Raw genomic sequence first — 57,671 nt, forward strand, 5'->3', positions numbered from 1 at the left:
TGATTTCAAAGATTTCGACAAGATAAAAATTGGTAATAATTACCAGCTAACACTGATACAGGGACCTGACTATAAAGTTGAAGTAAAAGGCGATGATAAAGTGCTTGACGAAATGAAAGTACGCCAGCAGGGCTCTACCCTTTCGTTCTTTACCGATGACAGTGATGGCTGGTGGAAAAGCCTGAAAGGAAAACGCCGGGCACATATTTTTGTGTCGGTACCGAACCTGGCAGGCCTCTATCTTTCAGGCGCAAGCAGTGCCAACATTAAGCTAGAGCAGGGAAAGCCACTAGCCCTGGAGCTTTCCGGGGCCTCAGAAGTAGAAGGTGATGTGGTTGTGGAAAACCTGGAGTTAGAAATGAGCGGCAGCAGCGAAGCTACCCTAAGCGGCAACTGCACAACCCTTACAGCAGAGCTTTCAGGAGCCTCCGAGCTCAATGCAGCTACCTTCAGAAGCACTCATGCCAATGTTGACCTCAGTGGAGCCTCTGATGCAAACATTTGGGTAACAGACCAGCTGAAAGCAGATTTATCAGGAGGAAGTAACCTGGATTATAAAGGCAAGCCTGCCAACACCAACATAGATAAAAGCACCGGAGCCGATGTTAGCCGACGTGATGACTAAGTAATGCCCATCAGCATCTCTTCTTTAAAAAAGGAGCAAAGATCTATACAGTTGATACTTTTGATTTGTGGTTTAGAAAAAAGCAGTTCACCGGAGCTGCTTTTTTTGTTTCTGAATGCAGCAATAACTGGCACGGCGTGTGCTTCATGTTTAAAAAGAAAACTATCTTCAACTTTTAAACAAAACACCAGCACAGATGATACGATTAGCACTACTTATGATTTTAGGAATAACCCTTATGGCAAACGGATGCCAGGACAACGTTACCCAGGGTGTAGCTGGCAGGGTGCTGTGGATAGAGGGGAACCAAATGCCTACCATTGTAGACGAAAATAATCCGGGCCAGACACGGCAGCGCTCCGAACCTACTGGTGTTGAACGTGAGGTATATTTTTACGAATTAACCCCCATGGACCAGGCAACAGGCAATGGCGTTTTCTTTTCTGATGTACAAACCAAACTGGTAGAGAAGGTAAAGACCGATGAAGAAGGCAACTTTGCCGTTTCACTACCAGTGGGTAAATATTCCGTATTTGTTAAGGAAGAGCAGGGACTTTTTGCCAACAGCATGGACGGCCAGGGCAACATAAACCCGGTTGAGGTAAACAAAGACGAAATCACGCCCATAAAACTGGAAGTTAACTACAAAGCTGCCTATTAACATCAGCAGCCTGAAACAGGCTTTCTGTAAACAGCCTGGAGGCTACATACAGGAGCTATTGCTAATAAGATATAACAGGGACAGATGATTGCTGACAAGCACAGCACTATCTGTCCCTTATTTTTTCCGCTCCCCAGAAAATATTTTTTTGCCCCGTGCAACCTTTCTAAATTGAGCTGTATCTATTAAGCAAAGAACCTCCTTAACCATGCGACTACGCATCTGGAAAAAAAATGAAGAGCAAGATCTTGTAAGCGGCTGCCGCCGGGGTGAGCATAAGGCCCAGCGCAGCGTTTACGAGAAACATGCCCCGCAGATGCTGGCACTCTGCCTGCGGTACGTGCACGACCGCAGCGAAGCTGAAGGCGTAATGGTAACAGGTTTTTTAAAGGTATTTGACAAGATCGGGCAGTACAGTGGCGAGGGGAGCTTTGAGGGCTGGATCCGCCGCATCATGGTAAACGAATCGTTGCTGTACCTGCGTCAAAACAAGCATGCCCACATGATGGTAGAGGTAGAAGCTGCCAGCCGCGAAATGCATACCGATGATGCATACCAGCAACTGGCAGTAGAAGATCTCTTAGCACTTGTGCGCAAGCTACCAGAAGGCTACCGCACCGTATTTAACCTGTATGCAATTGAAGGTTACTCCCATAAAGAAATAGCCGAACAGTTGAACATTACAGAAAATACATCAAAATCGCAGCTAAGCCGGGCACGCGGCTTGCTGCAACAGTACGTAGCCAATTTAATGGAGCTAAAAAAAACTGAAGCCGTATAGATATGAAAGAGCATAAAATAGATCAGCTGTTCCGCCAAAAGCTACAACAGCACAGTGTGGCCCCAACGCCCGCTGCCTGGGATAAAGTAGCTACAGGCCTGAACCACCGACGCCGCAAACGCGGAGGCTATTATGCAGCCGCTGCCGTTATGGTACTGCTTCTTTCTGCAGGCTGGTTTTGGCTTGAACAAAACAACGCTCCTGATTACCAGCAGCAATTAGCAGTAACTGAGCAGCCCAAAGCAGTACCAGGTGCCGCGGCTCCATCAGCAGAAACCCCTGCGCAGGAGGAGCCTGCTTATGCAGCAGGCACTGAAGCAACTGCCAGCCCCGGGGCTCAAAACCCCGCTACTGATGCTGCTAAAATACCTGATACTGCTTCAGAAACCGCTGCATCACAAAAAGTTACTACTCCTGCAGCCAGCATAAATACCTCCTATATTGCTGCTACCCAGCAGGAGCCTGCACTGCCGGCAGAACAGGCTACCGAAAGTGCTGCAGCGCTACCGGAAGCAACAGCAGAAACTACCCTTGCACAAGCCTTACCAGAGGCGCCAGGCAGCCAGAAAGCTGATCTTGAGCTGCACCCTGAGGCAATTAGCGCACCTTCCGCAGAGCTGGCATTTGCCAAAGCCGAGCAGGTGGTAATCAGGTACGATGCTGCTGATGCCTCAAGCCCTGAAGAAAAACCAGACAGTGCTCCTGAAAAAGTACTCTCACTCCTACAAAAAGTAAAGCATGGAGATGTAGGCCTGGCCGACATACGCAATGCCAAAGACAACCTCTTCTCCGGACGATTCAATAAGCCTTAAAAACTAAAAAATATGAAAACGATAATAGCCACGCTGCTGGGTACACTTATGTACCTGGGCACCTCCACCCTTGCCTTTGCTCAAACAGAACCGCTGCTCCAGGACACCCTTACTATTGAGATTGGTGCAGACAAAAAAGTGATTATTCTGGTAAAGGATAAGCAAGCCCTGAAAAGCCTGCAACAGTACGACCTTAATAAGATGGTTCGTGACCTGAACGAAAAAGCAGATACCGTAAACCATAACCAGACTATCGTAATCACCGACCAGGATGGCACCCGCTACCGCATAGCTTACTCTATTGAAATAAATGAAGATGCAGATGTAGCTGAAACCGAAGAAGATGATGATGATGACGATAATTTTAACATTAACTTCAGTAATAAGGGTAAAAACAAAGAGCATAAACACAAAAGCTATTCCCGCACCCGCAGTAGCTTTCTGATAGACCTTGGCGTAAACAATTTCCTGGAAGATGGTAAATTTCCACAGGAAGATGATGCCCAGTATGCAGTAAAACCCTGGGGATCTTGGTACGTAGGTTTGGGCCAGTCGTTCACCACACAAATTGCAGGTCCGCTGGCTTTACAATGGGGCGCAGGCGTAAACTGGTACAACTTCAAATTTGAAGATCAGCGTACACGCCTCAATAAAACAGAGCAGGGCGTAGCATTTACACAAGATCTCAACAGCGAGGTATATTCTCAGAAAAGCAAACTTACTGCCTCCTACATTACCCTGCAGGCTGTGCCTATGCTGGACTTTGGCTACCGCAGAAAAACAGAGGTAAAAGAAGACGGCAGCACTGCGGTAAACCGCTGGCATACCAGCAAAGCCTTTAGAATAGGCCTGGGAGGCTATGCCAGCTACCGCTTAGGCAGCTATACCAAGTATAAATTTGAAATTGAGGGCGATGAAAAGAAAGACCGTAACCGCGATAATTATTACCTGAACAACTGGCGCTATGGCGTGAGAGCACAGGTAGGATACAAAGGCATTGACCTTTTCGCCCAGTACGATCTGAATGAACTGTTCATTGAAAATCGCGGACCGCAGCTAAACGCCTTCAGCTTCGGCATCATGCTCTAGTACACAAAGTCCTCTTCATACCTGGCGGGTGCTAATGCTTAGCATCCGCTTTTTTTATGACCGTTGCGCCAGCGCCTCCTGCTCATTTTTACTTAACTGCATACGCCTGATGCACTGCTCAACCATTGGCCGCAGTGATGCAACCAAAATAACCATCAAAGAGAAAAGCGCACCGTAAAAAATAACTCCTGTAGCCCACATGGCTGCAACCGGCAAAAGCATTAAGGGAGCCAGCATAAAATACAATCTGCGCGATTCATGTACATATGCATTGAACTTACTTTCCAGCGAAGCAGACCTGCTGTAGCTTTTAAGCCGTTTATTGTAACTGCAAACGGCCCATGCCGATCCTGCCAGCACCAATAACCAAACCAGCAAATGCAGCCACAGCAAACCCTCTCCTGCTAAATACGGATCATAAGCCTGCTGGGTAGTCTGAAGGTACAATACAAGAAAGAAGACCAGCGGTAGGGAGATGACTCCATAGTAAAGTGTTTGTAGTTGCTGTAGTTGGTGCCCCATGGGCGAATCAGGGTCCAGTCGTATGATAGGCATGTAGTAAAAATATGCTTGGTTTACTTTATGCATAGCGCACAAAGCGGGCAAAAGTTACCAATTAAAGCTAACTCACCAAACTATATGCTCTCTTTCCATTACTCTTCCTCCAGTTCTACCACCATCTCAATTTCAACAGAGATATTGCCGGGCAGGGAGGCCATGCCAACAGCAGAACGTGCATGTTTACCCTTTTCGCCAAAAACCTGGGTGAGCAGATCGGAGCAGCCGTTAATCACTCTTGGCTGGTCGTAGAATTCCGGGGCAGAGTTAACCATTCCCAGCACTTTTACCACCCGCTTTACCTTGCCAAGATCGCCACCGGTAGCATCGTTTAGGGTAGCTAACAGACAAATGGCTACCCGTTTGGCTGCTTCATAACCTTGTTCAGTAGTAAGATCTTTTCCAAGCTTGCCACGGTCTACTGCTGTAGGCGCGCCACAGGAGCCATGACCGGAGAGGTAGAGCATGTTGCCACTGCGCACCCACTTCACAAAATTTGCAACTGGCTTTTCTGCTTCCGGTAGCGTAATGCCCAGCTCCTTCAGGCGGGCGTGCGGATTGGGTGACTGTGCGTAAACCTGCAGGGAAATACCCAGCATCAGGAGAAAAAAAAGATGTTTAAGCATTTGGCGGTACGATTGAGTATAAGCTAGAGGAAATATAAGCTTATAATCTTTTTCACTACCAGTCCCTTTAGCTTTTCATCTAAAGCCCGCAAAAAAAAGCGCCTCTTAAAGAGGCGCTCACACTCATACATAACATCTACTTCTGGTAACATCTATTTGCTTTATCTTATAAACCTGCAGTATTCTGTAAAATTGTAAACTCAACTCTTCTGTTTATCTGCCGGTTATCGTCTGTATCATTAGCTACTTCGGGCTTACTCTCACCATAGCCCCTGGCTGTTACGCGGGCTGATTCTATAAACTGCCCCGTGATATAATCCCTAACTGCCTCGGCCCTGCCCTGTGATAGCTTTTCGTTGTACTCGTCGCTGCCCTTATCATCAGTATGGCCTCCAATTTCAATGAAGAGACCGGGGTTTTGTTCCATCAGCTCTACCACCTTATCAAGCTCAGGGTACGATTCAGGTCTAAGTGTTGTTTTATCAAAATCGAAGAAAATATTGTTGAGGCGAACCGAAAGCCCTACCTCCAGCTTTTTCATATAAATGGTGCGGTACACACTCATATCTACCTTGGAAGGCTCTACCATAAAGCTATCGCTGCCGGCCAGATAACCTTCAGCACTTACAGCCAGGTTAAACTCTCCCGGACCGGGCAGCTGCGAAGTAAACTCATGATCGGCACCTTCTGTAGTGCTCACGCCAACTGTTTCCGGCCCCTGCAGAATACGAACATTAGCACCTTCAATGGCCTCTCCTGTTTTCAGGTCAACCACTCTGCCTGCCAGTGTAATCTTCACCTTTTTCTCACGCACCCTGCGCAGGGTGTGGATATCGAGGTGCCCGCCATCGGCCGACATATAGGCCCTTGTAGTAAACACCAGTGTATCGGAATTTCCTACTGAATAGTAGGCATCGAAACCACCTGTATTGATCGGGGCACCAATGTTTTCCGGCTTCGACCATTTTTGCCAGCTGTTGTCCAGCCTGGTGGTTTTATAAATATCGGCATTGCCAAAGCCGCCATGGCGGTTACTGGCAAAGTACATGGTTTTATTATCGGGGGCAATAAATGGACCAAACTCATCCTGCCTGGTATTAAGGCCTGCGATGGCTACTGGCTTGGTCCAGTTTTTTCCATTCGGAAAGCTTATGTAAAGATCGCTGTATTTACCCCCTTCTGTTTCGCTGAAGTAAAGCATAAGCGCAGAAGCATCTAGCGCCAGAAAGGCTCCGTTAAAACGGCCTTTGCACATTTTCTCAAAGCCATCAATTTTTAATGGCTCCGGCTTTTGCCACTTTCCGTCTACACGACGGCACAGGGAAAAGCCTAATGCATCTTTACCGGCTCCACCTCTCACCAGCAAGGTGTTGCCATCCGGAGAAACACTAAGCACCTGGTTAAACTTATTTGTGTTGAGCGGAGCTGGCATATGTTTGGCCTGTGACCAGAAGCCTTCCGCATCCACTTCTGAATACCAGATGTCCTGTGTGCCTTTACCCCTGGTATTTTCCGGATGATCATCAACCGTAAAGTAGAGGGTTTTTCCATCAGGAGAAACCACAGGAGCCGAATCGTGGTATTGGGTATTCACCTGCCGGCTTAAACTAATCAGTTCAAACTTTTCTTTTTCCGGGGCCTGGGCGCTGGCAGCAGTAACTGCCGCACAGGCAAAAAGCATCGCTAGACCTGTTCTCATACTTACTTCTGGTTTGAAGAAAAAGTAAAAGTATTGAGCTGCAGGGAGTATTACCCGGGCTTCTCTAACAAAAGCTTACGCAGAAAATTATTCTACAAATATGGCAAAAGTTAGAATCAAGCGCTTAAATATGTAGATATGACAGGGACAATTATAACTTTTACGCGCCTAACTGCAGCTGGTGGGTCCAGGAGAATTTATCAGCTTCTATAAACCTTACACTAAACACATATGCCAACCGTAAGAAAACTGACGCTAAAGTACCTGCAATACCAGTCCTTTCAGGTATTCTCCTTCGGGATGATAGAGGCTATAGGGGTGGTCGGCGGGCTGGCTTAGCTGGTGCAGCACCTTAACCGGCCGGTTAGCTTCTATGGCTGCAGCCATAACAGTATTCTGAAAAAGCAGTTTATCTACCACGCCCGAACAGCTAAAAGTAAACAGTAGTCCGCCCGGACGAATGTGCCTGATTGCCTCATAATTAAGACGTTTGTAGCCCATAAGTGCATTGTGCCGCACATTCATGCGTTTTGCAAAAGCTGGCGGATCCAGGATGATGATATCATAGTCAGCCCCTTTTTCCTTCAGGAACACAAAAGTATCCATGGCAAAGGACTGATGCCTTTCGGCGCCTGAGTTCAGGGCAACGTTTTCATCTGTTAGTGCCACTGCCTTGGCAGATACATCAACGGAATGTACCTCTGTAGCGCCTGCCTCCAGGGCATACACTGAAAAGCCTCCAGTGTAGCAGAAGGTGTTGAGCACCCGCTTGCCTTTAGCATATTGTCCCAGCAGGGCCCTGTTCTCCCGCTGATCCAGGAAGAAGCCTGTTTTTTGCCCGCCTACCCAATCAATCTTAAAACGGACCCTGTTCTCCATCACCACATCGTAGCCTCCGCCCTCTCCGATCAGGTAACCATTACCAGCATTGGCCTGGCCGGCAGGCAGTGTTTCGCCACTTTTATCATAAACAGCATTGATCTGCCCTTCACTTACCGCCACCACAGCTTCTGCAATGGGCTGACGCTCCCGCCACATACCCAGGCTGTGCGCCTGCAACACGGCTGTGCTCCCATACACATCTACGATAAGGCCGGGTAAGCCATCGCCTTCTGCAAAAACAAGCCGGTAAGCGCTTGTATCTTTGCTGCCAATCAGCCCTAGCTGTTTACGTAGTGCATAGGCCTGGTTAATCTTCTGCAGCCAGAATTCACTGTTAAATATGGCAGGACCAAACTCCAGCAAACGCACAGATATATTTCCGGGCTGATAATGCCCTACGCCCAATAGTTGATTCTGTGATGAGTAAACCTCAACAGGATCACCCTCCTGCAAGCCTTCTTCAGCTTTTTTTACCGCACCGGAAAAAACCCAGGGGTGCCTGCGCAGCACCGATTGCTCTTTGCCTTTGTTCAGCCATAACTTTTTCATGCTGCAAAGGTAGGAAACTTTTCAGTGGCACGTATGTGCTTTCGGCGAGAAGGAATACCAAGCAATTAATTGTAATTTGTTTCTGAACAGCAGCATGAGAGCATGAGCTGTAGCCGAACGCCAGTTACAGTAAATAAAGCCGTTGCCCTATAAAACTGTAGACAGGCAGTAAAAAAAATCTTTTCAATACCAGGGCTAACAAAGCAGCGGAATCGATTAGCCTTGGGTGGTGGGGCACCCTTACAAGAGGATAACTAAAAGCGGCTAAGCACAAAAAGTACGGTTAGGAGCACAAAAATAAGTTCGCCTGCTACCACAACAGATTTAACAACAGAAGCTCTCACACTACCAGGATATCTCATAATCAGGAGTAATTTGCAATTGCTGTTAATACGCTCCGGAGGCAAAAGGTAAACAGCTTATCCTGTTTTTTTTAACTCAAGGTATGGAAGCCATTCCGCCATCATCATGCCGCTGTGGTCTCTAAGAAAATGGAGGTAAGAGGGCTTTTCCGGTTGCTTTCTCAGCTTCATGCCTGCTGCTTCGGGGGTATAGTCTCCCTTGCGGGTGTTGCAGCGCTTGCAGGCGGTTACAAGGTTAGTCCAGGTAGATTTGCCGTTTTTTGAGCGCGGCACCACATGATCGAGGGTAAGATCTTTGGCAGAACCACAGTACTGGCACTGAAACCCATCGCGCCTGAAAACATTTTGCCTGGAGAGCATTACACCTTTGTAGGGCACATTTATGTAGCGGCCCAGCCGTATAACCGCAGGCATGGGAAAGCTCTGGCTTACACTTCGGAGTACGTTGCCATTAAGACCCGCCAGCATTTCGGCTTTTTGCAGGTAAACCAGTAGAAATGCGCGTTGCACCGTACACACGGTGATAGGACTAAAATCAAAATTGAGTACCAGAACCCGCCCTTTACGCATAAGCTACTCTTTTAGGTTACTATTCTTCTTAAATGACTCAACGAATGTGTATATTTTTTTTCCTGTTCGTTAAAAATTCCTTTTTCATCCAGGCGGTCTATGCGCACCCGGCCCGAGGCATGAATAATTTTACTTCCTGAAAGCATCATTCCCACATGGGTGATGCGCCCCTGCGGATTATGAAAGAAAGCAAGATCGCCTTCCAGCACATCTCCAAGTGAAGCAACCTCCTCTCCTGCAAGCGCCTGCTGACTGGCATCGCGCTGCAACTGGTAGCCCCCCAGCTTGTATACCATCTGCATTAAGCCGGAACAATCAATACCAAAGGGCGACTTGCCACCCCACAAGTATGGACTTTCAATATACTGAAAAGCAAAATCTTTTAAAACTTCAGCATTCTTTATCTTCCTGATGATGTGCGTTTTGCCCTCAAATTTTAACCGATCATTACTACCAAAAAGGCTTTGTTCCTCTATTGGCAGGCTACTGCCCAAAACTACATGCAGCTGCTGACCCGGCAAATGGAGCTTTCCACAAATCTCCAAACTAGCAATGGGTTGTCGTTGTTGCGCTTCCTGAAAAAAAGCTTCTGTTACGTTATGATGAAGTTTATTACCAATCCACCCACGGTAACCATCTGCCTGGCCTTCTACATAAAGCCAATCCTTATTTGTATTATATTCCAACACATGGTATAAATCGCCAAACAGGAGCTGGGTTACCATTTCGCTACTCTCCCGGGCTTCGGCCCGTACCGGCACCAGGCTTAAGCGGCAATATCCATATTCTTTCATCTTCAAAGGTTCAGATTATTTATCAGTGTATAAATCTTTACAATGTATACTGTATGTGGACCACACTTATCTTGATGTTCTTTTTTGATTAGCGTTAGCCGGCATAAGGTTATATAACGCTAAGTAAGCCTTTCTACCATGCCCCTGCTATCAATATATGTACCCCTCGTACCACATACACACCAACATTGCTCTTTAAAATTTCATGCGGCTTAGCTCCCTAGCCACATCACGCTCTTTGATGGATTCGCGTTTATCGTGCAGCTTTTTACCACGCGCCAGGGCTATTTCCAGCTTTGCCAGTCCTTTATCATTGATAAACAGCCGGGTTGGAATAATGGTGAGCCCCTTTTCTTCTACCTTCACTTTTAAGCGATTGATCTCCTTTTTCTTCAGGAGCATTTTGCGGGGCCGCATGGGCTCATGGTTAAAGATGTTGCCCTCTTCATAGGGAGAAATGTGCAGGTTGTACACATACATTTCATCTCCCTGAAAACCGCAGTGAGCATCTGCCATGTTTACCTTGCTCTGTCGGATTGATTTAATTTCTGTTCCCTGCAGCGAAATACCCGCTACAAACTTTTCCAGGAACTCATACTCAAAGCCAGCCCGTTTATTTTTTATGTTTACCGTTTTTGCAAAACGTGAATCCTTTTCTTTTGCCATAGTTATCAGGCCTTTTCTTCTAAACGTTTAAAAATCTTTTCCAGCGCAGCGCGCTTCAGCACTTTTTGACCGGTTCTGCCAACAGCCACCACACGGTTACCCACTTTTACTTCTATACTGCACAAAAGCTCATTTTGCTCCTGTTGTTCAACAGTTGCTGTTATCTCTAACAACTCCCCTTCCAGGGCAGGAGCCTTATGCTGAATTTCCAGCAGGGTACCAATACCTTCTTCATCTTCCTCCCGCATGTCCAGTACAAAAAGCCTGGATGCCCACTCTATTTCGCGCCCCAGCGCAAAGGTAGAACAAACAGGGTGTACCTGCTCTCCTTCAAAAGCGGCTTTATCCTGCGGCTCCACCCGCTTCTGCCAGGTCTTTTTATCGCCGGGTTTGAAAATTGATTTCATATGGGTATCGGGTATGGGGTATGAGGTATGGGGTATGAGGTATGGGGTATGAGGTATGAGGTATGAGGTATGAGGTACTGGAACTTTCAAACTTCTACAATAAATCTACAATTCGGCGGCTTTCATATTTCAACATCACTGCTTATAATCGATGTTCGAAACCTCTTACCTCATACCCGTTACCTGAAACCCATCAAAATTTCATTCTTGGCATTGGGCTTACATCCTGCGGGCAAAATTCACCAGCTTTGTACTTATAATGGGCAGCCATGGCAATCATGGCTGCATTATCGGTACAATAAGCCAGGGCCGGAATATAAACCTGCCATTTTCTTTTAGCTGCCTCCTGCTGCAGTGCTTCCCGAAGGCCGCTGTTAGCCGAAACCCCTCCTGCAATAGCAATATGCGAAATATTGGTTTCCTTTGCAGCTTTTCTAAGCTTCCGCAGCAGCATTTCAATTAACGTATGCTGTATGCTTGCACTAATATCGGCCAGGTTGTTCTGAATAAATTCGGGATCCTGCTTTAACCTGTCCTGCAAAAAATACAAAACAGCCGTTTTAATGCCGCTGAAGGAGAAATTTAAACCTGGTACTTCAGAAATGGGAAAAGGAAAAGCTTTGGGGTCGCCCTGCTTCGCCCATTTATCCAGTAGCGGCCCACCAGGATAGGGCAAGCCCATGATCTTTGCAGTTTTATCGAAGGCCTCTCCTACAGCATCATCAATGGTTTCGCCTATAATTTCCATTTTCAGATAATCCTGCACCAGCACCAGCTGTGTATGACCACCGCTTACTGTTAAACACAGGAACGGAAAAGGTGGCTTTGGATCATCAATAAAATGGGCCAGAATATGCGCCTGCATATGGTTTACATCAATCAGTGGTATGTTTAGGGCCAGCGCCAGCGACTTTGCAAAGGAAGCACCAACCAGCAAGGCACCTAATAAACCGGGCCCCCTTGTAAAGGCCACTGCTTGCAGCTCTTTTTTTGTTATATTTGCCTCTTGCAACGCCTTGTGCACCACAGGCACAATGTGCTGTTGGTGCGCCCTTGAGGCCAGCTCCGGTACTACACCACCCCACTGGTGGTGAACCTGCTGGGTAGCCACAATATTGGCAAGTATTTTGCTGTTTTGTATAAGGGCGGCCGAGGTTTCGTCGCAGGAAGATTCAATAGCTAAGATTGTACACATTTGGCGATAGATAACGAAAAAGTATCGCAAGATAAGAAAAACCGCTTTGGCAGGGTAGTCCTTGTGGTGGTAAGCCTATGGGTAGTGCTGATAGGAGGCCTTGTGCTTGCCCTGCAGTTCCCATGGGTGCAGACCCGTGCCGTACAATACTTAACTGAATGGCTTAGTGAAAAAACCGGCTACCCCGTACAGATAGGCCACGTAGCTATTTCCTGGCTCGACGAAATTCAGCTGGATGATGTGCAGGTGCGTGACGACCAGGACAGCCTTATGATTAGTGTAGACCAGCTGCTGGTAGATTTTGACCTCGTAAGTCTGCTACGATCCCCCACCCCAAGTGTGGATGGTGTAAAACTTAGCCGCCCCTATGTGCAGCTTATTAAAAACGGGCCGGATTCCGGCATGAACATCAACCGCTTTATCCGCAACATTCAGGAACTACTGCCTGCAAAAAAAACAAAATCAAGCAAAAATATTCCCTTTGTTATCGATGAAGTGCAGATCAAGGGTGGCAGGTTTGCCTATATCGATCCCCATAAAGATTCGCTAAGGGAAACCTTCGACTATAACCATTTTTACCTGAAGGATATTAACGCCAGCACGGCAGACTTTACTATTCTGGGAGATACTATCCGCACCGATATTGGTTTTCTCACAGCATTTTCGCCCTTCTATGATTTTACCATAGATACCCTTGCTACAGACTTTATATACTCCAATACCGGCATGCTGTTCGATAAACTGCATTTAAGGGCCGGTAACTCTACCCTTAACGACAGTGTGGTATTTAAGTACCGCGACCAGGCTACCCTTGAGTACTTTCAGGATAGTGTGCAAATTTACGCCCGTCTCAGAAACAGCATACTTGATAAACAAGAGCTGGGGGTATTTATCCCGGCACTGGAGACCTATGGCGATACCTACCGGATCAACGGTAACCTGTCGGGCCACATCAGCCAGTTTAATGTAAGTGATCTTGATTTGCGGTTCGGTGATAACAGCAGGCTTAAGGGCTTTATTAGCCTGGATGGTTTGCCAAACATCATGGAAACCTTTATAGAGCTTGATCTGGCCAACTCTTACCTGCACCCCAATGACCTGCAGCCCTACATCGATGATGTTTTCTATGAGAACATACTAAGGCTGGGCAATATGCAGTTCAACGGGCAGTTCCTGGGCTTCCCCAATGACTTTGTTGCCAACGGCACATTTAACACCTGGCTGGGCCTCATCCGATCAGATATAAACCTGAAACTAAGCGAAGAAACAGTTCAGTCTACCTACAGTGGTAACCTGTCGCTCTCGGGCTTTCAGCTGGGCCGCTTCTTTGAAAGGCCCGATCTCTTTGGCACCGTAACAGGACAGGGCAGCATACAGGGCCAGGGGCTTACGCTGGAGACTGCAGATTTAAGGCTTAATGCCAACATCCGCAACATGGTAATCAAAGGCTATCCTTATAAAAATATTACCACAGATGGACACCTGGCTCAAAGCTTTTTTGAAGGTAAGCTATCGGTAACTGATCCCAACCTGCGCCTGGCCGGCGAAGGATCTGTAGACTTGCGCGAAGGGCAAAACAGGATACAGGTGAATGCCCAGCTCGATACCGCTCAATTCCACAAACTGGGCCTCCTGAAAGATTCCTTAACCCTAAGCACCAATGTTGTGCTGGATATCCATGGCCTTGAACTGGATGAAATTACCGGCGATGCCCTGCTGCAGAATCTGTATGTTAACTATAACGGCAGAGAGCTTGTACTGGATAGCCTGCAGGTAAAAAGCCGGCAGGAAGAACACCTGCGTACGCTTAGCCTGCAAACCGACCTGGTAAACCTGGATGTAAATGGCGATTTTGCCTACAGCCAGGTAGCCGATAACCTCCAAAGGCTGTACACAGAGTATATGCTTAACTTCCGCAACAGGGAAGAAGATATACGCGCGTATTATGCAACCAAGGAAGATCCCGCCACTTACGAAAAATACAATCTTAACTTCGGCCTGCTCCTGAAGGATGCCAACCCGCTGCTACGCTTACTGGAACCTGGCATTTATGTTTCTGAAAACACTGTGGTGGAGGGGCGTTTAACAGGCGGGTACACCTCCATTCTCTCTGCAAACACCACTATCGATACCCTGCTCTGGAACGAGAACAGGCTCTATGATCTTGAGGCGGAAATAACATCCTCCAAGGTGGCAGATAGTACCGAAGTACTGGCCATGGCCTTTCTTAGCTCTCCCAGCCAGCAGTTTTCCGGAATAAGCGCCACCCGCGATCTTGTAACGGAAGCCATCTGGAACGAAGACCGTATAGAATTTACCGGCAGCCTTGCGCAGGCAGAAGGCGATAATTATGCTGCCATCAATGCCGACCTGTTCTTCCTACAGAATGAAACGCATATTCGCCTCCGTAACACCGAGACTAAGCTGCTTGACAATATCTGGCAGGTTGCCGGCGATAACCTGGTGATTTTTCGGGATGATGTGGTGGAAGTACAGGGGCTTGAGGTGTTTCATAATGATCAGTACATCAGGGCAGAAGGCACCCTCTCCCCTGCCCCGGAAGATACCCTGCTGGTAAGCGTACACGATGTACAGCTGGCTAACCTTAACCCCATTCTGGACCAGAAACTGCACGGATTGGTGAATGGAGATCTGCAGCTGCGCGAAGTATTGGGAAAACCTGTTTTCAAGGGAGAGCTTAAAATTGACTCCCTTACGGTAAATGAGTTTCTGGCCGGAGATTTTTTACTCCAGGCCGACTGGGGCAGTGTGGAAGAGCGCCTGTCTGTAAATATTCTGGGCAACCGGCAGGGGCAGCAGATCCTTACAGCCAAAGGATACTACAATCCTTTTGCCACAGATAATATGCTTAACCTTGAGGCGGAGTTTGATAGTGCCCCCCTAAACCTGCTGGAGCCCTTCTTTGGCGATATGTTCTCGCAGTTTAAAGGTACAACCAGTGGCAAGGTGGTGGTACTGGGCACTCCTTCTTACCCGATCTTAAAGGGTAGCGGACTTGTGAAAGATGGTAGTTTACGGATCAACTACCTGAATACCTCCTATAATTTTGAGGGTAACATCTTATTCTCTGAAAATGAAATTGGTTTTCGTAACCTGCAATTATTTGATACAGACGGAAATCCTGCCTGGCTAAGTGGCGGCGTATTCCATGATGGCTTTACCAACTTTGTAATTGATCTTAAAGCAAGGCTGCAGGCCACCAAAGTGTTAAACACTACCTTTGCCGATAACGAGCTGTTTTATGGCACTGCCTATGCCACCGGCAATGTAGAAGTGCTTGGGCCTGCTAATAACTTATTTATTTCTGCCAGCGCCCGTTCCGATAAAGGCACCAAAATATTCATCCCTATTGATTTTAAGAATGAAGTTGGCTCGCAGAACTACATAAACTTTGTGAGCAACAAAACAGACAGCAGCTTAGTGGCTGCAAGCAGCCGCCAGAAGATCAACACCACGGGCATCAACCTGGATTTTGACCTCGATATAACCCCAGACGCTTACATTGAAATAATATTTGACCTGCGCGCAGGTGATATTATCCGGGGCAGAGGCAATGGTAAACTGGAGCTTGATATCGATACCGAAGGTGATTTTACCATGTTTGGCTCCTACGAGATCGAGCAGGGAGCCTATAACTTCACCCTCTTCAATGTTATTACCAAAGAATTTATCATAGAGCCTGGCAGCAGCATTCGCTGGGATGGTGACCCCTACGGTGGTTTGCTTGATATCCAGGCGAGCTATCAGCAAATGGCATCTGTAAGAAGCGTGCTTCCTGCAGATGAAAGAGACAAAGCTTCGGCCCAGAGACCTTATCCTGTAGAGCTGCAAATGGACCTGAAAGGAGACCTGATGGCCCCTGATATTCATTTCGACATTGCCATTCAGGATTATTCAGCAGAAATAAGCAATGGCATCAATGGTTTTTTGAGCCGGCTGGAAACAGATGAACAACTCTTAAACAGGCAGGTTTTTAACCTGCTCGTGCTTCGTCAGTTTGCCCCAATTGACTATGGCAACAGCTTTAATGCAGCTAGTTTTGGATCACAGACAGCAATCAGCAGCATCAGTGAGCTGCTGGCAAATCAGTTTACCGCGCTGGCCAACCAGCTCGATGAAAACCTGCAGATCGATGTAAACTTCAACCTGAACTTCGATAACCAGTTTCAGCAGGATGCCCTGAATACCTTCCAGCTGCGCTTGAGTTATACCTTCCTGAACGGACGCCTGCGGGTAACACGCGATGGTAGTATCAGCAGCAGCAATAACATCAACAACAATAATGCAAATAATGTAATAGGCGACTGGACGGTAGATTACCTCCTAACACCCAACGGGCAGTTCAGGGTTAAGGTATTCAACAGGGCCAACTACAACAGCATTACAGCCAACTACCAGTTTTCTAACTATACACAGGGCGTTAGCATTTTCCAGACCAAGAGTTTTGATACATTTAAAGAACTCTTCCAGAAAGAAAAGCAAGAAACACCACCTGCACTTCCCCTACCTGACAGTATGCCACAGGAGTTGATTCTGATGGAAGAAGAAAGACGGCAGGAACCAGCCCAGGAGAATTGATAATTTAAAAGTTCATTTATTATTCCTTATTGCGGATGAGGTCATATTTACTGCCACTCCTCTTAACAGCATTGCCCATACTGGCTTCGGCACAACGTTATTATCCTACCGGCATTCAAGCCAGGGAGCTTATCGGCATCAGCGTGGGCACCACCGCCTACTACGGCGATATTGAAGGTGCCGGAGGATTCAGGGGAGCTAACCCTCATCTTGGCTTAAGCTATGAGTACCGCTTTATGCCTCATTGGGGAGTACGGGCAAGCAGCAGCTGGTATAAAATAAGCGCTGCGGATGCTAAGTCCGAAAGCCCTGTGCTACAGGCGAGAAATCTGTCCTTTTCCTCCTCCAACCTTGAGTTTAGTGTTCTTGCTGCAGGATACCTTCTTCCCTACAATTCCTCCGACTACCTGAGCAGCAAGAAGTTTAATGCTTATGGATTACTGGGTATAGGTGCTACCCTCTTTAACCCAAAGGCATATTATGGAGAGGAAAAACGCGCACTGCGTAGCATACAAACCGAAGGAGTCCGGTATAGCCGGGTAGCACTGGTTGTACCCTTCGGCGGGGGTATTCAATATCGTATTGCCAGCCTTTTTGATGTATCGCTGCAGGCCACCTATCATTACACATTTACTGATTTCCTGGATGATTGCAGCACAGTTTACAGGGATCCTGCTTCTTTTTCTGACCCGGTAGCAGCAGCCCTGGCAGACCGCAGGCCAGAGGTTGGCCTGGAAAAAGCATCAGCAGGCTCTGTTAGAGGAAATCCCGAGGTGAAAGACAGCTATGCCATGCTTAGCCTGAGGGTACAGTATTACCTGCTACGCTACCATTTCAGAGGACGCGAGATAAAAAAGCTATACCAGTAAATAAGTGTAGTTGTATCTTTGAAAGGAGCAGAAGCACTCTGCAGGTACCCAGCTTTAAACTACCAGCTATACTTCTTTCCAGCACCATGCTATAGCAGTAATACAGTTGTAGCAGATATCATTGCCGGGGCCGGTACCTTGGACTTAACGGACTACCAATTCTTCGGAAGAGAGGTAAGGAGAAGCTGATTCGGCATTGGTGGTACTGTGCACTGGCTTTTTACCGAAATTAGTGCGCTGCCCTTCCAGCACAGAAAAGGCTGTTTTAGTCAGAATGGTGATATCAAGCTTAAAGCTGATGTTCTTTACATACTGCTGGTCGTAAAACATTTTCTGGTACCAGCCAATTTCATTTCGGCCCTTTACCTGCGCCAGGCCTGTTAAACCGGGCTTTACCTGGTGTCTGCGTGCCTCCTGTGGCGTATAGAGCGGTAAGTATTCCATCAGCAGTGGCCGTGGGCCTATCCAACTCATATCCCCTATCAGGATGTTATAAATCTGCGGAAGTTCATCCAGGGAGTAATCGCGCAGAAATTTCCCCCAGCGCGTTTGCCGTTCACCATCGGTGAGGGCAACACCATTCCGTTCCTCTTGGGGCATCAGGGTAGAGAATTTGTAAAAAACGAATGGCTTACCTGCAAAGCCAGGCCTTAGATGGCTATAAAATACCTGCTGCCTGTACACGACTGCCGAAATAAAAGCAATCACAAACCCTACCGGCACTACCAGGGGCAATACCAGCAGACAGACTAGCAAATCAAATAAGCGTTTCCCGTGCGGATTATACCTCATACCAAACACTAACAGCCATAAAAAGCGCAAGGTTCATTATGTATATGGGTAGCAATATACAAAAAAGCTGCTCATTTAGGAGCAGCTCTTAATTACAGTAATTTTTCAGGAAAAGATAATTAGAGGCTCTGGTATGCCAGTCCATTAGCTTTTCCACGCATGATTCCCTTAACATCATAAAGTAAACCACCATCTATCAGCAGGTCTTTTATCAAGTCCATGCCTTTGTTTTCATACTCCCGATGGTTTACTGCCAGAACAACAGCATCGTATTTTCCTGATGGTTTATCCACCAGCCCAAAACCATACTCATGCTGGAGTTCCTCACTATCTGCATAGGGATCTGCCACATCTACATTCACCAGGTAGCTTGCCAGCTCCTGTACAACATCTGCCACCTTGCTGTTGCGAATATCGCTTACATTTTCTTTAAAGGTAGCACCCAAGACCAGCACCCGGCTTTGTTTCAGTGACTTATCCATGCGAATGATATGCTGCACTACACTTTTAGCAATCAGGCTGCCCATGCTATCATTAATGGTACGACCCGACAGAATCACCTTGCTGTGGTACCCCAGCTCGCTGGACTTGTGTGTAAGGTAGTAGGGATCCACTCCTATGCAGTGCCCGCCCACCAGGCCCGGCCTGAAAGGCAGGAAATTCCATTTAGTTCCGGCTGCTTCCAACACCTCAAAGGTATTGATGCTCATTTTATTGAAAATGATGGACAGCTCGTTCATGAGCGCAATATTTACATCGCGCTGAGTATTTTCTATGATTTTAGCAGCCTCGGCCACTTTTATGCTGGAAGCACGATGAACGCCTGCCGTTATGATAGAACCATATACCTGTTCTACTACCTGTGCAGACTCTTCGTCACATCCGGAAACTACCTTTACAATCCTGGTAAGGGTATGTTCTTTATCGCCCGGGTTGATGCGTTCAGGAGAGTAGCCAACCTTAAAATCGTCGCAGAACTTTAAACCGGAAAGCTCTTCAAGTACCGGCACACAATCCTCTTCTGTACAACCCGGATATACCGTTGATTCGAAAACTACATAATCGCCTTTTTTAAGTACTTTGCCTACTGTGTTGCAGGCGCTAAGCAGGGGGCGCAGGTCAGGGGTTTTATGTTCATCAATTGGGGTTGGCACCGCCACCACATAAAACCTGGCTTCCCTGATTTCTTCCAGATCAGCTGTAAAGTAGATATCGGTATTCTCAAATTCTTCAGCTGCAAGCTCTTTACTGGGATCAACTCCCCTGCGCATGAGGTCAACCCGCTTTTGGTTGATATCGAAGCCAATAACAGAAAATTTTCTGGCGAATTCCAGGGCAATGGGCAGGCCCACATAGCCAAGACCTACTACACATATTTTAGCTTTTTTATTTTGCAGGTCTTCGAAGAAAGTATTCATAAGTATGTTACGAGTTCGGGCGGTTAAATTAGAAATTTTTAAAGTCTTTTGATGATTGCCATATATTTAACAACATCTGGAGAAAATGTTCCATCTGATGTAGCGGAATCATGTTAGGTCCATCACTCAAAGCCTTTTCTGGCATAGGGTGTGTTTCTATAAAAAAGCCATCTACACCAACAGCTGCAGCTGCACGGGCCAGGTAAGAAGCAAACTGCCGCTGCCCTCCACTGATGCCGCCCATGCCTCCAGGTTGCTGTACACTATGCGTAACATCAAAAATAACAGGTGCATACTGGCGCATAACAGGCAGGGCTCGCATATCTACCACCAGGTTATGGTAACCAAAGGTAGTGCCCCGCTCACACAGCAGCACATTCTGGTTGCCGGTTTCTTTTACCTTTGCCACCGCATACTGCATATCTTCAGGAGCCATAAACTGCCCTTTTTTGATATTAATGGCTTTTCCACTCTCTCCTGCAGCCAGGAGTAAGTCAGTCTGGCGGCAGAGGAAGGCAGGTATCTGCAGCACATCCACCACCTCAGCAACCTCCGAAATCTGCACCGATTCGTGCACATCTGTAATTACCGGCACCCCCACATCTTTGCGGATACGTGCCAGCGTTTGCAGGGCATTGTCCATGCCTACGCCGCGAAACGAAGAAGCAGAGGTACGGTTGGCTTTATCGAAAGAAGCTTTGAAGACATAGGCAATGTTTAGCCTGCGGCAGATATCGGCCATGGTGGTAGCCACCTCCATACACAGGTCGTAGCTTTCCACAGCACAGGGGCCTGAAAGAAGTACAAGCTGGTCCTTACCGGTTTCTACGCCTTCGGCCAGTTTTACGGGGGTATCAAATATTTTCAAATCTTTGCTGATTATGCTTTCTTATTAGTCTTGCCCGCATCGAACTGCAGGTAGTTTTCCATGGCTTCCTCAAAGATGCCCCTGGCAGCCATCACCAGGTCTCCAACCTCGCGAAACACACCCCCACCCCCAATGCTGTTGGTAACCAAATGCGCATGCATCCGCACATAAGGCTTGGCGTCGGCAGGGCATACAGCAAGCCCGCAATGCTTCAGAATGGGAATATCAATGATGTCATCGCCCAGAAAGGCCACTTCTTCATCCTTGAAATTATACTCCTCCAGGATAGACCTGTACTGGCTTACCTTGTCTTTAATGCCGTGGTAATGCACATCCAGCCCCAGCTCTGTCATGCGGTTTTTCACCACCTGCGAGGAGCGGCCGGTAATAGCGCCTGTAAAGATACCTGCCCACTGGAGCATTTTCATGATCTGGCCATCCTTTACATTAAAGATCTTATACTCATTACCGCTGTTGTCGTAAATAATGCTGCCCGCCGTAAGTACCCCATCCACATCGGTAATGATGGCTTTTATACGGGCGGCACGCTCCACTACATCTTTGGGATAAGCCTGAAGAAGTATCTGCATCTAATCAAATATTTTTTCAAAACTACAGCTATTTGCGCAGAAGTTTCCATTTGATGGAATACAAATCGAGCCGGCGCTGCTGCAGGTTGCGCACACTACCCTGGGTACGCAGCTTTTTGAGCAGGTCGAGATCGAGGTCTACAATGAGTGTAGTTTCGGTATTAGGGGTTGCTTCTGCCACAACGGCATCGTGCGGAAACGAAAAGTCTGAAGGTGAGAACACCGCCGACTGCGAATACTGAATATCCATATTTTCTACCCGGGGCAGGTTACCCACACTACCGGTAATGGCTACATAGCACTCATTTTCGATGGCACGTGCCTGTGCACAACGGCGCACCCGCAAGTAAGCATTTTTGGTGTCTGTCCAGAAAGGTACGAACAGGATGTCCATGTTCTGCTCTGCCAGAATACGGCTCAGTTCCGGGAATTCCACATCATAGCAGATCAGTATGCCTATGCGACCTGCATCGGTTTCAAAAACACTTAGCTGATCGCCGCCCTGCATACCCCAGAAGCTAAACTCATCTGGTGTAATGTGCAGTTTGTACTGCATATCCATGGTACCATCCCGGCGGGCCAGGAAAGACACATTGTAAAGTTCTCCATCATTGTACATTGGCATGGATCCACAAATGATGTTGATGTTATAGCTTACAGCCATATTGAGCATTTCATCGCGGATACGCTCTGTAAAGTCCGAGAGCAAACGAACCGCATCAGGCGCATTTACTTCGTTGAACAGGGCCATCAGTGGTGCGTTGAAGAACTCGGGGAACATCACAAAGTCGGCATTGTAGCTACTTACCGTATCTACAAAAAACTCTACCTGCTGCAGCAGGTCCTCTACAGAACGCACGCGGCGCATCTGCCACTGCACCAGCCCAGCGCGTACCAGTGATTTACGTCGGCCAAAGGCTTTGTCTTCTTCCTCGTAATACACATTGATCCACTCCAGCAGGGTTGCGTAGGCCTTACTGGCTTTATCATCCGGCATGTAGCGGGTCATTACCTTGCGCACGTGGAATTCGTTGGCCAGCTGAAAGCTTAGCACGGGATCATAAATCTCCTTTTTGCGTACTTTCTCAATGTACTGCTTTGGCGTTAGCTTTTTGTGGTAATTGGCATAACCCGGAATACGGCCACCGGCAATGATAGCACGCAGGTTCAGGTTTTCGCAAAGCTCCTTACGGGCGTCATAAAGGCGCCGGCCCAGGCGCATACCCCGGTAATCCGGATGCACAAATACATCGGTACCGTAGAGGGTATCACCCTCGGGGTCGTGGGTATCGAACTTGCCGTAGTTGGTAATCTGATCGTAGGTATGCTGATCTCCAAAGTCTGAATAATCAACAATAATGGATAGTGCAGCGGCTACCAGCTTGCCCCTGTCTTCTATACAGATCTGCCCTTCCCTAAAAACCTTTAACAGGTTGGTAAGTTCTTTTTTGGTCCAGGCGCCACCTACTTTGGCGTAGACCATGTTCATGATTTCTTTTATATCGTCGTAATCCGACAGCTTGATTGTTCGTAACTTTAATCTATGTTCTAATTCCTGATGATTCTCTACCATTCTTATGGATGTTAAAAATTATGGCTGATGGTGGTGTAAAAGTACACAGCCTTTACCGTAAGTAAAACGGCAACAGCCTTTTCTAATAAACAATGCCGAAACAACTGCTTTTTGTTTTTATTCCAGCTATCTTAACTTTAATCACAGCAAAAAAATTTTAGCTGGTATAGTCCAAAAACTCTGCCTATGAAGCTCCTGCTCACTTTCATTAGTACGGTACTTTTAGTAATTGCGTTGGACAACCGTCTTGGGCAACTTCCCCCATTAGGCCGTTTCCTGGATCCTATAAACGGTTTTTATCAAAATGCAGTTCCGCCCGCTACTGCTTCAGATTCTGATTCTTACAGTTTACCCCAGCTACAGCAACAAGCTTCTGTTCATTTCGATGAATTTATGATCCCCCATATAGAAGCTGCCACAGCACACGATCTGTATTTTTTACAGGGCTATGTAACTGCCAGCCACCGGCTATGGCAAATGGAGGTACAAACACATTTTGCTGCAGGCCGGCTAACCGAAATTCTGGGAGAAAACATGCTGGCCACCGATCGCCTTACGCGCCGTAAAGGTTTGCCTGAAGGCGCAAAGGCTGCGCTGCAGGCCATGCTGCAGGATCCTGCCTCTGCCGAAGCAGTACAGGCCTATGCCGATGGCGTGAATGCCTACATAGGCAGCCTCAAATACCACAGCCTGCCCTTCGAGTACAAGTTGCTGGATTACACTCCGGAAGACTGGACTCCCTATAAATCTGCCCTGCTGCTGATGTACATGGCCGAAGACCTCTCGGGCTACGAAGTAGACCTGGAAAACACCAACCTGTTGCGACTGTTAGGGCAGGAAAACTTCAACCTGCTTTATCCTGACCGGCTTCCGGGTAGTGACCCCGTTATCCCTGCCGGCACGCCCTGGAATTTTGAGGCACAGCCGATTACCGTGCCGCCTGCAAATTATCCCGATCTTGCCATAACCGATACAATAGGGAAACCAGACCCTGCTAACGGAAGTAACAACTGGGCGGTAAGCGGCAGCAAAACAAGGAGCGGCAATCCTATTTTATGTAACGACCCGCACCTTTCACTCAACCTGCCCTCTATCTGGTACTCGCTGCAGCTGAAAGGTCCCGGTCAAAATGTGTATGGGGTTAGCCTGCCCGGTGCTCCAGGTATCGTCATAGGCTTTAACGACAGCATTTCCTGGGGAGTAACCAATGCCGCCAGGGATGTTAGGGACTGGTACCGGGTTCAGTTTAAAAACAACCAGCGCAACGAATATGCCTACAATGGCAATTGGAGAAAAGCCGATAAAAGGGTGGAAAAATTTAAGCTGCGCGATGGCTGGTTCTGGGAATCAAATGATCCCTTTTATGATACCATCGTGTACACACATCATGGACCGGTGGTCTACGATAAAAATTTTCCACAAAAAGAGGAACAACAAAGCTTTGCCATGCGATGGGTGGCGCACGAACCTGGCAACAGCCTGAAGGCCTTTCTATTGCTGAACAGAGCAAACAATGTGGAGGATTATATTGCAGCCTTGAGCCATTATAAATCGCCGGGGCAAAACTTTGTGTTTGCTTCTGTAACTGGCACCATTGCCATGAAAGTGCAGGGAAGATACCCTGCAAAATGGAAAAACCAGGGCCGTTTTCTGATGGAGGGCAGCAAGCCGGAATATGAATGGCAGGGCTTTATACCAGATGAACAAAATGCGTTTGTTATAAACCCCGAGAGAGGCTTTGTAAGCTCTGCCAACCAGGTACCTGCAGACAGCACCTACCCCTATTATGTGTATGACCAAACCTATGAGCACTACCGTAACAGGCGCATCAATACAATACTACGGCAGCTGGATAGTGCAAGTGTACAAGACATGATGCAGCTGCAAAATGACAATTACCACCTCAGGGCTGCTGAAACGCTTCCCTGGATGCTCGGCAAGCTAAACACAAATTTACTGAAGCCTGATGAGCGCGAGGTGCTGCAACTGCTACAGCAGTGGGATTACGAGGCTACCGCAGAACAAACTGCTCCAACAGCCTACCACATCTGGTGGAACGAGCTGCGCGACCTTACCTTCGATGAGCTTGATTCCCTGGAGGTAGCCGTTATCAAACCCTCTGATGCTGCAACAGCTTACTTCCTCCGGAACCACCCTGAACATCAGCTGATAGACATTGCCGGCACGCCGGAAAGAGAAAGCCTGCAGAATCTGCTGCTGCGTTCTTACAGGCAAATGGTCGAAAAGCTGGAAGAATGGGAACAAACAGAACAAACTGCTGCTACCTGGGGCAACTATAAAAAAAGCAGCATACGGCACCTTACTGGTCAGGAAGCCTTAAGCCATGTAAACATGCAGATTAACGGCGGCCGTGGCATTGTTAATGCAAACAGTGGCCGCCATGGTGCCTCCTGGCGTATGGTGGTGGAGATGGGCACACCAGTACAGGCCTGGGGCATTTATCCCGGAGGCCAGTCTGGTAATCCGGGCAGCCCCCACTATGATGATTTACTGGAATCATGGCGAAAAGGGGAATACAACAGGCTTTATTTTATGACACCTGCTACGCCTTTCAAAGACAAGATTATGTATACAAACACCTATTTACCCACCGCAGAAGAAAGATGAAACTGGCAATCAAAATAGCCCTCATAGCATTTTTTAGCTTTTGGGCAGAACAAATATTCCCCTGGTGGTCGGCATTGGTGTGTGCTGCAGTAATCTCTGCGCTCATTCCTACCACCAGCTTAAGAGCCTTTATGAGCGGATTTACCGCGGTGGGTCTTCTATGGCTGGTGTGCGCCCTGATTTTTAGTGCGCAGACAGATTTTGTGCTAAGCAGCCGGGTGGCCAGCCTCTTTGGTGTGAACAGTTCAGCTTTTATTATCTTTCTAACCACCCTGATTGGTGGCATAGCCGGAGGTATGGGGGCCCTCTGCGGTAACCAGCTAAGAAAAACAGTGCAGTACAAAGCTGCCTACAGGAGCCGGCATGCAGAATATTAGCTGCTTAGGCATTTAACAGATCCCTACCGGCATGATCTGGGCAGAGCAACGAGCAGCTGTTATTTGTTTGTTGCAAGCTAATGCCCGCTTACGGGCTGTGGGAGTTACCGCAGGGGCCAAATCCTGACACCAACAGCCTCGAAGGTGTAGGCAGTGTCTGGCTGCTGAATGGCTGCAATTTCTGCGGCCGATTTTCCAGCATCTTCAGCATAATGACGCTGCTCCTCCACACTGCTCACTTCTCTTTTCAACACACCTTCCATTACCACCTGTTCTCCTTTCAGATCTTTGGGCACAAAAAAGCCATAGTCCTTGAAGGTAACACGCATGCTTTCTCCTGTTTCAAGGTCCACCGTCATCCAGCAGCCTTTTTTAGTACAGCTGGAAAGCGCTGTACCACTAAGGGTAAGGTACAGGGAATCCTGCTGCTGCAGAAGTACCGGCACCTGGCTGGCTGGTTTCGCCTCTTCAGCAGAAATTTCTCTGCCATAACTGTTGGCAACAGGTGTATTCTGTAAAGCATTTGCTTCAGCAGCTGTTTCTTCTGTTGAGGCCTCGGTAGTTGCAGGGGTCTGGCAAGCCGCCACCAGGAGTAACAGCCCAAGGCTTAATACTGTGTTTTTCATGCAGCTAGTATAACAGCCATATAGCTAATACCCAAGTGCTGAGGCATTTTTAATCATGTGCCGACAAAACATTTCTATGCAGCCTCCAGGGTAAGGCCATCCATGATGGCAATTACCTGTTGCGCTACCGCCTGTTTTCTTAGCGAAAGAACATTCGGATCTGCAGAAACAGCGCTTAGTATATCCTGAAGATTATCAAGGGCTGCTTCCAGGGAATATAACTCCAGCAGGCGAAGGCTGCTTCTGTGCTTATGCCTCACCTGCTCTAAATAAACAGCATTATCGAGCCGGCCCAGCTGCAGATCGTGGAGCAATTCCTGGCAGCTCTTTGCATAAAGGGCTGTTAACTGCTGCCGAAAAACAGGATCTTTTCCGCTGATAACATCCAGCCGCGCCTGCAGCTTATGGGGAGTATCCTCCCCCACCGCTCCGGAAAGGTACTGCTGCAGCAGGTTCTTGAGCTGCTCGGGCATGTAGGGCACCTGCAGGCTATCAGTAAAAGGTCCGTTCTTCTCCCTTAAAGCCTGCAGGTTTGCAGAAAATGCTATGATGGGCGTGTGGTTATAATCCGGGATAAGCCGCCTGATCATCAGGGCAGCCTCTCTTCCACTCATATCCGGCAGGCCCAGGTTCATCAGGATAAGGTTATAAGCTTTGGCAGATGCCATAGAAACTGCCTCCTGCCCGTTAACTGCACATGCCAGCCCGTAGCCCCAGCGTTTAATCAAACGCTCCGCCACCAGCCGGCTAACCCGGTTGTCTTCCACCAGCAGTATGCTTGCCTGCTGCTGGTTTAATGCGTTTGAAAATATAGGGACTGTTGCTGTCAAAATTATCCTTCTGTCACTTACTGCTACTTAAATGTAGCCTTCCCGGAGACTATTTCTTAAACGCAATTAGTACAAAAGACATGCCAGCATGTAAGAAATTAGCTGTTTCTTATGAATGGCGGCCAGTTTTAACATATATGCCTACCGTTCAATCAGACTGCCTCTTTTACAAAAGGCTTATATGCCACAGCCAGACCTATAGTGGAAGAAGAAGCCGGTATCAATAAACTATTGTAATCCAATCTTTACACCTTAGATCCTGCATAAAAGCTGGTTTATAAAAGTACAGGCAGACATGCCTGCGTAAGAGTATAGGGGAAAGAAGAGCATAAAGGGAGAATGAGAAGCCGGTTTAAACCCTTTTTTAACCTCTCTTTCAAGATTAAAACTCATGTTACAACATCAACCTACGGTATGTATATACTACTGATCCCGCTTAGAAAATCGCCAAAGTTCCGGCAAAGAAAAAGCCGGCAAAAAGCCGGCTCTGTAACATATACTGGTCATCATAAATTCTCAAACAGGAGTACTGCATTTAACATCTCTGCTATGCTGTAAAAAAGCCTGCACCAGGTATTTTCAGATCCTGAAATTTTTCATTGCCTCGGCGTTCTTACGGCTGCTCTCCATGGGAGAATCATTGTCGAAACGTTCCTGCTCCACAAAGAAGTACTCCATTCCGTTATTTTTAGCCACTTTAAGAATTGGCTGATAATCAATGGAGCCCTCGCCTATTACCGTAGAAGCATCTCCTTCTGTAGCACCTTTCATGCGATCTTTCACGTGTCCCAGTTTGTACCTGCCCGAATGCTTCTTCAGCGAATCCTCTATGTTTCCACCACCTGCAGCAACCCAGTACATATCCAGTTCAAAGTCAACCAGGGCCGGATCGGTCTGCTCCAGTAAAAGGGTTTGTGGTACTACGCCCTCAATTTCCTTAAAGGTGTAATCGTGGTTGTGGTAAGCAAACTTAACACCATGCTTCTGGCAAATCTGTCCATACTCGTTAAAACGCTCTGCCATTCTTTTGAAATCATCCAGGCTTTGCTGCGGTCCTTCATAAGGATCGATCACATACTTCATTCCGATTTCAGCAGCCTGCTGTGCCTTCATTTCAAGATTCTCTTTAACATTAGCATGGGTAGAGATGATCGTCATGCCCAGGCTCTGCAGATAATCACTGAACTCCTTATTGGTCATGCCCCAGAATATACCTTTGTCACCTTCAAAGCTTTCTATTTGCTTATACCCATAGGAAGCAAGCTTCTGCAGGGTTCCTTTAGGATCCTGGGCCATATCCTGCTTTACCGTCCACAGCTGAATGCCAAAATCGATCTGTGCACCATTGTTTGCAGTGGTACCGGCAGTACCGGTTGTATCGGCTGCAGCCTGCTGGTTATTATTAGTAGAGGAATCGCAGGAAATAAATGGCAGCACCAGGCCCGAAGCCAGTAAGGATGCACTTAATCTCAAAAATTCACGTCTGTTGTTTGACATAATGTTTTGGTTGCAAAAAAGATTGTTGGATTGAAATATTAATAAATTGCCCTTATCACTAAATAGCCCAGGCTCTCATACCCTTTTCATAGGGAATGCATGCCTCATAACGCCCCGGTGTTTCTATGTACCTAAGGGCTTTGGTACTGCCAATTTCTGATGAAAAGTAGCCCAGGAGGGTTAACTCCTTCATCATCCGGAAATAATGTTCCGGTTCATCGTCAGTCTTTTTATTTCGCTCACTTACCAGCTCATCATTTAGCCTGGTCAGGTAAGCTTTCCGCTCTTCTGGCTTGCCTTCCATGAAAGAATGCCCGTATTCGTCCTCAAACCCCTCCTTCAGCGCTTCAAGTCCCTCTTTGAAACTTTTCTGATTCTCATCTGTGTAAACATCCAGCACCATCATGGCCATAAAAGAACCAATGCCTACAGCCTTAGCGCCCGGAGTGTCTGTTTCAGGAATGATTGTTTCCCCTACCTCATCGAGCAAGGCTACATCAGACTCAGTAAAGAGTTCATTTACCTGGCGTTCCTCCCTTTTTGTGTCGCAGCCAGTTAAAAACACCTCTGCACCAATCACAGCACCGCCCATCAGAAAGCTTACTGCTTTTAATGCCTCTCTTCTGTTCATCATGATTGAATTTTTAGATGTGATTGGTTAAATATTTCCTTTCTTGAGCTCCTGCACGGCATGCTCTGCCGCTCTTGCGGTAAGTGCCATATAGGTAAGCGATGGGTTCTGGTTACCGGCAGAGGTCATGCAGGCACCATCGGTTACATACACATTTTTAGCATCCCACACCTGGTTGTACTGGTTCAGCACAGAGGTTTTAGGATCGCGGCCCATACGGGCAGTACCCATTTCGTGAATGCCCTGTCCCATGGTATAGCCTCTGTCGTAAGTTCTTACATTTTTAAGGCCTGCAGCTGTAAGCATTTCAGCGGCATCATTGCGCATGTCTTCCCGCATCTTCATTTCATTGTCGTGCAGCTGGCAATCCATTGCCAGCACAGGCAGCCCCCATTTGTCTTTTACCTCTTTATTGAGATAAATGCGGTTATCGTGGTAGGGAAGTATTTCGCCAAAGGCGTTGATACCCATGCTCCAGTTGCCTGGTTCAGTAAGTGCCTCCTTAAGGTCTTCGCCAATGCCAAGCTCCGCCACTTCTCTTCTCCAGTTGCTTCTGCTGGCAGCACCCTGATAGCCAAAACCACGCACATAGTCGCGTTTCTCTCCATTCAGATTCCGGAAGCGGGGAATGTAAATACCGGTAGGACGGCGGCCGTAGTAATATTTATCTTCATAGCCATCCACATCGCCTTCTGCACCGGTGCGGAAATGGTGATCCATAACGTTATGCCCCAGCTCGCCGGAGCTGCTACCCAGGCCATCAGGCCATACATCTGTAGCCGAGTTCATAAGCACCCAGGTTGAGTTAAAGGAAGAAGCACACAGAAATACTATCTTCGATTTAAACTCAATGGTTTTATTATCAACAGCATCCAGCACCTCTACGCCGGTAGCCTTCTGCGTGTCTTTATCATATAGCACCCTTGTTACAATAGACCAGGGGCGCAGGGTTAAATTTCCTGTTTTCATTGCCGCCGGCAGTGTAGACGACTGGGTGCTGAAGTAAGCACCAAAAGGACAGCCCAGCCAGCATTTACTGCGGTACTGGCACTGGTAGCGCTCCTGTATAGGAGCAGTTAAGTTTGCCACGCGGCCAATGATCATGTGCCGCTGCCCGTTAAAATGCTGCTTGATACGTGCAGATACATCTTTCTCCACACAGTTCATCTCCATGGGAGGCAAAAAGTGGCCATCGGGCAAATGAGGAATGTTCTCATTCGATCCGCTGATACCTGCAAACTTTTCTACATAAGTATACCAGGGCTCCAGGTCTTTGTAACGGATAGGCCAGTCTACTGCTATGCCCTCTTTGGCATTTGCTTCAAAATCCTCATCGCTCAGGCGGTAGCTTTGCCTGCCCCACATCAGCGAACGCCCGCCTACATGGTAGCCCCTGTACCAGTCAAATGGTTTTTTTTCTACGTACGGGCTTTCTGCTTCATCCACCCAGTAATCCAGGTTTAATTCGTTCAGCACATAGTCTCTTCGCAGCACCGGGTGTGCCAAAAACATCTCCTGGGTAACCTCACCTCTGTGTGGCACTTCCCATGGATGCTTTCTGGCGGCTACATAATCCTTTATATGTTCAATATTACGACCACGCTCCAACAGAAGCACCTTTAACCCTTTTTCGGTTAATTCTTTAGCGGCCCATCCCCCACTTATCCCGGAGCCTACTACGATTGCATCATAAGTTTGTTCAGCCATATAATTTAATTCCTGTTGTAATGCTCTATCCCTGTTTTGTTGCCGTTGCCGGAGCAGCATTGGCTGCCGTTACATCGCAAATCCTGATGGCCTCACGCAGCGAAGCCACCTTGTTCTCTGCGGCAGGCACAAACTCCTGTGCCACGTATCCTTTAAAGCCTGTTGCCAGAATAGCCTTCATGATTGCGGGGTAAAATAACTCCTGCGACTCATCGATCTCATGCCTGCCCGGCACACCTGCCGTATGGTAATGTCCGAAGTACTGGTGGTGTTGCTGAATGGTGCTGATGATGTCACCCTCCATGACCTGCATGTGGTAAATATCGTACAGCAGCTTAAAATTATTGGAGCCCAAACGTTTGCAGAGCTCAACACCCCAGGCCGAATGATCGGCCATATAATCGGGGTGGTTCACCTTGCTGTTGAGCAGTTCCATCTGAATGATCACACCCTGCTCTTCAGCAAGGGGCATTATTTGCTTAAGTCCTTCCACGCAGTTTTGCAGTCCCTCCTCCTCGCTCATACCGTTTCTGTTGCCGCTAAAGCAAATCAGGTTCTTATAGCCTGCCTTTGCCACCTGCGGAATCATATCGGTGTAGTTCTTAATAAGCGTTGCATGGTTGTTTTTATTGTTCCATCCGTCTACAAGGTTTATTTCTGCCCCATTGCACATAGAGCTGGTGATGCCCCATTTCTTGAGCACATCCCACTCCCCTGGCCCAACCAGGTCAATGGCAGAAAAGCCTATATCTTTAACGGTTTTGCACAGGTCCTCCAGCGACATATCGTTGTAGGTCCAGCGGCATACGGAATGATTAATGGCGTTTTTCAAACCTTCTGTTCCTGCTTTTAACTCCTCTTTTGGCTGCTGTTCTGCACAGGCCGGCACTACCCCGGCAGTAGCCAGGGTAACGGTGCCTGCAAGTATACTTTTCAGTGCGGTTCTTCTGCTCTCTTTCATGGTACTAAGCTTTTTGTAAAACCTCTTCTTTTGCCACACGCTCTTCTTTAAAGAAGACTACAAAAAGTATGGTAACCAGCAGCGCAATACCAGATGGTATCAACCAGATAGATTTCCAGTCGTGCAGGTCATTTGCCAGTACATAGCTATCAGAAACAAGGCCAGCCACCCAAAAGCCAATAAGCATGCCAACACCATAAGTAGCCAGGGTAATTAAGCCCTGTGCTGCACTTTTATACCTCGGTCCGGCTTTAGAATCGGTGTAAATTTGCCCTGATACAAAGAAGAAGTCATAGCAGATACCATGCAGCGCAATGCCTATCAGTAGCATATAAGTGCCAGAACCTGCATCGCCAAAGGCAAAGAGGGCATAACGGACTACCCATGCCAGCATACCAACCAGCAGGGTTTTCTTGAAGCCGTACCTGGTAAAGAACACTGGCAGCAACAGCATGAACAATACTTCAGATACCTGCCCGATGGTCATTTTACCGGTTGGGTTTTCCATACCTACCTCTGTGAGGAAAGGGTTGGCATTCTGATAGTAGAAAGCCAGCGGAATACAGATTAGGATAGAGGAGATAAAGAATATCAGGTAGTTCTTGTTGTTGAGCAGTTTAATGGCATCGAGTCCCAGAATTTCTGATACACTAAGCTTTTCCCCTTTCTGAATTTTAGGAGGTGTAGCAGGCAGGGTAAAGCTGAAAAGGCCTAAAACAGCAGAGGCAATGCCTGACAGGGCAAAAGTATTTCTAAGGCCGCCTTCAGCCAGTCCTTCTGCACTATCCCACAGGAATACATAGCTGATCATCAGGCCGGCAACAATCCAGCCAACGGTACCCCACACCCTGATAACAGAAAACTCCTTTGCCGGATCTGTCATCTGGTTAAAGGAAACAGAGTTCACCAGCGCCAGCGTAGGCATGTACACCACCATATAGGCAAACACATAGGGATAGAACTGGGTGAAATCTTCGGCCCTGAACATCATGTACATAAGGGCAGCCCCTACCAGGTGCAGAAAGCCCAGGATCCGTTCTGCATTAAAATACTTGTCTGCAATCAGACCAATAATAAAAGGTGCAATGATGGCACCAAACGATTGCGTGGAAAAAGCAGCTGCAGTCTGCGTACCAGATGCCTGCAGGTTATTTCCCAGAAAAGTACCCAAGGTCACAAACCAACCTCCCCAAATGAAGAATTCAAGGAACATCATGGTTGATAATTTCACCCGATTTGTCAGCGTCATATTGTTTGTAGGTATATAAATATTGTTTTTTAAAACTCTGTCTGAATAAAACAGCTCAGGTACAAGAACACTTCCTGAACTTGCCATGACAATAAAAACTGATTTTTCGATTATTGCTAAACCATCTCTGTTATTTTTATCCTCAGGCAGCTATCGATGCAAGGCACCAGGCACAGCACTTTGGATACAGGTTATTAAAAAAATACTTGCTTAACAGCTGGCAAACAATAGTTTTGCCCTCTCAAGGGCATGCGCTAGTTAATTTTAAATTTTAAGATATTATTAAATTTAAATTTTTAAAACTTTCTTATCGCCAATTATACTAAAATCTATCGCCAATCAATTTACAACATGAAAAACAAAAAACTTAAAATGGGCATGATCGGCGGCGGGCCGGGCTCATTCATCGGAGCCATTCACCGCATTGCTGCTTTTATGGATGGTGAAATTGAGCTGGTATGCGGTGCATTCAGCAGCGATCCGCAAAAGTCCAGAACCGCCGGCGAAACCCTTTACCTGAACCCTAGCAGGGTATATGGCTCCTACAAAGAAATGTTCGAAAAGGAAAAGGCCCTGCCAGAAGACCAGCGCATGGACTTTGTGAGCATCGTTACCCCAAACCACGTACATTTTGAGCCTGCCAGGCTTGCACTGGAAGCCGGCTTTCATGTTGTGCTTGATAAACCCATGACGCTTACCCTGCAGGAAGCGCATGACTTATATAATATAGTATCGGAAAGCAAGCTGCTTTTCTGCCTTACCCACACCTATACCGGTTACCCTATGGTAAAGCAGGCAAAGCAGTTTGTAAAATCCGGCCAGCTGGGCAAAATCAGAAAGGTATACGTAGAGTATCCTCAGGGCTGGCTAAGCACACCCCTGGAGAGCGAGGAAAACAAGCAGGCCTCCTGGCGCACAGACCCCAGCCAGAGTGGCAAAGCTGGTTGCATGGGCGATATTGGCACCCACGCCTTTAACCTGGCAGAGTACGTATCGGGCCTGGAGGTAAGCAAGCTTTGCGCTGATCTGAATACTGCTGTAGAAGGCCGCCGGCTCGACGACGATGGCGCCGTACTCCTCCGCTTCAGCAATGGTGCTTCCGGCACCCTGATGGCCTCACAGGTAGCCGCCGGCGAAGAAAACAACATCAAAGTAAGAGTGTATGGCGAAAAAGGTGGCCTGGAGTGGCAGCAGGAAGATGCCAACACCCTCCTGATCAAATGGCTCGACAAGCCTGCAGAAATCTGGCGGGCAGGCACAGGTTATCTGAGCTCTTATGCCAGCCACAACACCCGCACCCCTGCCGGTCACCCAGAAGGGTACCTGGAGGCTTTCGCTAACCACTACCGCAACTTTGCCCTTTGCCTGCACGCCCGCAAGAACGGCGAAGAGCCCAAAGCAGAATGGCTCGATTTTCCGGGTGCCGAAGATGGCTTGCGCGGCATGGCCTTTATAGAAAATGTAGTGAAAAGCAGCGACAGCAACGAGAAATGGACCTCTTTTTCGCTCTGATTCACCAAAACTGCTATCTTTAAGCAGTCCGTTCAATTTTTAAACTTACTTTTTATAATCTTTTCGATATGACCACTATTAAAGGACCAGCCATTTTCCTGGCCCAGTTTGCAGGCGATGGGGCACCATTCAATACTTTAGACAGTATATGTAAATGGGCAAAAGAGTTGGGTTATGCAGGCGTTCAGATACCCGCCTGGGAAAAGCGCTTTATTGATGTACAAAAAGCTGCAGAAAGCAAAACCTATGCTGATGAAATAAAAGGCACTGTAGAAGCAAACGGTCTTGTGCTGACTGAACTTGCCGCACACCTGCAGGGACAGCTGGTAGCCGTTCACCCGGCCTACAATGAGTTGTTCGACTCCTTTGCTCCCCCATCTCTGAAAGGCGACCTGAAAGGAAAAACTGCCTGGGCCATTCAGCAAATGAAATATACAGCGAAAGCCTCGCAGAACATGGGGCTGAATGCCTGTGGTGCTTTCTCAGGAGCACTGCTGTGGCAAACCGTTTACCCCTGGCCACAGCGCCCAGCCGGACTTGTGGATACCGGCTTTAACGAACTGGCTAAGCGCTGGCTGCCCATACTGGATGCTTTTGATGAGTGTGGTGTAGACGTATGCTACGAGCTGCACCCAGGTGAAGACCTGCACGATGGCATTACCTTCGAAATGTTCCTGGACAAGGTGAAGGGTCATAAGCGGGCCAACATTCTCTACGACCCCAGCCACTTTGTGCTGCAGGCCATGGACTACCTCACCTTCATAGATTATTATCATGATAGAATCAAAATGTTCCATGTAAAGGATGCCGAATTTAACCCCACCGGAAAGCAGGGCGTGTATGGCGGCTACCAGGGCTGGGTTAACCGCGCCGGTCGCTTCCGTTCCCTGGGTGATGGACAGGTAGATTTTGCCAGCATTTTCAGTAAACTCTCTGCCTACGACTTTAAGGGCTGGGCCGTGCTGGAGTGGGAATGTGCCATTAAGCATCCGCAGCAGGGCGCCGAAGAGGGTGCGCCTTTCATCCAGGACCACATCATCCGCGTAACCGATAAGGCATTTGATGATTTTGCCTCTGCTGGCAGCGATGAACAGCTCAACCAGAAAGTACTGGGCATACAGGACTAAAGTTAACCTATTGATACATTAAAACGTAGTTAACAGGGTTGCAGCACCGCTTCAGCACCTTGAGAACAAAAATTTAAATTCAACCATAGTACAGAAACAATGAAGTACACCTTATTTATAGCGCTTGCCTTTTCCTTTATGGCATGCGGCGGCAGCGAAAGCAATAACGAAACACCACCTGCCGTAGAACAGGCCGCCGAAGAAGGCATTGCCACAGAAACAGCCAATACAGATGCCCAGCAGACAGGCCGGGAGCTGATTGCTAACTCTGATTGTGTAGCCTGCCATAAGGACAATGAAAAGGTAATTGGTCCGGCCTATGTAGATGTTGCAGAAAGATACAGGGGCAACGATACTGCTGTGGCATTTTTAGCCCGTAAGATTATTGAAGGCGGAGCCGGCAACTGGGGCAATGTTCCCATGACCGCCCACCCGCAGCATAGCCAGGAAGAAGCCGAACAAATGGCGCGCTACGTACTTTCATTACAGAAATAAAGAAATGAAAGCAGCTTTTGCTTCCGCAGGCCTGGCACTGCTTATGGCCGCCTGTAATTCCAATACCCCCGGTATCGAAAATCAGGAAGAAAATGCCCTCGCACAACAGGATACTACCAGCACCAGTGGTGAATGGATATCCCTGTTGGACGGGCAAAGCCTGCAGCACTGGCACAGCTATGGGCAAGAAACCACCGGCAGTGCCTGGAAGGTAGAGGATGGCGTTCTTTACCTGGATACCACAGGAACAGCCGCTGGTGGCGATCTGGTAACGGAGCAGGAGTTTGAAGATTTTCACCTCCAACTGGAGTGGAAGATTGGCGAAGGAGGGAACAGCGGCATTATGTTTTATGTACAGGAAGATACCAGCAAGTATCCCGAGCCCTATAACACAGGTCCGGAAATGCAGATCCTGCACAACGAAGGCCATCCCGACGGCAAGATCATCAAACACCGGGCTGGCGATCTTTATGATCTGATCACCGCCACGCCAGAAGCTGCCAAACCGGTTGGCGAATGGAACCAGGTGGAAGTGATCAGCAGGGATAATCAGCTGCAGTTTGTTTTAAACGGACAAAATGTTGTTACCACCACCCTGTGGGACGACAACTGGCGGCAAATGATTGCCAACAGCAAGTTTAAGGACATGGAAGGCTTTGGTACTTTCCAGGAGGGAAAAATAGCCCTGCAGGACCACGGAGATCCCGTTTGGTTCAGGAACATCCGGATAAAACGTTTATAGAAGTTTCCTGCTGGGTCTTTGCAAAATCTGATTTGCAAGCCTGCTATCAAATCAGGAGCCACTGCCTTATTGGGGCAGTGGCTTTTTTATGGGTAAGCGTGCAGCGTTTGTCTTCCGCCAGTTTTCAGGCGTTGACTTGTCTGCCACAGCTACATAAAAGCAGCACACCCGGAATTAATGCAGGCATAAGGTTGAACAGAAAAGGATTATTCATAAATTATAGTCGCTGATACTTCTTTTATTAGATCCATTTTTACCCAATCGGCAACTATGGCAGACAACATTACCCCCGAGCACAAAAGCCAGCAGTCTTCTCGCAGAAGCTTTCTAAAAAACTCCCTCCTGGGATTAGCAGGAATCTATATAGTACCCCGGCATGTATTGGGAGGTCCGGGTTTTACAGCACCAAGCGATATGCTGCAGGTAGCCGGCATTGGTGTGGGTGGCAAGGGTGCCAGTGACCTGACCAGCTTTTTCAAAAGCGGCAAAGCTAACATAGCCTATCTCTGCGATGTTGACGACGCGCGTGCAGCAAAAAGCAAAGAGACTTTTCCGAAAGCCAAATACTACAAAGATTATAGGGAAATGCTTGACAGGGAGCACAAGAATATAGATGCCGTTTCAGTATCTACCCCTGACCACAACCACGCGGTACAGGCCATTGCTGCCATGCAGCTGGGCAAGCATGTGTATGTGCAAAAGCCCCTGACGCACGACATACATGAAGCACGGATGCTTACCGAAGCTGCAAATAAGTTCAAGGTAGTAACCCAGATGGGCAACCAGGGGGCCTCCGGAGATGGCGTGCGCCAGCTCATGGAGTGGTACAATGCCGGAATCATCGGCGATGTACATACCGTTTATACCTGGACCGACCGGCCTGTGTGGCCACAGGGAATTCCCTGGCCGGCCCAAAAGTCTGCCGTACCCATTGGCCTTGACTGGAACCTCTGGCTGGGTACTGCTCCTGAAAAAGCCTATGTCGATAAGCTGGTGCCTTTTAACTGGCGCGGCTGGTGGGACTATGGCACAGGCGCCCTGGGCGATATGGGCTGCCATCTGGTTGAGGCCCCCTTCCGTGTCCTGGACCTGCAGTACCCCACAGAGGCCGAATGCAGTGTAGGATCGGTATATGTTGATGAATTCAAGCGGGGCTACTTCCCGGAGAGCTGCCCCCCCTCCTCTCATGTGGTACTGAAGTTTAAAGGCCAGGCCGGCAAACCCGATGTAAAGCTGCACTGGATGGACGGCGGCATACAGCCCGAAAGGCCTGAAGAGCTAGGCCCCAATGAGCTTATGGGCGATGGCGGCAATGGTGTGATTTTCGTAGGCACCAAAGGCAAGATGATGTGCTCCACCTATGGCCAGAACCCCCGTCTGCTCCCTACCTCCCGCATGCAGGAGGTTAACGTGCCTAAGACTATTCCCCGTGTAGAAGGCGGCCAGGAAGGGCATTACAAGCAATGGGTAGAGGCTGCCATTGCAGGGACGGGCAGCAGGGAGGCACAGCTTTTAAGTGCCCCTTTCTCCATCGCCGGTCCCTTAACCGAAACAGTTCTGATAGGCAACCTGGCCATCAGGAGCTACGACATCCGCCATCCCAGAAAAGACGATCCCAGCCGCTTTGATTATCCCGGCAGGCACATCAAGCTCTTGTGGGATGGCGCCAACATGAAGGTAACCAACTTCGATGAAGCCAACCAGTTTGTAAAACGAGACTATCGCACCGGCTGGAGCCTTATGGGCTGAAACAGGGAAGCGTTCTGCGAAAAGGCAGAACGCTTTTTTATTACCCTTTGCTAAGGGCAGTACTTTGAAAGATAACAGAATGATTGTTCCACGCATCAAAGAACAGATGCAGCCACAGCGACCTCATCGTAGCAAAAGGCAATTCACGATTTTTTTGTCAATACCGCACCGCCACCATCACACTTCAGACTGATATTCTGCTTACTACCAGCACTTAAGCATTCCTTATCCATTGCTCATCACAACATTTTAGCTACTATTGATTAGAAGCAACAAGACAGGAAAGCCAGCTGTGGAGGTTAGTTTTTATGCTGAACTGCTATGAATAAACAGAGCTGCCGCCAGGCATACAGGCACATTTGAATCCCTGCGGGGATGGGCTAAACATTAGCGGGAAGCCATCAATGTGCTAACACTCAGCAATAGCAGAAAGAAGAACACATTTTTCTCACCCCTTCAAGAGCAGCAACAAGGCAAGACCGGAAAGGTATTGTGGAAAGGAAATGTTATAAATTTTTTCCATTTTGTACCCCCACCGTTAATAATCTTACGTATATCTTGAAAATAAATACAAATCATATCTTCGGATAGTACTTCAAGAATTACTTGAACACATGTAAGATTAGGTTTATTTATACACATATAGGGTGCGGATTTTAATAATATTTTAAGTAAAAAACTTAAAATTCAACTTTATTATGATTTTTATCCTATATTTGATGCTGTAATAGCTTCCGATCCTTATGTATCAAAGCTAAAGAGTTTTTAAGTTTTTTATTACACCCTATGAGCTTTTGGCCTATAACGCTCCATCTACAGAAACAGAAGAAGCTGATCATGGTGGAGCTGCCGACAACTACTCGCTTGCATCGCCATGAAATAGGTTACCCTGCTTTCTATCAGAACAGCGAGTGAGAAGCCCGTAATCAAAAAACAGACCCAATTATGTTTCAGGTAAACAGTCTCTCATCCCCTGCTTTTGCTAAGCCAGGGTTTTCCAAATTATATCTTTTAGAGGGGGCACCTGCATGCAGGCCCAAACAGAAAGCCCAGGCTTAAAAAATTTTAACGCTACTTTTATGATTAGAAATTTTACTCTCTTCTTTCCAGAGATTCTCCGAAGCAGGAAGCATTTTGGTGCTACTGTCTTTTTATTGCTCCTGCTGTCTGTGTTTGGCGGGCAGGAGGTGTTGGGGCAGTGTACCCCTCCAGATGCTCCTACTGCTGATCTAGCGCAGCCTACCTGTACTGTAGCCACTGGTACCATCACTGTAACAGCTCCAACTGGCACAAGTTCAAGCTACAATGTAAACGGAGGAGCCTTCCAGACCAGTACTATCTTCAGCAACCTAGCTCCTGGCTTCTATGATGTAAGAGTCAAAGAGGGTGAGTGTATTTCAGATCCCACTCGAGTGGAAATAAATGCACAGCCAATCACTCCAGATGCACCTACTGCTGATTTAATTCAACCTAATTGTACTGTAGCCACTGGTACCATCACTATAACAGCTCCAACTGGCTACTCTTACAGCATTGATGGAACTAACTACACAACCAGCATGGTGTTCAATAATGTAGCGCCAGGAACATATAATGTGACAGCCAAAACTGATGCAGGATGTGTTTCCAATCCTACCACTATAACTATAAATGATCAACCAATCACTCCAGATGCTCCTACTGCTGATCTAACGCAGCCTACCTGTACTGTAGCCACTGGTACCATCACTGTAACAGCTCCAACTGGCACAAGTTCAAGCTACAATGTAAACGGAGGAGCCTTCCAGACCAGTACTATCTTCAGCAACTTAGCTCCTGGCTTCTATGATGTAAGAGTCAAAGAGGGTGAGTGTATTTCAGATCCCACTCGGGTGGAAATAAAACTCCAACCAATCACTCCAGATGCTCCTACTACTGATCTAACGCAGCCTACCTGTACTGTAGCCACTGGCACCATCACTGTAACAGCTCCAACTGGCTATTCTTACAGTATAGATGGAACTAACTACACAACCAGCATGGTGTTCAATAATGTAGCGCCAGGAACATATAATGTGACAGCCAAAACTGATGCAGGATGTGTTTCCAATCCTACCACTGTAACTATAAATGATCAACCAATCACTCCTGCACCAGCAGGTATTATTACAGGCAATACCACTGTTTGCTATGGAGCATCTGGAGTAACTTATACCATAGAAGCTGTAACTGGGGCCACTAGCTATAAATGGACTGTTCCAGCAGGCGCCATTTTCACTCAATCTTCAGATGGTAAAGCTATAACTGTAAGCTTCAGAACCGCGGCTGTAGGGGCAGCAACCATTGGTGTAACACCAATTAATGGCCTCTGTTATGGCACAGGTAGCAATCTTTCGATTACTATAACCTCTAAACCTGCTGCTGCAGGTCCTATAACTGGTGTAACCGATGTATGCTCGGGAGAGAAGGGTGTAGTCTATTCAGTTGGTGCTGTTAGTGGAGCTGAATCTTATATTTGGACTGTTCCTCCAGGCGCTAGTTTTGTCCAGTCTTCAGATGGCAGAACAATTACAGTTGACTTTACTACCACTACTGCAGGTACAAAAGGCATATATGTAACTCCTCGGAACCAATGTGGTGATGGAGCTAGAAGTGAATTCATTACAACAGTATATCTCCCAGCAGCTCCAAACATTACTTCCGGATTAAAGTCATCAAAAATCGAGAACGGCACAACTGTTTATCAATATTATACTGGAGAGAGTGCTACTAACTTTACTGGAAATGCAGAAAATGAAAATGGAATGAAAGGATCATTCCAATTAATTGACAAAAATGGAAATATTGTACAATCAAGCCTAACCAACTCATTTTTATTAACACCATGTAATAGAGAACCTGGCCTTTACACGCTTAGATACTTCAGAACAGACAGTTTTGATTGCAAAAACTTTAGAGATTATAGTATCAGGATCAATCGATCAGTATATACTGTAATTAGTATTGCTGATCCATTTACAATTTGCCGTGGTACTAACATAAATTTTACAGCGCAAGTCTATAGAGATGTTGAAGTAATCTATCCCTACACAAACCGACCTATAACTGATGTAATTGAAATCAGAGAAAATGCTGAATACAATCCTGCTTATTCCATTGCCCTTGGAAGAGAACCCTCAGAGATCGAAAAAGCTTTTCCACAACGGTTACTGCAACCAATAATAAGAAGTGCTGTACCCAATGTGTCCCTTAATAACTTAAGATTGAATTCTGATTTATTCAATTTTCAGTGGGAAAGGAATGGCAAAGATGAAGGTCCTAATAGAGATTGGAGGAATGTAGCAAACTTATCTGCTACAGACTATGTACGCGTAAGGGTAACGCCTAAGAATACGTTTGCATGTATGGATCCATATTTACCTCCCTCAGCAAAAGGTGGTATATCTTCAAACTATTTGTACTTTGCTGAGCCAAGTGAGTATAATATAACTCTATCCGCATCCACTACAACAATCTGCAAAGGAGAAGATGTGACATTCACAGCTTTAAAAGGAGGTAATCTGGAATTTTGGAACACTGCCAGTGCTCAATTAACGTGGGTACTCACAAGAAAAGATGGTTCTGTCTATGTCTTACAAGTCCTTGGAAAAAGGCCTGTTCTGGCAAGTGATCCTCCTAGAATACCGTTAACTGAAGATGATTTTATTTTAACTCATAACGAAATCAAAGCAGCTTTATCAGGACAGATAGATGATGTAGACAAAGCTCAGCTTATTGATGGTGATCAGATACGACTGGATTACACTTCAGATATAGAAGCATTAGCTACAAGTTCAAAGTGCACTAGCAAAATTGCCTCTACTGCTGCCATTACCATAACTGTACATGATTTCGAGGTATTTATGACTACTCTTATTGATGATATTTGTGTAAGAGGAACTGCAAGTTTTACAGCGAATGTCACCACAACTGGCACCCCTGCCTTAAGCTACACATGGACTGTTAATAACAGTGATAACACCTATGTAAAGGTATATACCACTACAAGTTCTACATTAAATTTGAGTGGTGATGAAACTGCAACTGCAGGTACTTATAGTGTGAGTGTGGAGGTATCATCAGAGACATGTCCATCATTAGAAGCTCAAGAAGTTGCTGTTGGTACACTAACCATTGACGAATTAACAAAGGAAGAAGGCATACTTACAATCTACTGGGACGAAACGTATACAAAGTGGGATGTTTATGCTTCTCCGTCTGGTTCCATGAACTTTGGCAGTAATCCTATCTATATCTGGTACAGGCAGGAAGATCCTACTCAACCTGAGGTAATGGTTCAAAGTGGTGCTTCAAATTATTACAGAGAAGAAAGTCCTACAGATGTACTGAGACTCAGGGTTCAGGTTTCTAATTATCCAGACTGTATTTTAAATGAGCTAACTAATGATAATGTTATCCCACTCCCAGTAGACATGCTCTACATTACGGCAGAAATACGCGGGGCGAATGTAGTACTGAACTGGGCTACGAAGAAGGAGCTAAACAATACCGGCTTCGAGGTGCAGGTGTCTAACGATGGCCAACAGTTCCGTAAACTGGCATTTATTGAAACCAGAGATGGCAATGCCTCTTATGAGCAAAGGTATCAGTACATCGATGTTGAGAAAGGTAAGACCGGAACTCGCTATTACAGGCTGAAACAGATCGATGTGGACACTAAATTTGAATTCTTCGGTCCGGTGGTAGTTGACCTGGGAAGCAAAAACCTGATTTCCGTTTCGCCTAACCCGTTTGATGGAGAGTTTGAAGTTAAAGTAGAGACCGAGACCGAAGGTGAGGTATATGTTACTGTAACCACTTCGGTTGGTATACCGGTGATCGCGAAGAGCATAAAAGTTGAGCAGGGAGTTAATACCCAACTCATCCAGCTTAACCCATCGCTGCCAAGTGGTATCTACATAGTTACCACCCGTATGAATGGTACTACCAAGCACTTCAGGCTGATGAAGCAATAACAGATGCATACCAGGCTCCCTATAGGGGCTGTATAAAAAATGGTGGCCAAACAGCCACCATTTTTTATTTACCTGAACATATCTAGGTTCGAGTCCTGATAGGGCCAGATACCTCCCGCTTTTTACATCAAAAACTGTTTTACATAAAAACAATGATTAATGTAGGCATAGAAGATTGTGCCAAATAAAGAAAAAACATATCTTTGCAGCACAAATGGGGTCTCATAGCTCAACTGGATAGAGCAACTGCCTTCTAAGCAGTAGGTTTCAGGTTCGAGTCCTGATGGGATCACAAAAAAGGCCTTTAGCAAGCAGCTAAGGGTCTTTTTATTTTTAACCCTGCCCGATAAGGAGCCTCGTTTGCAGAACCACAATTTTATAATCCTTTCCCTACTGCTGTATTCAAGGAGTCAAAAAGAGTGTTTGGGTGGATAGGTGTAGAAAGACATACAGAACTTTGGCCCCTCTAAACAACGTGCGTTAAGGATTGAAGCTACTGATACTCGACTTGTTACCATCTTCCACAGTCAAACTAAAGCCCTCATTCCCCTGAAGCGGGAGATCTGTTTGCTTTTACAGGTGAAATCACCATTCCTGTTATTATCTGTAAACTCCCCGTCTGCGCTGGAATCACGATTATGGAGCAACTGACGCTGTTGCTAATCCCTAACTCACGTTAAATAAGTAGACGCTCCTGTATCTCGCTCCACCGCCCGACTCCTGGCGGATGGCTACTTCATTGCAGCTTTGTGGCTTCATGCCGTTAAGGATTTTAAAGTTCAATGTAAAATGAATTCAAGAGAATTTAGGGATTCTGCTACCCGCAAGCAATCGGGCGGTGAAGAAAACTTTGTGGCTGCTCCTTAATTTTTCAACTTGATCGAATTAAGAACCAAGGCCCCATACAGTATCAAAAGAATGGGGCGAGATCAGAAACAGCCTCATCATAACAATTAGCAACATGGAAGCTGTACAATCAAGAGGGCTGGTGGTTGTGCCTTAAGAAGATTGAAATCAACATTTACGAAAAATCCATAATCATTTTTATGCCTACCAGTAGGCCCGTGTTTCCAAACCCCTCCCACCTTCGGCATGCCTATATACTATAGATGCAGGGTTAGAACACTTATTTTATAGCTATAGCTTCGTGTAAGGCGTTCCGACCGACTGCTGCTCATTGATTTAGATTTACATTAATAAAAAGCAAAAAAGCCAACAATTATTACCGGTTTTATCAAACCTGCTACTGTTTGCTACGTTTAAAGCTTATGTTGAATTATGTATAGCTATACCCTAACTATCTCATTAAGCATTAGGTGTTTTTACGAGGATTGAATGGTCACAACCTGGTGGAGCACCACAACATTTAACATACATCTGCTTTTTCAGGTATGCCTGTTGTTTCTTTTTTGCATTGAATCCGGGGCAAACAAACCATCTCCATGGCGATAACATGGCTGATGATACTTATTTGCTTTGTTAAGATTGTGCGATTAAATAATGGTTTCAGATTAACAAACTGCCAACGACAACTATATTTGTATTATTTATATATAAACTTAAATTAATATTGAATCTTGTCTTGTTTTTTCCTTAGATTTGCATGATATAGTGTTACTGAAGCATTGATTTTTTAAATGTAACTCTTCTAATTTTTTATGCTGTTAGTGCTGTTAGCCTGGTTATATGCCCTGTCTGTTTCTTATGTGTATGGACATGCACTTATTTCTGCTCTGAGCTTTGTTACCCGTGACAAGGACAGGATCCACTTTTCTTTGTATATCATTGGCGGATTTGCTGTTCTGACAGCCCTCACCACCTGCCTGGCTTTCTATATCAAAATAGCTGTACTGGCGAACATCATTATTCTGATTCCTGCCCTGCTCTATGCGCTGATCAAAGCAAAGTCTATTCGCAAAGACTTCAGCCACTACAAACAGGCACTGCAAAACACCTCCGCCATTAGCTACATTATCTTTTTAGTGGCAGTGGCAATGGGCCTTGCCCTGTCGGCTTCGCCGCAGGCTAAGTTCGACGACGGGCTGTATTATCAGCAAACCATTAAGTGGATTGAAAGCTATCCTGCTATTACGGGCCTGGGGAACCTGCACCTTAAGCTTTCTTTTAATTCAGGCTGGCATGTGCTCTCTGCACTGTTTAGCTTCTCATTTTTAGGCATGCCTTTCAATGACCTCAACGGACTACTTTTTATAGTGGTAGTCGTGTTTGCGCTGGAAGGGCTCCAACATATTATCAAAGGTAATTATACTTTCAGTGATGTATTCAAGGTGGTTACCATCGCGCCACTCCACCTGCTGTTTACCTATATTGTCTCTCCTTCTCCGGATCTGGTGATTCCCTACATCACATGGGTAGTGTTCATTCTGTTTCTGCAAAAAATTGAGCAGAATAGCCTGCAGGCATTTGATGTCAGAAGCATGCTGATCCTGATTTTCTCCCTGTTTGCTGTTATCATAAAGCTTTCTGCCGCACCTATTGCCCTGCTTTCGTTTTACCTGCTCTACCTGCAGCTTAAGCAACAGAACTACAGATCCCTGGTACCTGTAACTGCAGCAGTAATTATGCTGGCCGCCCCCTGGATGGCCAGAAGTGCTGTGCTGTCCGGCTACCTGGTGTATCCTTTCTGCGAGCTGGATGTACTGGCCGTTGACTGGAAAATTCCGGAAGAGCTGGTAAAAGTAGAGCTAACAGAAACAAGATCTTTTGCTAAGATCAGAAGAATGCTTTTTACCGACGTTGACCGCCTGTCAATTGCTGAATGGCTTCCGCACTGGTTCTGGGAATTAAATACCAGTGAAAGACTTATTGTAATGCTGATCATAGTGCTGGGCGCTGCATTACCAGTTGCAGCTATTATCAGGCTTAGAAAAGAAAAAATTACCCTGCAGACCAGCGGTATACTGGTGTTGTTCCTTACTGTATATGCCGGAATCTTTTTCTGGTTTTTTACGGCCCCTCACTTTAGGTACGGTATGGGCTTTACCGTTGGCTTGTACCTGCTGTGTATGAGTTATTTTTTGTACCTGCTTATTAAACGTTTTTCAGCCTATACCCTGCCCTTAATGGCGGTGTTTCTGCTGGTGTTCTTTTCTAAACCCATTTACAATGTGTTGTGGTGGTACAAAAACACTCCTGAAGATTACCTGGTGTACCCTGTGAAAGCAGTACATGAGGGTTTCTCGCAGGTAAAGTACCAGGGGATAGATATATGGGTTCCTGATTCTACAGCCCAATGCTGGGATGCACCCCTGCCCTGTGCTCCATTTATAGTGGAGGGACTTGAACTACGTACCGGCAAGCTGACCGGTGGTTTTAGAATAACAAGGCCCAATTCTGAGGCATACACCCGGAAAAGACTGAAAACTATGGGAGAAAGCGGCCTTTTACATAACATTTTAAACAACAATTGAGTACATACATGAACATTAACTGGAATAATGTTGAGCTGGTAATTTTTGATGTTGACGGCACTTTGTATGATCAGTCCAGGCTGCGTAAAAAGATGGGGCGTACCCTCATCGGTCATTATATGTTCAGGCCCTGGAGTGCATATGACCTGCAGATCATTCGGGTGTTCAGAAAGGAAAGGGAGCTGATGAACTTCAATCCTGTGAAAAACATAGAAAATGCCCAGTATGAGCTGTGTGCAAAGAAAATCAAAGCACCGGCCGAAAATGTAAAAAAAGTAGTTGAAAAATGGATGTACCAGGCTCCCCTGCAGTATTTGCAGGAGTGCAGCTTTCCCGGCGTCAGGGATTTCTTCGTATCACTGAAAAAACAGAACATTAAAATAGCGATCTATTCCGATTATCCTGCCAAAGAAAAACTACAGGCAATGGGTTTGGAGGCCGATATGATAGTGTCTTCTACTGATAAAGAAGTGGACTCCCTGAAACCAAGCCCTAACGGCTTGACTTATATCATGAAAAACTTTAACTTTCCTGTTGAGAAGTGTCTTTTTATTGGTGATCGTGACGAATTGGATGGTGAATGTGCCCGCAAGATAGGAATGCAGTACTATATCTTATCCAACGACGACAAACGATCAGATTTTTATAAAGCTTTAGCTAAGACAGTAATAAAAAACAAGAATTAAATCACTCATTTTTCAAAGCTTACACGAACATGGATCAGAATTTTTCAAAATCTCCTGCAGAGACAGTAGCCATACCAAAGGTGAATTCATCTTTGAAAGATTACATTGCGCTAGCCAGACCTGACCACTGGTTCAAGAACATTTTTATGGTGCCGGGCATGTTGTTTGCCATCCTTTACTTTGATGTTACCTGGTCTGTTGAATTGCTGGTGAATGTGCTGGTGGGTGTGATCAGTACCTGCCTTGTTGCTTCTGCCAACTACGTGATCAATGAGTGGCTCGATGCCGAATTTGATAAGTTCCACCCGGTTAAAAAAGCCAGGCCTTCGGTAACAAAAAACCTGCACGCCCCTTACATTTACATGGAGTACCTGTTCCTGGCAACACTGGGCCTTGCCCTTGCCTACTACATTTCCATGCCTTTCTTCCTGCTGGAAGTATTACTGCTGGTAATGGGTATCATTTACAATGTAAGGCCACTAAGATCTAAAGACAGACCTTTTATCGACGTACTGTCTGAGTCTATCAACAACCCTATCCGTTTAGCACTGGGCTGGTACATTTTTGTTCCTTCTGCTGTTTTCCCTCCACTTAGTATTATTGTTGCATACTGGATGGGTGGTGCTTTCCTGATGGGTATCAAGCGTTTTGCTGAGTACCGCTTTATCAACGACCCTAAAGTAGCCGGCCTGTACAGAAAATCATTCCAGTTCTATACCGAAAACAGCCTGCTGATTTCTTCTGTATTCTATGCGCTTACTTCTACTTTCTTCCTGGGTATTTTCCTGATCAAAAACAGGATTGAGCTGCTGATCAGCTTTCCATTCTTTGCACTGCTGTTTGCCTGGTACCTGAAAATCGGCCTACAGAAAGATTCTGTTGCCCAGAAGCCGGAGAAGCTCTACAGACAAAAATACTTCAGGCTGTTTGTTGTGTTCCTGGGTGTGCTGCTGGTAGGCCTGTTGTTCATTGATATTCCTGCACTGCACTGGTTCCTGCAAAATACGTTCAACAAATAAGGATTTGAAACATATCATCCCTAAAAAGGAAACCAAGGCTACCCATCGGGTAGCCTTTTTTCATGTAGATTGATTCCTATGATTTAAGGCTGCGCTTCAGCACAAAAGGCCATCTGCTTCTTTGCTCATGCTTGCTTCCCCTAAGACCACAATGAAAAATCTACAACGTTTTAACTGGCCAAAACGCCAAGAATTTTCTCTATATTAGAAGACAGGGGTAAATGTCTCCGCTGTTTTTCTTACCCATACACATGCAAACCTACCGCTACATCAGTACCACTACAATCCTTCTGGTATCCTGATGTAAAGCAGGGGATTTAAATTATCGTTACAGTTGCACAGTTACTCAACCTATACAAAACCAACCAATGAAAAAAGTGCTATTCAATCGAATGTTCTGGGTACTGGGCTGCGCCGCCCTTAGCCATCTGGCGATGCCCGCCAGTGCGCAGCAACAGAACCAGCAACAAAAACTCACCCTCAACGAGCAGGAATACCTGGAAATGACAGGCCTGAACGTAATGCTGGCCCACGACTTTTATCCTGAAAGTCACCAGGGTGGTGTAGGGATCATCCAAAATGGACTGCGTGTGGCTACCAATGGCGATATACGCCTGGAACCAACCCCGGGGCAGTGGCAGCCGGTGCCCAAAGTGGGTGAGCGTGTGGTAGACCGCTCCACCGGCGAAATCAGCGTTCGCATGGCCTATCCCGATCCAGAAAAAAACAGGAAGGGCTTTAACCCCATCATTTACCCCGATCTGGATTTTGCTTACAACCTAAGGGTAGTGCCGGAAGGTAAATCATTCCGCATTATTGTTGATCTGGATAAGCCCCTGCCGGCCGAGTGGATTGGCAGGGTTGGGTTTAACTTTGAGTTATTCCCGGGCATACTGTTCGGGAAAAGCTATTACATGGACGATAAGTTTGGAATATTTCCCCGCCAGCTGAATGGCCCCGGTGCTTATGATCAGCAAAAGGAATACCAGACCGAACCAATGGCAACCGGCAAAACCCTGGTGGTGGCGCCGGAGACGGAGCGCCAGACCATGACCATCCAGAACCTGAAGGATAATGAACTGCAGCTGATCGATGGCCGCGCCCAGCACAATAATGGCTGGTTTGTGGTCCGCTCGCTGGTACCTGCAGGCGCCTCAAAAGGTGCCATCGAATGGCTGATTACGCCCAATGCCATACCAGGCTGGCAATACGAGCCGGTTGTACAGGTATCGCAGGTGGGCTATCATCCCAAACAGCAAAAAATAGCGGTGATAGAAACCGACAGAAGCGACAACAGTAAGCTGCCTGTTACGCTGTTCCGTGTTAAAGAAAGTGGCGGCCTGGAGAAAGTACAGGAGGTAACACCCAAAGACTGGGGCAATTTTCTGCGTTACCATTACTACCAGTTCGATTTTAGCAGTGTAGAGAAGCCTGGCATGTACCTCATTAAGTACGGCGATTTTGAAACCAATCCTTTCCAGATCAGCGAAACGGTATACCAGCGCCACGTATGGCAGCCAGTACTGGAAACATTCCTGCCTGTGCAAATGTGCCACATGCGCATAAACGATCGCTACAAAGTATGGCACGACCTCTGCCACATGGATGATGCCCGCATGGCTCCCATCAACACCAACCATTTCGATGGCTACCTGCAGGGAGAAAGCACGCTCACAAAATTTGAACCCGGGCAGCATGTTCCAGGTCTTGCAGTAGGCGGCTGGCACGATGCCGGCGACTATGACATGCGTGTGGAATCGCAGGCCGATGAGATTCGCATCCTTGCGCTGGCCTTTGAAGAATTTGGTGTTAACTACGACAACACCACCATTGACCAGGAGAAAAATGTAGCAGAGCTGCACCGCCCCGATGGCAAAAATGATATTCTGCAGCAGATAGAGCATGGTGCCCTCACCATTGTGGCAGGTTACAATTCACTTGGCCGCCTGTACCGTGGCATTATTGAACCAGATCTGCGCCAGTATACCCTGTTGGGCGATGCTGCCACCCAAACAGACAACAAAGTATTTGAGGCTTCGGCAGCCCCTAACCCTACTCCCGAAATAGGTTTTGAAGGTGCTCCTGACGATCGCTGGGTATTTACAGAAGACAACCCTCGCCGTGAGCTGATGGTAGCAGCATGCCTGGCCAGCGCTTCACGTGCACTGAAAGGTTACAATGATGATTTATCAAAAGAAACCCTGCGTGTAGCAGAGGAACTCTGGAACAGAACCCAGGAGAAAGACCCGCTGCAGCGTGTGCATGCTGCTGCAGAATTGCTGATTTCAACCAACAATAAAAAGTATGCTGATTTTCTGGTAAGCAATGCTGCCAGCATCAGTGAGCATATTGACAGAACAGGCTGGATGGTAGGCCGCACCCTGCCCCTGATCAATAATAAAAAGTACCGCAATACCATTACTGCCGCTGTTAAAAACCACAAGGCAAAAGTAGATGCACAGGAAAAAGAAACACCCTATGGCATGCCTTACAAGCCGGATATCTGGGGTGCTGGCTGGGGTATACAGGATTTTGGTGTAGAGCAGTATTTCCTGCACACTGGTTTCCCGGAGATCTTCCCCAACAACTACATGTTGCATGCCCTTAACTTTGTACTGGGCGTGCACCCAGGCTCTAACACCTCTTCTTTTGCTTCCGGGGTTGGTTCAAAATCGCTCACAGTGGCCTATGGCAATAACCGCGACGAATGGTCATATATTCCGGGCGGTGTTGGTTCAGGCACTGCCCTTATCCGTCCGGACTTTCCGGAGCTGCTCGAGTGGCCTTACCTCTGGCAGCAAACCGAGTATGTACTGGGTGGCGGATCTTCTAACTACATGTTCCTGGTACTGGCCGCCGATAAACTGCTTAACAGGCCCCTTGGGCAACAGCCACAGCAAAAGACCAGGAAGTAGCAGTAAGGGGCAGGAGTGGAAAAGTCACTTACAGATTATACAATCTTTGGTTAACTTTGGCACACGCATATTGCGTGTGCTTTTGTTTTACCCCAGTTCATATAACTGTAGCTGACAGAATACACCAATAAAAATTCAGAAGCGGTAATATGAAAGAACACCTCGAAAATAACCGGAGAGTACAAAATTCCGGCATGTAACCTGTTACCTTGTACATCAACCAATTTGTATTGCCTAGCCAAATGATACGATTTCGACCAGTTTTACTCCTTCTTGCTTTTGTATGCTCTTTGTCTTTTTTTGCTCATGCACAGGTAAATACGAAAGAGAAAATTGCCAGGGAAATGGAGTATTCCATCAAAAGAGAACTCCTTAATAAATGGTACCCTGAAGCAATAGACCGGCAGCATGGAGGCTTTTTGAGCACTTTCACCTATAACTTTAAGCCAACAGGCCAGCAGGATAAAATGATTGTTACCCAGGCACGTCATACCTGGGCAAACGCCAAAGCTGCCGTGCTGTATCCCGAGCTTGTCCATTATAAAGAGGGGGCTAATCACGGCTTTAAGTTCCTGCGCGATGTGATGTGGGATCAGGAGTATGGGGGTTTTTATACGCTTGTTGACCGGCAGGGTAAGCCAAAGGGTAGCGGGGGCGAACAAAAAACAGCCTATGGCAATTCATTTGGTATTTATGCACTTACCGCTCATTACATAGCCACCGGCGATACCAGCGCACTTAGCCTGGCTAAAAAAACCTTTTACTGGCTCGAGACCTACAGCCACGACCCGGCGCACCGGGGCTATTTTCAGCACCTGGAACGCAATGGAGAAGTTATCAAAAGAACGGGAAATATTCCATCTACTTCAGATATTGGCTACAAAGATCATAACAGCTCTATTCACCTGCTGGAGGCTTTTACCGATCTGTACCAGGTGTGGCCCGATAGCCTGCTGCGGCTGCGCCTGAAAGAAATGCTGGTGCTGGTGCGCGATACCATCACCACCAAAGATGGTTATATGCAGCTGTTCTTTGAGCCCGACTGGACTCCGCTTACATTCCGGGACTCTACCGAGGCGGCTATCCTCAAACACCGCTACCTCGACCATGTATCCTTCGGGCATGATGTGGAAACTGCCTACCTGATGCTGGAGGCTTCTCACGCACTGGGCCTCAAAGACGACCACAAAACAATGGCAGTAGCAAAAAAAATGGTAGACCATGCCCTTAAAAAAGGATGGGATGAGCAGCTGGGAGGTTTTTACGACGAGGGCTATTATTTCAAAGATAAACCGGGCCTTACTATCATTAAAGATGGTAAAAACTGGTGGTCGCAGGCCGAAGGCCTAAACAGCCTGCTGCTCATGGCCGAGCATTTTCCTGAAGATGAGATGGATTACTTCGGCAAATTTCAGCAGCTCTGGGACTACTGCCAAAATTACCTGATAGACCATGTGTATGGCGACTGGTACCAGGGAGGGCTTGATAAGGAACCGGAACAGAAAACCGCCCTGAAAGGCCAGATCTGGAAGGCAAATTACCACCAGCTCAGAGCCCTCATTAACTGCGTACAGCGCCTGCAGCCCGATACCACAGCGCCATCGGCACCTGCAAGGCTAAGCGCAGCCACCAGAAATGACATGGTGGTACTCAGCTGGCTTAAAGCCCGCGATAACAAAAAGTTGCTGGGATACAACATCTACCAAAATGAAGAGAAGATCGGCTTCACCTCCCTCACCAGCTTTACAGTGAAAAGTGCAAAGTCGGGGAACAAAAACAAATACCGTGTAACGGCAGTAGATTACCAGGGTAATGAATCTGGCACGGACAGAGTTCTTACCTTCTGATACCGATCGAGCAGAATGTGCGTCTGCTGCTGGCTGCAGGTGTTCCAGGTTACTTGGTTGATCATAAAAAAATGCCTCTGGAAATCTCCAGAGGCATTTTTGACTATTATTCTTGGCTTCTCAAAATTGAGATAACTCTTATCTTTTTTGAATAAGACTAGCTTATGCTTTGTTAGGATTCAGAATCTCCTCAATACGTTCTACCAGGTCTTGGTAATGATAGCGTGTGAGCGTATCAGAGGTACGGTTTTGGGCGCTGCGTACATCACGCTGCAGGCGCAGCAGCTCAGCCCTAACAATTGGACGTATATCAGATAACTCTACATCAACTGGCGTGAAACCCATGAAGAATTGTGCTCTGGCTGGCACCTGCCGTTGTTCTTTCTGCATCAGTTCTGCCAACTGCGAAATATAAGTCCGCTGAAGGTTACGGCGGTACACATCTGCTTTTACTCCCCTGCTTAGCTCCGACCATATACCCGGACGCAGGTCATCAAAAAGGTTTACCACACCATAGTTGTTTTCGTCCAGCTCCTGGGCTTCAATAAGTCTGGCTAGCCGACCCGGATCAAACAGCCTTTTGATGATACCTTCCTGCAGGTTTTTGATACGCTCAATGCTGCCTGTACCCTCAATCCTGCGTAAGATCTCTTTATTGAGCATCCATTCAGGAGTTGCAAAAGCTTGTTCGTTCAGGAATTTTACTGCCTCTCTCTGACGGGCTGCCGGCACAGATTGATATACAGCACCTTCCTGATCAAAGGTTTTATAAGTTTCATATACTCCGCCTACATTGCTGGTAACATGGCCCATGTAACGGTTCCACTGGCCCAGCACCTGCTTGTATAACTCGTCTAGTTCTTCATAGTCCTTGCCTTTTTCGCCTGTCCAATTGATAAGCTCATCCATGATGCGCTTAAGGTTCTTAATGCCATACATGCTTGCCTTCATAGCATTATCACCCAGGTCTTCTGTTTGGGCACGCGGGTCTATCGGGCTGGCTGTCTGGCGGCCAAACTTGTAAATTGGATCCTTCGCCCGCGCTAAAGTCCAGCTATTCAGTAATTCCTGTTCCTGGTCTGGTGTATTGGCTTCTGGCAGGTAGCTGTAACCCCATTTTACAGCCCATTTGTCATAGGGACCAATGTTTGGGAACAAGGTTACATCTTTATCTTCAGGCTGTGCTATATAGTTAAAACGGGCGTAATCCATGATAGAAGGTGCTGTACCCATGCGTGCTGTAAAGCTGGCAGAGCGAAGAGAGTCTACAGGATAGGCAGCACTGGAACCCATATTGTGAGGCAGCCCCAGGGTATGGCCTACTTCATGTGCAGATACAAAGCGAATCAGGCGGCCCATCACTTCATCCTCAAACTTGGTGGTTTGTGCATTAGGATTGATGGCAGCAGTCTGTACAAAATACCAGTTACGCAACAGGTTCATTACATTGTGATACCAGCCGATATCACTTTCAAGAATCTCACCAGAACGAGGATCATGCTCATTCGGTCCGTAAGCATTCTGAATATCAGAAGCAAAGTAACGAATTACAGAATATCGGGCATCCTCTGGGCTCCAGTCAGGATCTTCTTCAAAAGTTGGAGGATCTTTGGCTACTATTGCATTTTTGAAGCCTGCTTCTTCAAAGGCTTTTTGCCAGTCTTCTACCCCTTGCTTCAGGTAGGGGCGCCATTTCATTGGTGTGGCTGGATCTATGTAATAAACAATCTGTTTCTTCGGCTCTACAAGTTCACCCCGTTTGTAGGCTTCTATGTCCTCCTGCTTGGGCTCAAGCCGCCAGCGAACAATGTAAGTACGCTCCTTTGCTTTTTGCTCATCCAGGCCATAGTCAATTTGCCTGGTTGTGAAATAACCGACACGCTTATCTGCCAGCCGGGGCATCATAGGATCCTTGGGCAGCAACAGCATAGAATTGTTAATCTCAAGGGATATGGTAGCAGCTCGGGCCTCAGAAGGTGGTTCGCTTGCACTATACGTAAGCACGTGGCGAGCCTCTACGTTAATAGGAAAGCTTTTGATGCTTTCTACAAAGGAGCGACTTTCATCCAGCTTGCTTATTTTATACTCTTTTCTGCGTTCATTGTCCAGGCCAATAGCAGGCACATCTTTTGTAAAAAAGGGCGTAGCATCAATAACCACACTGGAGTCTGGTGCCAGTGTTTTTACCTCAAATGCATGTAAAATGGGATGAAAGTTAGAATTTTGTACTGACTGATAGATGGGTAATGAATCATTTGCTACGTTATCATAACTTACCAGACGTAGCAAAACTCTATTATCTTTTTTTTGCCAACGCACAACCTGGGTATTTAAGCGTTCACCGCCATAACCAATCTTGTTGGCTGTTTTGGAAATTCGGCTCACCAGCAGCATATCCCGGTTCATCAGAGAGTCAGGAATCTGATAGTAGTATTTATCCGCAACATGGTGAACGGTAAACAGCCCTTCGTCCGATTTAGCCTCTTTGGTGATTACTTTATCGAAAGGCTCAAGCTTGGAAACTTTGCTGCTGTTCGAAGAAGTGCCTGCTGGCTGGTTACCAGCAGGCTGATTTTTTGTAGCAGTACAACCAGCCAAAAGACCACCTAAAAGCATTAGGCTGAGAAAATGGCGGCTGCCAGCCTTCTTAAACATAATTGTCATTCGTTATTAAGCAGTTGAATTTTATTAGTGTTACAACATTTATAGACAAATTAAGTATTTAAATGATTACCAAAATCAAAATTTTGTCAAAAAAGATTAATTGATTTGAAGCTTACCTAAAGATAATGTAAAGGCCTGGCCTTCACCAGCAGGGCCTTCTCCCCCCTATAATCAAAGGTGCTTTGCCCAAAGCTGTTTACTGTACAACTTCTACTAACTGTACTTTTGTATATGATTTCATAAGCCACCTGCAGGATATACCGATCTTCCACATCTTCCCCTCCCGCTAACTTAGTATGATTAATATTTTGACAAATAGCACCATTGCTTGCCGCAGACTATTTAACAGCAAACTTGTATACAGTTTTAGCGCTGTAGGTCTCACCGGGCCGAAGCGCTACCGAAGGGAATTGGGGCTGGTTTGGTGAGTCGGGCAGATGTTGTGTTTCCAGGCATAGCCCGTAACGGTAATCATAGGTAACACCGCCCTTGCCCACCATTTGCCCGTTCAGGAAGTTTCCGGTGTAAAACTGCACCCCCGGCTCTGTGGTGTGCGTCTCCATATAGCGGCCGGTAGCAGGTTCGTATACGGTAGCAGCAAGTTTCATTTGGCCGGGCTCACCCAAAACCCAGGTATGGTCATAACCCCTGCCCAGCTTTATTTGCTCATGATCGGCATTGATGCTCTGGCCAACCCTGGCAGCATTTGTAAAATCCATGGGCGTACCTTTCACATCCTGAAGTTGCCCGGTTGGGATCAGGTCCTCATCCACAGGCACAAACTTATCGGCTTTTATCATCACCTTGTGGTCCAGTATGTCTCTTTTAGTATTGCCGGTAAAGTTAAAATACGAGTGGTTTGTAAGGTTTACTACGGTAGGCTTGTCTGTGGTGGCGCTGTATTCAATGATCAGCTCATTGTTGTCTGTTAAGGTATATACCACATCAACAGAAAGATTGCCGGGATAGCCTTCTTCTCCATCAGGGCTTAGGTAATGC

General features: G+C 46.8%; 43 protein-coding genes and 1 tRNA gene (2 of these 44 cut by a window edge). 21 read left to right on the plus strand and 23 right to left on the minus strand.

The window, feature by feature from the left end:
• The 5 genes from KWJ01_RS18235 to KWJ01_RS18255 all read left to right on the plus strand — a co-directional run.
• Positions 1–625: the end of a PspC domain-containing protein gene (locus KWJ01_RS18235; RefSeq protein ID WP_224998407.1), read on the plus strand. The gene continues 1,838 nt to the left of window position 1, outside the view; 625 of the gene's 2,463 nt are visible here — the last part of the coding sequence; the start codon falls outside the window, past its left edge; it ends in the stop codon at positions 623–625.
• Between the two features lie 217 nt (positions 626–842).
• Entirely contained in the window at positions 843–1,286 is a 444-nt protein-coding gene (locus tag KWJ01_RS18240) for a carboxypeptidase regulatory-like domain-containing protein (RefSeq protein ID WP_224998408.1), read from the plus strand.
• A 208-nt stretch (positions 1,287–1,494) separates the two neighbouring features.
• The gene (locus KWJ01_RS18245; RefSeq protein WP_224998409.1) at positions 1,495–2,067 is read left to right on the plus strand and encodes an RNA polymerase sigma factor; all 573 of its coding nucleotides are present in this window, start codon (positions 1,495–1,497) and stop codon (positions 2,065–2,067) included.
• A 2-nt stretch (positions 2,068–2,069) separates the two neighbouring features.
• Positions 2,070–2,879: a hypothetical protein gene (locus tag KWJ01_RS18250; RefSeq protein ID WP_224998410.1), complete on the plus strand. Its 810-nt coding sequence runs from the start codon at positions 2,070–2,072 to the stop codon at positions 2,877–2,879.
• Positions 2,880–2,891: 12 nt separating this feature from the next.
• Entirely contained in the window at positions 2,892–3,968 is a 1,077-nt protein-coding gene (locus tag KWJ01_RS18255) for a hypothetical protein (protein WP_224998411.1), read from the plus strand.
• Positions 3,969–4,022: 54 nt separating this feature from the next.
• On the opposite strand, the gene KWJ01_RS18260 is transcribed toward KWJ01_RS18255, so the two are convergent.
• From KWJ01_RS18260 to tsaD, 9 genes are all read right to left on the minus strand, one after another.
• The gene (locus KWJ01_RS18260; RefSeq protein ID WP_224998412.1) at positions 4,023–4,523 is read right to left on the minus strand and encodes a hypothetical protein; all 501 of its coding nucleotides are present in this window, start codon (positions 4,521–4,523) and stop codon (positions 4,023–4,025) included.
• Positions 4,524–4,621: 98 nt separating this feature from the next.
• Positions 4,622–5,152 carry a RidA family protein gene (locus tag KWJ01_RS18265; RefSeq protein ID WP_224998413.1) on the minus strand — a complete coding sequence of 177 codons (531 nt, stop codon included), beginning with the start codon at positions 5,150–5,152 and terminating at the stop codon, positions 4,622–4,624.
• A 166-nt stretch (positions 5,153–5,318) separates the two neighbouring features.
• Positions 5,319–6,851, minus strand: coding sequence for an OmpA family protein (locus KWJ01_RS18270; RefSeq protein ID WP_224998415.1), 1,533 nt, complete (start codon positions 6,849–6,851; stop codon positions 5,319–5,321).
• A gap of 255 nt (positions 6,852–7,106) precedes the next feature.
• Complete coding sequence (locus KWJ01_RS18275) at positions 7,107–8,282, minus strand: class I SAM-dependent rRNA methyltransferase (protein ID WP_224998416.1); 1,176 nt, start codon at positions 8,280–8,282, stop codon at positions 7,107–7,109.
• A 419-nt stretch (positions 8,283–8,701) separates the two neighbouring features.
• Positions 8,702–9,214, minus strand: coding sequence for an HNH endonuclease (locus KWJ01_RS18280; RefSeq protein WP_224998417.1), 513 nt, complete (start codon positions 9,212–9,214; stop codon positions 8,702–8,704).
• 11 nt (positions 9,215–9,225) lie between these two features.
• Positions 9,226–10,008 (minus strand): C40 family peptidase, encoded by a 783-nt coding sequence (locus KWJ01_RS18285; RefSeq protein WP_224998418.1) that lies wholly within the window; start codon positions 10,006–10,008, stop codon positions 9,226–9,228.
• 195 nt (positions 10,009–10,203) lie between these two features.
• Positions 10,204–10,674, minus strand: a complete 471-nt coding sequence (gene smpB, locus KWJ01_RS18290; RefSeq protein WP_224998419.1) for an SsrA-binding protein SmpB — start codon at positions 10,672–10,674, stop codon at positions 10,204–10,206.
• Between the two features lie 5 nt (positions 10,675–10,679).
• Entirely contained in the window at positions 10,680–11,081 is a 402-nt protein-coding gene (locus tag KWJ01_RS18295; RefSeq protein ID WP_224998420.1) for a thioesterase family protein, read from the minus strand.
• 193 nt (positions 11,082–11,274) lie between these two features.
• The gene (tsaD, locus tag KWJ01_RS18300) at positions 11,275–12,276 is read right to left on the minus strand and encodes a tRNA (adenosine(37)-N6)-threonylcarbamoyltransferase complex transferase subunit TsaD (RefSeq protein WP_224998421.1); all 1,002 of its coding nucleotides are present in this window, start codon (positions 12,274–12,276) and stop codon (positions 11,275–11,277) included.
• Between tsaD and KWJ01_RS18305 the strand changes: the two genes are divergently transcribed.
• Together KWJ01_RS18305 and KWJ01_RS18310 are read left to right on the plus strand one after the other, a co-directional pair.
• Entirely contained in the window at positions 12,277–16,875 is a 4,599-nt protein-coding gene (locus KWJ01_RS18305; protein ID WP_224998422.1) for a translocation/assembly module TamB domain-containing protein, read from the plus strand. It begins immediately after the preceding gene.
• A gap of 35 nt (positions 16,876–16,910) precedes the next feature.
• Complete coding sequence (locus KWJ01_RS18310) at positions 16,911–17,744, plus strand: DUF6089 family protein (RefSeq protein ID WP_224998423.1); 834 nt, start codon at positions 16,911–16,913, stop codon at positions 17,742–17,744.
• Between the two features lie 144 nt (positions 17,745–17,888).
• On the opposite strand, the gene KWJ01_RS18315 is transcribed toward KWJ01_RS18310, so the two are convergent.
• The 5 genes from KWJ01_RS18315 to KWJ01_RS18335 form a co-directional block, all read right to left on the minus strand.
• The gene (locus KWJ01_RS18315) at positions 17,889–18,536 is read right to left on the minus strand and encodes a sugar transferase (RefSeq protein WP_224998424.1); all 648 of its coding nucleotides are present in this window, start codon (positions 18,534–18,536) and stop codon (positions 17,889–17,891) included.
• Positions 18,537–18,655: 119 nt separating this feature from the next.
• Positions 18,656–19,954: a nucleotide sugar dehydrogenase gene (locus KWJ01_RS18320; protein WP_224998426.1), complete on the minus strand. Its 1,299-nt coding sequence runs from the start codon at positions 19,952–19,954 to the stop codon at positions 18,656–18,658.
• 28 nt (positions 19,955–19,982) lie between these two features.
• Complete coding sequence (kdsA, locus tag KWJ01_RS18325; RefSeq protein WP_224998427.1) at positions 19,983–20,822, minus strand: 3-deoxy-8-phosphooctulonate synthase; 840 nt, start codon at positions 20,820–20,822, stop codon at positions 19,983–19,985.
• Between the two features lie 11 nt (positions 20,823–20,833).
• Complete coding sequence (locus tag KWJ01_RS18330) at positions 20,834–21,412, minus strand: HAD family hydrolase (protein ID WP_224998428.1); 579 nt, start codon at positions 21,410–21,412, stop codon at positions 20,834–20,836.
• 28 nt (positions 21,413–21,440) lie between these two features.
• Positions 21,441–22,985, minus strand: coding sequence for a bifunctional GNAT family N-acetyltransferase/carbon-nitrogen hydrolase family protein (locus KWJ01_RS18335; RefSeq protein ID WP_224998429.1), 1,545 nt, complete (start codon positions 22,983–22,985; stop codon positions 21,441–21,443).
• Between the two features lie 186 nt (positions 22,986–23,171).
• Here KWJ01_RS18335 and KWJ01_RS18340 point away from each other — a divergent pair, with 186 nt between their 5' ends.
• Positions 23,172–25,613 carry a penicillin acylase family protein gene (locus tag KWJ01_RS18340; RefSeq protein WP_224998430.1) on the plus strand — a complete coding sequence of 814 codons (2,442 nt, stop codon included), beginning with the start codon at positions 23,172–23,174 and terminating at the stop codon, positions 25,611–25,613.
• Complete coding sequence (locus tag KWJ01_RS18345; RefSeq protein ID WP_224998431.1) at positions 25,610–25,990, plus strand: hypothetical protein; 381 nt, start codon at positions 25,610–25,612, stop codon at positions 25,988–25,990. Before KWJ01_RS18340 ends, KWJ01_RS18345 begins: the two co-directional genes overlap by 4 nt.
• Positions 25,991–26,094: 104 nt before the next feature.
• On the opposite strand, the gene KWJ01_RS18350 is transcribed toward KWJ01_RS18345, so the two are convergent.
• The 7 genes from KWJ01_RS18350 to KWJ01_RS18380 form a co-directional block, all read right to left on the minus strand.
• Complete coding sequence (locus KWJ01_RS18350) at positions 26,095–26,616, minus strand: DUF4920 domain-containing protein (protein WP_224998432.1); 522 nt, start codon at positions 26,614–26,616, stop codon at positions 26,095–26,097.
• 74 nt (positions 26,617–26,690) lie between these two features.
• Positions 26,691–27,446, minus strand: a complete 756-nt coding sequence (locus KWJ01_RS18355) for a response regulator (RefSeq protein WP_224998433.1) — start codon at positions 27,444–27,446, stop codon at positions 26,691–26,693.
• A gap of 579 nt (positions 27,447–28,025) precedes the next feature.
• Complete coding sequence (locus tag KWJ01_RS18360) at positions 28,026–28,943, minus strand: sugar phosphate isomerase/epimerase (RefSeq protein ID WP_224998434.1); 918 nt, start codon at positions 28,941–28,943, stop codon at positions 28,026–28,028.
• A gap of 58 nt (positions 28,944–29,001) precedes the next feature.
• Positions 29,002–29,577 (minus strand): gluconate 2-dehydrogenase subunit 3 family protein, encoded by a 576-nt coding sequence (locus tag KWJ01_RS18365; protein WP_370634732.1) that lies wholly within the window; start codon positions 29,575–29,577, stop codon positions 29,002–29,004.
• A gap of 24 nt (positions 29,578–29,601) precedes the next feature.
• Positions 29,602–31,281, minus strand: coding sequence for a GMC oxidoreductase (locus KWJ01_RS18370; protein WP_224998435.1), 1,680 nt, complete (start codon positions 31,279–31,281; stop codon positions 29,602–29,604).
• Between the two features lie 25 nt (positions 31,282–31,306).
• Positions 31,307–32,242: a hydroxypyruvate isomerase family protein gene (locus KWJ01_RS18375; protein ID WP_224998436.1), complete on the minus strand. Its 936-nt coding sequence runs from the start codon at positions 32,240–32,242 to the stop codon at positions 31,307–31,309.
• A 4-nt stretch (positions 32,243–32,246) separates the two neighbouring features.
• Entirely contained in the window at positions 32,247–33,491 is a 1,245-nt protein-coding gene (locus KWJ01_RS18380) for a nucleoside permease (RefSeq protein ID WP_224998437.1), read from the minus strand.
• 351 nt (positions 33,492–33,842) lie between these two features.
• On the opposite strand from KWJ01_RS18380, the gene KWJ01_RS18385 reads away from it, so the two are divergent.
• The 12 genes from KWJ01_RS18385 (at position 33,843) to KWJ01_RS18440 (ending at position 54,008) form a co-directional block, all read left to right on the plus strand.
• Positions 33,843–35,003, plus strand: coding sequence for a Gfo/Idh/MocA family protein (locus KWJ01_RS18385; RefSeq protein WP_224998439.1), 1,161 nt, complete (start codon positions 33,843–33,845; stop codon positions 35,001–35,003).
• Between the two features lie 68 nt (positions 35,004–35,071).
• The gene (locus tag KWJ01_RS18390) at positions 35,072–36,130 is read left to right on the plus strand and encodes a sugar phosphate isomerase/epimerase (RefSeq protein ID WP_224998441.1); all 1,059 of its coding nucleotides are present in this window, start codon (positions 35,072–35,074) and stop codon (positions 36,128–36,130) included.
• A gap of 99 nt (positions 36,131–36,229) precedes the next feature.
• Positions 36,230–36,625: a c-type cytochrome gene (locus KWJ01_RS18395; RefSeq protein WP_224998443.1), complete on the plus strand. Its 396-nt coding sequence runs from the start codon at positions 36,230–36,232 to the stop codon at positions 36,623–36,625.
• Positions 36,626–36,629: 4 nt separating this feature from the next.
• The gene (locus KWJ01_RS18400) at positions 36,630–37,367 is read left to right on the plus strand and encodes a DUF1080 domain-containing protein (protein ID WP_224998445.1); all 738 of its coding nucleotides are present in this window, start codon (positions 36,630–36,632) and stop codon (positions 37,365–37,367) included.
• A gap of 270 nt (positions 37,368–37,637) precedes the next feature.
• On the plus strand, positions 37,638–39,116 hold the full coding sequence (locus KWJ01_RS18405; protein WP_224998447.1) for a Gfo/Idh/MocA family protein: 1,479 nt from the start codon (positions 37,638–37,640) through the stop codon (positions 39,114–39,116).
• A 1,079-nt stretch (positions 39,117–40,195) separates the two neighbouring features.
• Positions 40,196–44,110, plus strand: coding sequence for a T9SS type A sorting domain-containing protein (locus KWJ01_RS18410; RefSeq protein WP_224998449.1), 3,915 nt, complete (start codon positions 40,196–40,198; stop codon positions 44,108–44,110).
• Between the two features lie 218 nt (positions 44,111–44,328).
• Positions 44,329–44,402: transfer RNA gene (locus tag KWJ01_RS18415), tRNA-Arg, on the plus strand.
• Positions 44,403–45,768: 1,366 nt separating this feature from the next.
• A complete protein-coding gene (locus KWJ01_RS18420) occupies positions 45,769–47,541 on the plus strand; it encodes a hypothetical protein (RefSeq protein WP_224998451.1) in 1,773 nt (590 codons plus the stop codon).
• A gap of 8 nt (positions 47,542–47,549) precedes the next feature.
• Complete coding sequence (locus KWJ01_RS18425) at positions 47,550–48,227, plus strand: HAD family hydrolase (RefSeq protein ID WP_224998453.1); 678 nt, start codon at positions 47,550–47,552, stop codon at positions 48,225–48,227.
• Positions 48,228–48,256: 29 nt separating this feature from the next.
• Positions 48,257–49,246, plus strand: coding sequence for a UbiA prenyltransferase family protein (locus tag KWJ01_RS18430; RefSeq protein ID WP_224998455.1), 990 nt, complete (start codon positions 48,257–48,259; stop codon positions 49,244–49,246).
• Positions 49,247–49,614: 368 nt separating this feature from the next.
• A complete protein-coding gene (locus tag KWJ01_RS18435) occupies positions 49,615–52,161 on the plus strand; it encodes a glycoside hydrolase family 9 protein (protein ID WP_224998457.1) in 2,547 nt (848 codons plus the stop codon).
• Positions 52,162–52,403: 242 nt separating this feature from the next.
• The gene (locus KWJ01_RS18440) at positions 52,404–54,008 is read left to right on the plus strand and encodes an AGE family epimerase/isomerase (RefSeq protein WP_224998459.1); all 1,605 of its coding nucleotides are present in this window, start codon (positions 52,404–52,406) and stop codon (positions 54,006–54,008) included.
• Positions 54,009–54,170: 162 nt separating this feature from the next.
• Here the strand turns inward: KWJ01_RS18440 and KWJ01_RS18445 are convergent, their stop codons facing one another.
• Both KWJ01_RS18445 and KWJ01_RS18450 read right to left on the minus strand, forming a co-directional pair.
• Positions 54,171–56,663 (minus strand): zinc-dependent metalloprotease, encoded by a 2,493-nt coding sequence (locus KWJ01_RS18445; RefSeq protein ID WP_224998461.1) that lies wholly within the window; start codon positions 56,661–56,663, stop codon positions 54,171–54,173.
• 347 nt (positions 56,664–57,010) lie between these two features.
• On the minus strand, positions 57,011–57,671 hold the 3' portion of the coding sequence (locus KWJ01_RS18450) for an aldose epimerase family protein (RefSeq protein ID WP_224998462.1). 398 nt of this gene lie beyond the right edge of the window; only the last 661 of its 1,059 coding nucleotides appear in the window; its start codon lies off the right edge, out of view — the gene reads right to left on this strand; it ends in the stop codon at positions 57,011–57,013.

Origin of the sequence: Cesiribacter sp. SM1 (genome assembly GCF_020178975.1) — a bacterium.
Taxonomy (GTDB): Bacteria; Bacteroidota; Bacteroidia; order Cytophagales; family Cyclobacteriaceae; genus Cesiribacter.

Bases quoted from the DNA above. Each gene is read 5' to 3' on its own strand.
- KWJ01_RS18240 (WP_224998408.1), top strand. From the start codon at position 843: ATGATTTTAGGAATAACCCTTATGGCAAACGGATGCCAGGACAACGTT.
- KWJ01_RS18245 (WP_224998409.1), top strand. From the start codon at position 1,495: ATGCGACTACGCATCTGGAAAAAAAATGAAGAGCAAGATCTTGTAAGC.
- KWJ01_RS18250 (WP_224998410.1), top strand. From the start codon at position 2,070: ATGAAAGAGCATAAAATAGATCAGCTGTTCCGCCAAAAGCTACAACAG.
- KWJ01_RS18255 (WP_224998411.1), top strand. From the start codon at position 2,892: ATGAAAACGATAATAGCCACGCTGCTGGGTACACTTATGTACCTGGGC.
- KWJ01_RS18260 (WP_224998412.1), bottom strand. From the start codon at position 4,523: ATGCCTATCATACGACTGGACCCTGATTCGCCCATGGGGCACCAACTA.
- KWJ01_RS18265 (WP_224998413.1), bottom strand. From the start codon at position 5,152: ATGCTTAAACATCTTTTTTTTCTCCTGATGCTGGGTATTTCCCTGCAG.
- KWJ01_RS18270 (WP_224998415.1), bottom strand. From the start codon at position 6,851: ATGAGAACAGGTCTAGCGATGCTTTTTGCCTGTGCGGCAGTTACTGCT.
- KWJ01_RS18275 (WP_224998416.1), bottom strand. From the start codon at position 8,282: ATGAAAAAGTTATGGCTGAACAAAGGCAAAGAGCAATCGGTGCTGCGC.
- KWJ01_RS18280 (WP_224998417.1), bottom strand. From the start codon at position 9,214: ATGCGTAAAGGGCGGGTTCTGGTACTCAATTTTGATTTTAGTCCTATC.
- KWJ01_RS18285 (WP_224998418.1), bottom strand. From the start codon at position 10,008: ATGAAAGAATATGGATATTGCCGCTTAAGCCTGGTGCCGGTACGGGCC.
- smpB (WP_224998419.1), bottom strand. From the start codon at position 10,674: ATGGCAAAAGAAAAGGATTCACGTTTTGCAAAAACGGTAAACATAAAA.
- KWJ01_RS18295 (WP_224998420.1), bottom strand. From the start codon at position 11,081: ATGAAATCAATTTTCAAACCCGGCGATAAAAAGACCTGGCAGAAGCGG.
- tsaD (WP_224998421.1), bottom strand. From the start codon at position 12,276: ATGTGTACAATCTTAGCTATTGAATCTTCCTGCGACGAAACCTCGGCC.
- KWJ01_RS18310 (WP_224998423.1), top strand. From the start codon at position 16,911: ATGAGGTCATATTTACTGCCACTCCTCTTAACAGCATTGCCCATACTG.
- KWJ01_RS18315 (WP_224998424.1), bottom strand. From the start codon at position 18,536: ATGAGGTATAATCCGCACGGGAAACGCTTATTTGATTTGCTAGTCTGT.
- KWJ01_RS18320 (WP_224998426.1), bottom strand. From the start codon at position 19,954: ATGAATACTTTCTTCGAAGACCTGCAAAATAAAAAAGCTAAAATATGT.
- KWJ01_RS18330 (WP_224998428.1), bottom strand. From the start codon at position 21,412: ATGCAGATACTTCTTCAGGCTTATCCCAAAGATGTAGTGGAGCGTGCC.
- KWJ01_RS18335 (WP_224998429.1), bottom strand. From the start codon at position 22,985: ATGGTAGAGAATCATCAGGAATTAGAACATAGATTAAAGTTACGAACA.
- KWJ01_RS18340 (WP_224998430.1), top strand. From the start codon at position 23,172: ATGAAGCTCCTGCTCACTTTCATTAGTACGGTACTTTTAGTAATTGCG.
- KWJ01_RS18345 (WP_224998431.1), top strand. From the start codon at position 25,610: ATGAAACTGGCAATCAAAATAGCCCTCATAGCATTTTTTAGCTTTTGG.
- KWJ01_RS18350 (WP_224998432.1), bottom strand. From the start codon at position 26,616: ATGAAAAACACAGTATTAAGCCTTGGGCTGTTACTCCTGGTGGCGGCT.
- KWJ01_RS18360 (WP_224998434.1), bottom strand. From the start codon at position 28,943: ATGTCAAACAACAGACGTGAATTTTTGAGATTAAGTGCATCCTTACTG.
- KWJ01_RS18365 (WP_370634732.1), bottom strand. From the start codon at position 29,577: ATGATGAACAGAAGAGAGGCATTAAAAGCAGTAAGCTTTCTGATGGGC.
- KWJ01_RS18370 (WP_224998435.1), bottom strand. From the start codon at position 31,281: ATGGCTGAACAAACTTATGATGCAATCGTAGTAGGCTCCGGGATAAGT.
- KWJ01_RS18375 (WP_224998436.1), bottom strand. From the start codon at position 32,242: ATGAAAGAGAGCAGAAGAACCGCACTGAAAAGTATACTTGCAGGCACC.
- KWJ01_RS18380 (WP_224998437.1), bottom strand. From the start codon at position 33,491: ATGACGCTGACAAATCGGGTGAAATTATCAACCATGATGTTCCTTGAA.
- KWJ01_RS18385 (WP_224998439.1), top strand. From the start codon at position 33,843: ATGAAAAACAAAAAACTTAAAATGGGCATGATCGGCGGCGGGCCGGGC.
- KWJ01_RS18390 (WP_224998441.1), top strand. From the start codon at position 35,072: ATGACCACTATTAAAGGACCAGCCATTTTCCTGGCCCAGTTTGCAGGC.
- KWJ01_RS18395 (WP_224998443.1), top strand. From the start codon at position 36,230: ATGAAGTACACCTTATTTATAGCGCTTGCCTTTTCCTTTATGGCATGC.
- KWJ01_RS18400 (WP_224998445.1), top strand. From the start codon at position 36,630: ATGAAAGCAGCTTTTGCTTCCGCAGGCCTGGCACTGCTTATGGCCGCC.
- KWJ01_RS18405 (WP_224998447.1), top strand. From the start codon at position 37,638: ATGGCAGACAACATTACCCCCGAGCACAAAAGCCAGCAGTCTTCTCGC.
- KWJ01_RS18410 (WP_224998449.1), top strand. From the start codon at position 40,196: ATGATTAGAAATTTTACTCTCTTCTTTCCAGAGATTCTCCGAAGCAGG.
- KWJ01_RS18420 (WP_224998451.1), top strand. From the start codon at position 45,769: ATGCTGTTAGTGCTGTTAGCCTGGTTATATGCCCTGTCTGTTTCTTAT.
- KWJ01_RS18425 (WP_224998453.1), top strand. From the start codon at position 47,550: ATGAACATTAACTGGAATAATGTTGAGCTGGTAATTTTTGATGTTGAC.
- KWJ01_RS18430 (WP_224998455.1), top strand. From the start codon at position 48,257: ATGGATCAGAATTTTTCAAAATCTCCTGCAGAGACAGTAGCCATACCA.
- KWJ01_RS18435 (WP_224998457.1), top strand. From the start codon at position 49,615: ATGAAAAAAGTGCTATTCAATCGAATGTTCTGGGTACTGGGCTGCGCC.
- KWJ01_RS18440 (WP_224998459.1), top strand. From the start codon at position 52,404: ATGATACGATTTCGACCAGTTTTACTCCTTCTTGCTTTTGTATGCTCT.
- KWJ01_RS18445 (WP_224998461.1), bottom strand. From the start codon at position 56,663: ATGTTTAAGAAGGCTGGCAGCCGCCATTTTCTCAGCCTAATGCTTTTA.